Here is a 55,572-nt window from a genome sequence, read left to right on the forward strand (position 1 = left end):
CACGAACGACCTGTCCTATATCGTCGAGGAGACGGTGGGCGGCTACAAGGTCGTCAAGGTTCACAACGGCGAGACCTACGAAAAGGAACGCTTCGGCGAAATGAGCCGCCGCCTGCGCGGCTACCAGATGCGCATGACGGTGTCGGGCGGGCTCGCGCAGCCGCTCACGCAGTTCCTCGCTTCGATCGCGCTGGCGATCGTCATCACCATTGCCGTTGTGCAGGCCTCGAACGACCAGACGACGGTCGGCGGCTTCGTGGCATTCGTCACGTCGATGCTGCTCGTGATCTCGCCGCTCAAGCACCTGATCGACGTGAATCAGCCGCTGCAGCGCGGCATGACCGCGGCCGAGCTGATCTTCGGGCTGATCGACGAGCCGCCCGAGCCCGCGGGCGGCGGCTTGCCGCTCGAACGCGCGCGCGGCGAAGTGGAGTTCCGCGACGTCTCGTTTGCCTATGGCGAGAGCCATCGCGTGACGCTCGACCATGTGTCGTTCCGCATCAATCCCGGCGAAATGGTGGCGCTCGCCGGCCCGTCCGGCAGCGGCAAGACCACGCTCGTGAATCTGTTGCCGCGCTTTTTCGATCCGAGCGGCGGCCAGGTGATGGTCGACGGCGTGTCGATCGCCGATTACGACGTGCATGCGCTGCGCAACCAGATCGCGATGGTCAGCCAGGACGTGGTGCTGTTCAACGACACGGTTGCGAACAACGTCGCCTATGGCCAGACGGCCGACCGCGAGCGCGTGGAGCGCGCGCTACGCGCCGCGAACCTGTGGGAAACGATCTCGGCGCTGCCCGAAGGCATGGACACGCTGATCGGCGATAACGGCATGAAGTTCTCGGGCGGCCAGCGCCAGCGTCTGGCGATCGCCCGTGCGATTTACAAGGATGCGCCGATCCTGATTCTCGACGAGGCGACCTCGGCACTCGATTCGGAGTCGGAGCGCCACGTGCAGGCGGCGCTGGAAACGCTGATGCGCGGGCGCACGACGCTCGTGATCGCGCACCGCCTGTCGACGATCGAGCGCGCGAACCGCATCCTCGTGATGGATGGCGGCCATATCGTCGAATCGGGCACGCACCAGCAGCTGCTCGAGAAGGGCGGCATGTACGCGCACCTGCACAAGATCCAGTATCAGCAAAGCGCTGCCTGAGTCTTCCGGGCGATGACGCGGCGCGCGCGTTCAGGTGCGCCGCGGTCCTGAAAGTGCGCCGGCGTGGGCCTGAGCCGTTACGTTTGGAGTGATCAGGCCGCCGCGGGCGCCGTAGCGGGCGCGTGCGCGGCGAGTTGGCGCAGCACCGCGCCGACGACTTGCGCGGGCGGGATGGTGTCCACGTTGCCGCTGCCCTGCAGACCGATGGACCGGCAGGCTTCGGTCAAACGCAGCGCGGGCGGCTCTTGATCCCTGAACAGCGAGACGCTGGGCGTTTGCGTGGTGTGGGCGACGTGCATCAGGCCGCCGTCCGCGCCCACGAACAGTTCGGCGTGCGCCACGATCTCGCGTGCCTGAAGGAACGCGAGCTTGCCGGTCAACGAGCGGATATGTACGCCAGCGGGCGCGCTCGCACACAACTGCTCCGCGATCTGCGTGCCGTTGTCGGAGCCGAGCACGACGATTTCCTTCGCGGCGCCGGCGGTGTCGTACTTGTTCAGCAATTCGACGACTTCGGGCCAGCGGTTGTAGGTGCGATCGGGGTCCACGCCGCCCGCCGCGATCGCGATGAACGGACGCGCCGGCAGGAGGCCGCGCACCGACTCGCGCGTTGCCGGCTCGCTGGCGAGATAGGGCTTGCTGATCGCGGCGAGCGTGTCGGCGTCGTGGCCGAGCGAGAACACGTCGTTGACGCTCGCGAAGCTGAAGCAGGTCTGGTTGCGGTCGGGGCCGTTGAAGTAACGGAACAGGCCCGCGTAGGGCAGCTTCGCGAAGTGCCGGGTCTTGATGCGAATCGACGGCAGGTTGTACTCGGAGAGCAGGATCGCGTCGTAGCGGCTCGCATCGACCTCGTCCGGGTCACCGTAGACCTTGCCGAACACGTCGTCTTCGCTGAAAAGCGGCACCAGCGACGGCAACGCGAGGAGATCGATGCGCATGCCGAGGCCCTTGAGCAGGGCGCGGCCGGCCATGTCCATCGTCGCGTCGCCGAAGTTGCGTTTGGCGTAGACCCACAGGATGCGCTGCGAAGGGTCCAGATGCGCCTGTTCGAGGCGCAACTGGCCGTGCGCCTTCAGAAGAAATTGCTTGTGCAGGTATTTCTTCGCGATCTTGATGCGGGTGGTGCTGCGAAGAAACGGCTCCGGCTCGTAAGGCACGCCCGGGTAGGGGATCGTGCAGGACCGGGAAACTGCCCGATCGAGCCAGCTTGCCGGCGAAACCCACGAAGTGTTTGAGTTGGTCTGCTGAAACACGGGTCTACTTGATCTTCAAGATAACCTCTTATTATCACACGATAGCAGCTCGTGCGCTTGACGAAGAATCAGGGACGGCTTAATGGGCGGCCACCGTGGGGTACGAACTCCCGCGGCAGTTTGGGCAAGAAGAATGTATGCGTACAATATCGCGTTTCTCGTCATGCTTCGCACCCAAAAGCCGCGTAGTCAGGACGTCATGAGAGAACCCATTTCTTCAGGCTTGCGTGCTGGCCGTTCTCGCGGCGAGCACGAAATGCATGCATGTCAAATCTGACCCTTTCTAGGGCAAAACCTTCATGTTCAGTATTCTGATCCCGACCTGGAATAACCTGCCGTATCTCAAGATGTGCGTCGACAGCATCCGGCGCCATTCTTCGTTCGAGCACGAGATTCTCGTGCACGTCAACGACGGCAGCGACGGCACGCTCGACTGGGTCCGTGAGCAGGGTATTCGCCATACGTGGAGCAAGGGGAACGTGGGCGTATGCCTCGCCGTGAACGACGTGGCGCGCCTCGCGACGACCGGGTGGATCCTGTTCATGAACGACGACATGTTCTGCACGCCCGGTTGGGATACGGCCTTCGTCGACGCATTGCGCGAAATCGGCCCGGCGCCTGCCTATCTCGCCTCGCAGATCATCGAGCCGACCGACACCGGCAACGGCCTCGTGACGGTCGCCCACTTCGGCACGGGACCTGCCGACTTCAACGAGGCGGGGCTGCTCGAATTCGCCGCGAAGATGAACACAGTGGACCGCAACGGCATCGCGCTGCAGCCGACGCTCGTGAGCCGCGAACTTTGGCTGCGCGTGGGTGGCTATAGCATCGAGTTCGGGCCGGGCATGAGCAGCGACGACGACTTCCTGATGAAGCTCTGGCTGGTCGGCTGCCGCACGTTCCGCTCGGTCGGCGCGAGCCGCATCTACCATTTCGGCTGCCGGACGACGGGACGCATTCGCCGCAACCGCGGCGGCCGCGAATTCCTCCTGAAGTGGGGCGTGACGCAGCGCGACTTCAAGTACAACTACATGGCCCGCACGGCCGAGGCCGCGCCGGGCACGCTTGCGAACGTCCCGCGTCCCAACTTCGTGAGCCGCCTAAAGCGGGTGATCTACGCGTTCGGCCTTTATCCGACTCAGGATCTCGAAGCGTGGGAGCCCGATCTGCCCGCGCAGCTCCAGCACACCGCTTCGTTGACTGAAAACGCCACGCCGCCCCAGTAATCGCGCCAACGCCGACGGCGCCCTTCGGCGCCGGATCGCGCGGACTTTGCCTCGAATTGGAACAGTGCCTTAGGATTCTAGGGGTTAACCCTAGGGATTCGTGAGCATACGATGTGTACATCGGTCGCATGCACACACAGTCGCACGTCGACCGCCAATCCAACTGGAGGTCGTTTCCATGAAGTCCCTGATTCAAGCCGTTGCCGTCGCCACCGTTCTTGCCGCTGCCGCTCTGCCCACCGCCTCGTTCGCGCAGTCGCACTCGACCATCACGCGCGCCCAGGTGCGCGCCGAACTCGTGCAGCTCCGGCAGGTGGGCTACCGCGTCGGTGACGGTGACAACGCCCATTACCCCGAAGCCATCCAGGCCGCCCAGGCGAAGGTCGCAGCGTTGAATGGCGCAAACAGCAGCTACGGCGGCGTGGCGAACGCCTCGCAAGCGGGCGGCCGCGCCACGGTTTCGCCTGAAGACTGGAACGCGATGTACTCGCGCTAAGCCATCGCGGCGCGCGCGCCTTTTATGAAATCCGCGAAGGGGAAGGGTATACGTCAGACAGTGCGAGGCGCTTCGGCTTCGCTGTCCGCAGGTTCTGCGGCGTAGGACGTTTCCTCCAGCCGCGCGAGCAGCGTGCGGGCTTGCGCGAGCGTGTCGCCCGTCATCGGCTGGAACGCGAAGTGCAGCGATTTTTCGAGCTTCGCGAAGTTGCGCCGCGTGCTGCGTGTATAGGCGGGATCGTAGTGCTGCGCGACGAGCGCCTCGTAAAGCTCCGCCCGTCGATCTTCGGCGAGCAGCTTGCACCACGATTCGATACGCTCGCGCCCGTGCAGCGGCGTGAGCTTGTCCAGTTGCTCGCGGAAATACGTACGTTCGTCGAACAAATGTCCGTACTCCTCGAGCAGCAAGTCGATACGTTCTTTACGCGCGACGTCGAGTACGACACAAGGCGCGGCATGCAGACGTTCGACGAGCGCGGGCGGCAGCGTGATGACGCCGATGCGCCGGCTCTCGGCCTCGACGAACACGGGCCGCGTGGCGTCGAAACCGCGCAGCGTCTGCACGAGCGCCGTATCGAACGACTTCTGCGATGGCTGCGCCCGCTGGGGCAGCGCACCCAGCAACGAGCCGCGATGCGCGGCGAGCCCTTCGAGATCGAGCATCTGCGCGTTCGCTTGTCCGAGCGCCTTCAAGAGGCGCGTCTTGCCGCTACCCGTCGGGCCGGCCACCACGATATAGCGAAAGCCTTCAGGCAGTGTGCCAAGCGCTTCCACGACCGTATGCCGGTACGCCTTGTATCCGCCATCCAGCTGACGCGCGCGCCAGCCGATCATGTTGAACCACGCCGTCATCGAGCCGGAACGCTTGCCGCCGCGCCAGCAATAGATGAGCGGGCGCCAGTTGCGCGGACGGTCGACGAACAACGTGTCGAGATGCATGCCGATATTGCGCGCCACCATGGCCGCGCCCACGCGCGTCGCCTCGAAGGGCGAGTCCTTGTACATGGTCCCGACGATCACGCGCTCCTCGTTGCTGAGCACGGGTGCGTTGATCGCGCCGGGAATGTGGTCCTCGGCAAATTCGAGCGGCGTTCGTACATCGACGATCTCGTCGAATTCGCCGATCTGTTCAATGGTGACGCGCTGGTGATTCAACTGCGATGCTCCGGTGATGCCTGCCACGGCGTCGCGCTACATGAGCACGATGTCGTATTGTTCCTGACTCAAATTCGACTCCACCTGCAGCGAAACCGGCTTGCCGATGAAGTCGATCAACATGGCGAGATGCTGCGACTCTTCCTCGAGAAAGAGGTCGATCACCTGCTGTGAAGCGACCACGCGAAACTCGCGCGGATTGAACTGGCGCGACTCGCGCAGAATTTCACGCAGCACGTCATAGCAAACGGTGCGTGCGGTCTTCACCTGGCCTTTGCCGAGGCAAGTCGGGCAAGGCTCGCACAGCACATGCGCAAGCGATTCGCGCGTGCGCTTGCGCGTCATCTCCACGAGTCCCAATTGCGAGAAGCCGTTCACGGTCACGCGCGTGCGATCGCGCGAAAGCGCCTTCTTCAGCTCGCCGAGCACCTGGTCGCGATGCTCGATGTTCTCCATGTCGATGAAATCGATGATGATCACGCCGCCCAGATTGCGCAGACGCAATTGCCGCGCGATCGTATGCGCCGCTTCGAGATTCGTCTTGAAGATCGTGTCGTCGAAGTTGCGCGCACCGACGTAGCCGCCCGTGTTCACGTCGATGGTCGTCATCGCCTCGGTCTGGTCGATCACGAGGTAGCCGCCGGACTTGAGGTCCACGCGGCGCGAGAGCGCACGCTGGATTTCGGCTTCGATGTTGTAGAGATCGAAGAGCGGCCGCTCGCCCGAGTAGTGATGCAGCTTCGGCAGCACGGCTGGCGTGAATTCGGTGGCGAACTCGGTGAGCTTCTGGAACGTTTCGCGCGAATCGACCTGAATGCGCGAGGTCTCGTCGTTCACGAAGTCGCGCAGCACGCGCTGCGCGAGATTCAGGTCTTGATACAGCAGGCTCGTGGCGGGCAGGCGCTGCGCCTGGGCGAGTATCGTCGCCCACGTCTTGCGCAGATACGCGACGTCCGCCGCAAGCTCTTCGCTCGTGGCGTCTTCGGCGATCGTGCGCACGATATAGCCGCCTTTTTCGTCGGCGGGCAACACGGCCGTGAGGCGCGCGCGCACCGCTTCGCGCTCTGCCTCGCTCTCGATCTTCTGCGAGATGCCGATGTGCGGTTCCTGCGGCAAATAGACCAGCGTGCGCCCCGCAATGCTCACCTGCGTGGAAAGCCGTGCGCCCTTGGTGCCGATCGGATCCTTCACGACCTGCACCATGAGCGTTTGCCCTTCGAACACCGTCTTTTCGATGGGCTGATGATGCACCGGCGCATGCGCTTCGCCGGCAATGCGCGGATGCCAGATATCGGCCACATGAAGGAACGCGGCGCGCTCGAGACCGATGTCGATGAACGCGGACTGCATGCCCGGCAGCACCCGCACGACCTTGCCGAGATAGACGTTGCCGACGCGCCCGCGCGACAGCGTGCGCTCGACGTGAAGCTCCTGTACTGCGCCTTGCTGGACCAATGCGACGCGCGTCTCCTGGGGCGTGACGTTGATCAGGATTTCTTCGTTCATGGTTTGTTCTAGAAGTCGATGCCCGCGGCGCGCAGGAGGGCGGCCGTTTCGAATAGTGGCAAACCCATGATACCCGAATAGGACCCGTCGATTCGCTCGACGAATTCCGCCGCGCGGCCCTGTATGCCGTACGCGCCGGCCTTGCCGAACGGCTCGCCGCTCGCCACGTAGCGCGCGATCGCGGCGGGCAGCGCCGGGGCGAAGCGCACGTGCGAGCGCGAGACCGCGACGGGCAGGCACACCCCTTCGGCGTTGACGACGGCCACCGCCGTGAGCACTTCGTGCTCGCGTCCGGCGAGGCGCTCGAGCATCGCATATGCTTCGGCTGCATCGTGCGGCTTGCCGAGAATATGGCCGTCGATGGAGACCGTGGTGTCGGCGGTCAGAATCGGCGCGTGCCTGTGCGAGCCTGCGACGAGGCGCGCGCGGGCGGCGTCGGCCTTGGCGGCGCACACGCGCTCGACATAAACGGCGGCTTGCTCGCCGGGCAGCGCGATTTCGAGCGCTTCGGCGTCTTCGTCGGGGCGCGGCAGCAGCAGTTCGAAGCGCACGCCGAGCTGCTGCAGCAGCTCCTGGCGGCGCGGGCTCTGCGAGGCGAGATAGACGAACGGATAGGGCGCGTTGGTGGGCATCGGAGCGTCTTTGTCGTTACGGACTTCGGGTTGACGTGCGCGGCCGCCATGTCGGGCGCAAGCGGGGCTCGAGCGGGGGGGCGCAAGCGGGGCGCCGGCGCACGACGAGAGGCGGCGCGGGCGCACTGTAAACCTGCATCACACGCGATGATAGGGGTGATTCTGCGTGATGGTCCACGCGCGGTAAAGCTGCTCGGCGAGCAGCACGCGCACCATCGCATGCGGCAGCGTGAGGGAGGACAGGCGCAGGAGCGTGTCGGCGCGCGACTTGAGTTCGGGGTCGAGGCCGTCCGCGCCGCCGATCAGGAACGCCACGTCGCGGCCGTCCTGCTGCCACAGCGGCAGCGTCTTGGCGAGCTGCATCGTGGTCCAGTCGCGGCCGTGTTCGTCGAGCGCGACGATGCGCGCGTTCTTCGGCAGCGCGGCCTCGATGCGCGTGCGCTCGGCCGCCATGACGCTCTCGGCCGAGCGGCCCGACGAACGCTGCTCGGGCTTCACCTCGCGCAGCTCGATGCGCAGCTCCGGCGGCATGCGCTTCGTATATTCCTCGAAGCCCGCGGCGATCCAGTCCGGCATCTTGTGGCCGACGGCGACGATATGCAGTTTCATCGTGCGGGTCGATGGTCGTTCGCGAACGCGCCGCGCTTACTTCGCGGTTTTACGCGCGGCGCTCTTGCGCGCGGGCTTCTTCACGGCCGGCGCGGCTTCTTCGTCTTCGTCCTCGCCGTCCATCGGCTCGCTCGGGCGTGCGCCCACGAAGCCCGTGCTGGCGGCGAGCTTCACGCGCACCGGCTTGTCGCCCCAGATTTCCTCGAGGTTGTAGTACTGGCGCAGCGCGGGCTGGAGGATGTGGACGACCGCGTCGCCGCAATCCACGAGCACCCATTCGCCGATGTCCTCGCCTTCCGTGCTGATGATGTCGCCGCCGGCTTCCTTGACCTTCTCGCGCACGCTGTTGGCGAGCGCCTTGGTCTGGCGGTTCGAGGTGCCGCTCGCAACGACCACGCGGTCGAACAGCTCAGTCAGATGGCTCGTGTTGAAGACGCGGATGTCTTGCGCCTTGACGTCTTCGAGACCGTCGACGATGGCGCGTTGAAGTTTGCGGATGTCCATAGTTACCCGTGATGCAGATAGAGATGATGTTGAAGGATATAGTCCCACACGGCCGCGGGAAGCTTGTCGGCGGCGGTGCCGCGACGTTGCCCGCTTGCCACGCAGGCAGGCAGGTCGCGCCGGATTTCGGTCGCCGAAACGTCGAGCGCGAGCGTGTCGTCGACCAGCAGGTGGCCGTACGGCGTGGTCGCAAGCGCGGCGGCGCTTGCGCGGCGGGCGGTGGCTTCACGCGCGACTTCGGGCGGCAGCGCCGCGAAGTCTTCGTCAAAGCCGAAGCCGGGGCGGCTCGCCACGCCCAGATGCGCGAGCGCGAAAAGCTCGCGCCATTCGTGCCACGAATCGAGGTGCAGCAATTGATCGGCACCCATTAACAGTGTGAGCGCCGCTTTCGCGTTGCTCGCGTTGCCGTCGACGTCGCGTCGCGCACGCCAGCGGCGCAGCGTTTCCACTGTGTAGGTCGGGCCGTTGTGCTCGATTTCGTCGGCATCCACTGTCACCGTCACGCCCGGCAGCGCGAGCGAGGCAGTGGCGGCACGCGTCATGGCGAGCCGATGCTGCGCCGCGGTAACACCCGGCTTTTGCCACGGTTGTCCGGCGGGCAGCAGGATCAGCTCGTTCAGGTCCAGCACGCGCGCAAAGTGGCGCGCGAGCGCGAGGTGGCCCTCGTGGATCGGATCGAACGTGCCGCCGAGCAGCCCGACGCGCCGTTCGAGCGCGTTGGGCGGGACGGTGAAAGCGTGCGTCACGGCGTCAGACCCAGTCGCGCACGGGCAGGAAGTCGCTGTAGAGGCGCGCTTCCGGCGTGCCCGGCTGCGGCTGCCAGTCGTAGCGCCAGGTGGCGCCCGGCGGCATCGACATCAGGATCGATTCGGTGCGGCCGCCGCTTTGCAAGCCGAAATGCGTGCCGCGGTCCCAGACCAGATTGAATTCGACGTAGCGACCGCGCCGGTACGCCTGGAATTCGCGTTCGGCTTCGCCGTAGGGCGTTGCGCGGCGCTTTTCGATGATCGGCAGATACGCCTTCAGGAAACCGTCGCCCACGCTCCTGAGCATGGCGAACGCCTCGTCGAAGCCGCCAGTGGCGTAATCGTCGAAGAAAATACCGCCCACGCCGCGCGCTTCGTTGCGGTGCTTCAGGAAAAAGTACTCGTCGCACCAGCGCTTGAAGCGCGGGTACAGGTCCTCGCCATAGGGCGCGAGCGCGTCGCGGCACACGCCGTGGAAGTGCTGCGCGTCTTCCTCGAAGCCATAAAAAGGCGTGAGGTCCATGCCGCCGCCGAACCAGAATACCGGCGCCTCGCCCGCCTTGGTGGCGAGCAGCATGCGCACATTCATGTGCACGGTCGGGCAATACGGATTGCGCGGATGCAGCACGAGCGAAACACCCATCGCCTCGAAGCCGCGGCCGTTCAGTTCGGGGCGCGCCGCCGTTGCCGAGGGTGGCAAGGCGTCGCCGGAAACGTCGGAAAAGCCGATGCCCCCGCGCTCGAAGAACTCGCCGCCTTCGATGATGCGCGTGCAACCGCCGCCGCGCAGCTTCTCGCCGGGGCCGCGTTGCCAGTTGTCGGTGGCGAACGGCTTGCCGTCGAAGGCGCCGAGCGTGTCGGCGATCTGCGTCTGCAGGCCGGCCAGCCAGGCGCGGACGGCGGCGCTGTCGGGGTAGGCGCGGTTAGGGGTGTCGGTCATCGATGAAATGGGGACGGCAGCGCTCGGGCGCTGGAATCGGTTCTTCGTCGGGTTATGCGTTGGGTTACTCGGATAGGCCGCCCGGCGCGGCCTGACAGCGGCAGTGTAGCGCCGATCGGCGCGACGTCCGGTGCCAACGGCGGCCGCGCGGGCTGCATGCTGCGCGCGCTTCAGGCTGCTGCGTGGCGGATGCCTTTTCGGCCTACGAAACCGGCCAGACGAAAATGCCGTGAGCGCGCCGTTGCGCGGTGGCGCATGGCCGCTCGCTTTCTTTGGGGCCGCATCGAAAGCGGGCGGCCCCGGCAAAGCGCTGCGCTTACTGCTTGCGCCCCGCGGCGCGATAGCCAATGTCGTTGCGATACTGCATGCCGTCGAACGAGATGCGGTTCACGGTCTCGTACGCCACGTTCTGCGCGCTGCGCACCGAATCGGCGAGACCCACCACGCACAGCACACGGCCGCCCGAGGTCACGAGCTTGCCGTCCACCATCCGCGTGCCCGCATGGAACGTCACCGAATCGTCGGTTTCGGCGGGGATCTCGCTGATGCGGTCGCCCTTGCGCGGCGTTTCCGGGTAGTTGTGCGCGGCGAGCACGACGCCAAGTGCCGTGCGGCGGTCCCAGTCGAGCTCGACCTGGTTGAGCGTGCCGGCGATGGCGTGCTCCACGACCTTCGAGAAGTCGCCCTTCAGGCGCGCCATGATCGGCTGCGTTTCGGGGTCGCCCATTCGGCAGTTGAATTCGAGTGTCTTCGGGTTGCCCTGCGCGTCGATCATCAGACCGGCGTAGAGGAAGCCCGTGTAGCGGATGCCTTCCTTCTCCATGCCCGCCACGGTCGGCAGGATGATTTCGCGCATCACGCGTGCGTGCAGCTGCGGCGTGACGATCGGCGCGGGCGAGTAGGCGCCCATGCCGCCCGTGTTCGGGCCCTGGTCGCCATCTTGCAGGCGCTTGTGGTCCTGGCTCGAGGCGAGCGCGAGTACGTGCTTGCCGTCCACCATGACGATGAAGCTCGCTTCCTCGCCCGCCAGGAATTCCTCGATCACCACGCGCGCGCCGGCGTCGCCGAGCTTGTTGTCGGCGAGCATCATGTCGATGGCCTGGTGCGCTTCTTCCAGCGACATCGCCACGACCACGCCCTTGCCGGCAGCCAGGCCGTCGGCCTTGATGACGATGGGCGCGCCGTTCTTCTCGACGTAGGCGTGCGCCGCCGCGGCGTCCGAGAAGGTCTCGTAGGCCGCCGTCGGGATGTTGTGGCGCTTCATGAACGCCTTGGCGAAGTCCTTCGAGCTTTCGAGCTGCGCGGCTTCCTTCGACGGGCCGAACACCTTCAGGCCGCGCTGGCGGAACACGTTGACGATGCCCGCGGCGAGCGGCGCTTCCGGGCCGACGACCGTGAGGGCGACGCCTTCGCGCTCGGCGAAATCGGCGAGCTCGTGGATATCCGTGATGTCGACGTTGGCGAGCCGCTCGTCCTGCGCGGTGCCGCCGTTACCGGGTGCGACGTAGACGAGCTGCACGCGCGGCGACTGCGCGAGCTTCCACGCCAGCGCATGTTCGCGGCCGCCAGAACCGACGACGAGTAACTTCATGAGAATCCCCGAAAGACCAAGACCAGAAACAGTTGCGGCCGGCGCACAGTGCGCCGGCCGTGAAAATCGCAAGCAGGAGGCGGGCCGAACCAGACCTCGACGCGGCCTCCCGCGCCGACGCCTTATTCCTCGGCGATCGACGCGTTGGTGTACACATCCTGGACGTCGTCCAGGTTTTCGAGAGCGTCGAGCAGCTTTTGCATCTTCACGGCGTCGTCGCCCGTGAATTCGACCTCGTTCTGCGGCTTCATGGTGACTTCGGCCATTTCGGCCTTGAAGCCCGCGGCTTCGAGCGCGGTCTTCACCTTCGTGAAGTCGAACGGCGGGCAGACCACTTCGATCGAGCCGTCGTCGTTCGTCACGACGTCGTCGGCGCCCGCTTCGAGCGCGGCGTTCATGAGCTCGTCTTCGGGCGTGCCCGGCGCGAACACGAACTGGCCGACGTGATCGAACATGAACGCAACCGAGCCGTCCGTGCCCATGTTGCCGCCGAACTTCGAGAACGCGTGGCGCACTTCCGCGACCGTGCGGGTGCGGTTGTCGGTCATCGTGTCGACGATGACGGCCGCGCCGCCGATGCCGTAGCCTTCGTAGCGGATTTCCTCGTAGTTCGCGCCATCGACACCGCCCACACCGCGCTGGATGGCGCGGTTGATGTTGTCCTTGGGCATGTTGGCGTCGTACGCCTTGTCGACGGCCAGACGCAGGCGCGGGTTCGTGTCGGCATCGCCGCCGCCCATGCGCGCCGCGACCTGGATTTCCTTGATGAGCCGCGTCCAGACCTTGCCGCGCTTCGCGTCAGCAGCAGCCTTCTTGTGCTTGATGTTGGCCCATTTCGAATGACCCGCCATACCTTTCTCCGTCTCACGCGCCATGCGCGTGCAGTGTGCAATGTGCTGTTGTCGTTGCGATGTTCCCGGGTGCGGCCTTCGCGCGTCGTTCGCGCGGCGCGCGTGAATGTTGCGCGTGCCTCGCACGTCACGGCCGCGCAGCACGATGTGCCGGCAGGATGGGACGCAGCGCCCGTTCAGGTGGATCTGAATTTTATCACGCCGGGACCGTCCGGCTTCGCCTGCCTACGTAACGTAACGCCAGACGATTGCCGGTTACGCCGGCCGCAGAGGGTGCTAAGGGGGCGGGATCGGGTGCGCCCGGCCAAGGCGGGGTAGGGGGAGAGGGCGGCCGGTTTTCGCCGACCGCCCCTGAGCAAGCTTGGCGCAGCTGTTAGTTTTTCGTGCCGAAGAGCCGGTCGCCGGCGTCACCCAGGCCCGGGATGATGTAGGCGTGCTCGTTCAGATGCGAATCGAGCGACGCCACGTAGAGCTTCACGTCCGGGTGGGCCTTCTGGAACACGTCGACGCCCTCGGGCGCGGCCACCAGCGCGAGGAACAGGATGCGCTCGCCGGACACGCCGCGGCGCTTGAGCACGTCGATGGCGTGCGCCGCCGAGTAGCCCGTCGCGACCATCGGATCGCAGAGGATGAAGGTGCGGTCTTCGAGGTCGGGCAGGCGCACGAGGTACTCGACCGGGCGATGGTCGTCGGCGCGGTACACGCCGATATGGCCGACGCGCGCAGAGGGCACCAGCTCGAGCAGGCCGTCGGACATGCCCACGCCCGCGCGCAGCACCGGCACGATGGCGAGCTTCTTGCCCGCGATCACCGGCGCATCGATTTCGACGAGCGGTGTCTTCACGCGGCGCGGCGCGACCGGCAGGTCGCGCGTGATTTCATAGCCCATCAGGAGCGTGATCTCGCGCAGCAGCTCGCGGAACGTGCGCGTGGACGTGTCCTTGTCGCGCATATGCGTGAGCTTGTGCTGGATCAGCGGGTGATCGAGGATGAAGAGATTCGGGAAACGGCTGTCCTGTTTCATGGCGGGGCGCACGAGGCTGCAAGGGAATCGGGGAATCGGTCGTGCCGTTGCCGCGCGAGCCCGAAGCGCACGCCCGGGTTGCGCGGTGGCGGCGAGCACGGGCCGCCGCGCGGCAAGCGCTCAAGGCTTGCGAGGGCGCCGGGCCGCGCTACAGGCGCAAGTATACGGTAAGCATGCGCGCACCGGCGCGCGCTTGGCGCGTTGCGACGCGACATCGCTCACGGGTTGCCGGGCCGCGCGCCATCGGCCTGCCATCGGCCTTCCACGCGTCGCGCCCGATTCTTCTAGAATCCCAAAAAGGTCGCAGGGCGGGACGGAGCAAGGCTTGGCCGTATCCGCCCTGTCACAGGACGGTCATCCACGCAAAAGGACACGAAAACGATGGACATGGGCATCGCAGGACGCAACGCGCTGGTGTGCGCGGCCAGCAAGGGACTTGGGCGCGGCTGTGCCGAGGCGCTCGCCGCCGAAGGCGTCAACGTGACGATCGTCGCGCGCACCGCGCAGACGCTGGAAGAAACCGCCGCGCAGATCCGCAAGAGCACGGGCGTGGACGTCAAGGCGGTGGCCTGCGACATCACGACCGAAGCGGGCCGCGCCGCCGCGCTCGCGGCGTGTCCGTCGCCGGATATCCTGGTGAACAACGCGGGCGGGCCGCCGCCGGGCGACTTCCGCAAGTACACCCACGAGGCGTGGATCGCGGCGCTCGAAGCGAACATGCTCACGCCGATCGCGCTGATCCAGTCGACCATCGACGCCATGATCGCGCGCGGGTTCGGGCGCATCGTCAACATCACGAGCTCGTCGGTGAAGGCCCCGATCGACGTGCTCGGCCTCTCGAACGGCGCGCGCTCGGGCCTGACGGGCTTCGTCGCGGGCGTGGCGCGCCAGGTCGCGGCCACGGGCGTCACGATCAACAACCTGCTGCCGGGCGCGTTCGACACCGACCGCATCCAGGCCACCATCGTCGCGCAGGCGAAGGCGAGCCAGATTTCGGAAGAGGAAGCGCGAGCGCGCCGCATGAAGGCGATTCCGGCCGGACGTTTCGGCACGCCCGAGGAATTCGGCCGCGCCTGTGCGTTCCTGTGCAGCGTGCACGCGGGCTATATCACCGGGCAGAACTGGCTGATCGACGGCGGGGCTTATCCGGGCACCTACTGATATCGAGTCAGCGTTAGGCAGCAGCGGCGCCGTTGGCGCCGCATCACGACACGCATCACGACAATTACGCACGCAAACCACACGTCAAGGAGAGTTACGCCATGCCAACCCGCGTCGCACTGATCGCGCACGACCACAAGAAGGATGACATCGTCAAACTGGCGACCGAATACGTCGATACGCTGCGTCACTGCGAGATCGTCGCGACCGGCACGACCGGCTCGCGCATCGAGGCCGCGACGGGCGTGAACGTCGAGCGCATGCTCTCGGGCCCGCACGGCGGCGACCTGCAGATCGGTGCGCGGCTCGCGGAAGGCAACGTCGACATCGTGATCTTCCTGCGCGACCCGATGACCCCGCAGCCGCACGAACCCGACATCAACGCGCTCGTGCGCGCATGCGACGTGCACGACGTGCCGTGCGCAACCAACATCTCGACGGCGCGCATGCTGCTCGACGTGCTCACGCTGCGCCAGAAGAACGCGGTCTGACGCGCGCCGCGAAGCCCGATTTCAGGAAACCCGCCAGGACAACACCAAGGAGACGTGATGACCAAGGCAATCCGATACGACAAGACCGGTGGCCCCGAAGTGATGAAGTGGGTCGATGTCGACGTGGGCGAGCCGGGCGAGGGCGAGGTGCGCTTGCGCCAGACCGCCTGCGGCCTCAATTACATCGACGTGTATTTCCGCACCGGGCTGTACCCGCAGCCGCTGCCGGCAGGCCTCGGCATGGAAGCGGCCGGCGAGGTGACGGCGGTGGGCAGTGGCGTGAGCGCGCTGAAAGTGGGCGATCGCGTGGCTTACGTCGCGCGTCCGCCGGGTGCCTATGCACAGGAGCGCGTGCTGCGTGCCGACCAGGTGATCAAGCTGCCCGACGCGATCAGCGACGAAGCGGCGGCCTCGATCATGCTGCAGGGCCTCACCGCGCAATACCTGCTGCGTCGCACGTATCGCGTGAAGGCTGGCGACACCATCCTCATCCAGGCTGCGGCGGGCGGCGTGGGCCTGCTCGTGTGCCAGTGGGCGAAGGCGCTGGGCGCGACCGTGATCGGCACCGTGGGCTCGGACGAGAAGGCCGCGATTGCGAAGGCGCACGGCTGCGATCATCCGATCGTCTACACGCGCGAGGACTTCACGGCGCGCGTGCGTGAGATCACGAACGGTGCGGGTGTGCCCGTGGTGTACGACTCGATCGGCAAGGACACCTACACGAAGTCGCTCGACTGTCTTGCGCCGCTCGGCATGTTCGTGAGCTTCGGCAATGCATCGGGGCCGCTGCCGCCGCTCGATTCGTCGGAGTTCGCCGGGCGCGGCTCGCTCTTCTTCACGCGCCCGACGCTCTTCACGTATATCGCGAAGCGCGCCGACTACGAGGCGATGGCCGCCGAACTGTTCGACGTGGTGTCCTCGGGCAAGGTCAAGACGTCGATCAACCAGCGCTACGCGCTCAAGGACGTCGGGCAGGCCCACGCCGGTCTCGAAGCGCGCAAGACTACCGGTTCGACCGTGCTGATTCCGTGACATGACCATTGATGCACTGCTGCGCCGCATGGGACATGCTCCGGCGCCGGCGCATTGATTCGACCTTTACATTGCTTTGCTCCGCCATGGAGCCCCAAAAGGCGCGCAACGCCACCGTTGCGCGCCTTTTTTCTTTGTGCCCCGGCCCGTGATCGCGCCCGCGTTTACGCGCTTTTTATACGAGCGCCAAGACCTTTGATCCGGATTTAATGCCGCAGCGGGTAACTTTCAGCCATCCGTCATCCGCGAATGGAGAACACGACAATGGATGTGCTGTATATCGGGGGGCTGGTGGTTTTCGCCGCGCTCACATACGCCTTGGTCGCGGGCTGCGAGAAGCTCATGCAGTACCGCCGCGATCAAGGTGCGAAGGGGGTGCGCCCATGACCTGGATCTTCTGGCTATCGGGGGCGGCAACGCTGTTGCTGTTCGTTTATCTCGTCCATGCGCTGCTGCGCGCGGAGGATATCGAATGAACGCCAACAATCTGCTCCAGGCGGGGATTTTCCTCGTCATTCTGCTCGCGCTCGCGGTGCCTGTATCGGGCTACATGACGCGCGTTCTCGACGGGCGCTCGCGCGTCGTGCGGCTCTTTGCGCCGCTCGAAAACTTCCTCTATCGCATCGCCGGCGTCGATCCGCAGGCCGAGATGAACTGGAAGCGCTATGCGCTCGCCACCATCTCGTTCAACGTGCTCGGCGTGGGCTTTCTCTATGTGCTGCTGCGCATTCAGGGCTGGCTGCCCGGCAATCCGCAGCAGTTCGGCGCGATGACGATGGACGGCGCGTTCAACACGGCCGTGAGTTTCGTCACCAACACCAACTGGCAGGACTACACGCCCGAGCAAACGGTGAGCTATCTCACGCAGATGCTCGGCCTCACCGTGCAGAACTTCCTGTCGGCGGCGACGGGCATCGTGGTCGTGATCGCGCTGATCCGCGGCTTTGCACGCCACTCGGTACAGACCATCGGCAACTTCTGGGTCGACCTCACGCGCACGACGCTCTACATCCTCGTGCCGATGTCGGCGATCATTGCTGGGCTCCTGATGAGCCAGGGCATGATCCAGAACTTCAAGGCGTATCAGGACGTGCCGGTGCTGCAAACCACGACCTACGCCGCGCCGAAGCTCGACGCCCAGGGCAACCCGGTGAAGGACGCGAAGGGCAATCCCGAGACGGTGGACACGAAGGTCACGTCGCAGACGCTCGCCATGGGTCCGGTCGCCTCGCAGGTCGCGATCAAGATGCTCGGCACCAACGGCGGCGGCTTCTTCAACGCGAACTCGGCGCATCCGTACGAGAACCCCACGCCGGCCTCGAACGTCATCGAAATGTTGGCGATCCTGATCATTCCGGCCGCGCTGTGCCTCGTCTTCGGCAATATGGTGGGCGATCGCAGGCAGGGCGTCGCGGTGCTCGCGGTGATGACAGTGGCGTTCGCCGTGGCCGTGGGCGGCGTGCTGTCCGCCGAGCAGTCGGGCAATCCGATGTTCACGACGCTCAACGTCGACCAGCACGCCAGCGCGCTGCAAGCCGGCGGCAACATGGAAGGCAAGGAAACGCGCTTCGGCATCGCGCAAACGGGCATCTTCGTGGTCGCGACCACGGCGGCTTCGTGCGGCGCCGTGAACGCGGCGCACGACTCCCTCACGCCGCTTGGCGGTCTCGTTCCGCTGCTCTTCATCCAGCTCGGCGAGGTGATCTTCGGCGGTGTCGGTTCGGGTCTCTACGGCATGCTCGTGTTCGCGCTGCTCGCGGTGTTCGTGGCGGGGCTCATGATCGGCCGCACGCCGGAATATGTCGGCAAGAAGATCGAGTCGTTCGAGATGAAGATGGTCTCGATCGTCGTGCTGCTCACGCCGCTGCTCGTGCTGCTCGGCACCTCGATCGCCGTGCTCTCCGACGCGGGCAAGGCCGGTATCGCCAATCCGGGTGCGCATGGCTTCTCCGAGATCCTGTACGCGTTCAGCTCGGCCGCCAACAACAACGGCAGCGCGTTCGCAGGCCTGACCGTGAACACGCCGTTCTATAACTGGCTGCTCGCCATTGCCATGTGGTTCGGCCGCTTCGGCACCATCATTCCGGTGCTCGCCATCGCGGGTTCGCTCGCGAGCAAGAAGCGCATTGCTGTGACGGGCGGCACGCTGCCCACGCATGGCCCGCTCTTCGTCGTGCTGTTGCTCGGCACGGTGCTGCTGGTCGGTGCGCTCACCTATGTGCCCGCGCTCGCCCTCGGTCCCGGCGTCGAGCATCTGATCATGATGGGCGTGCATTGAACGGGGGCCTTCGCAACATGAGCGAAACGAAAATGAATCAGCATAGTGCAACTCGGTCCATGTTCGATCCGGCGCTGGTGCGCCCGGCCATCGTGGACTCGTTCAGAAAACTCAATCCGCGCACGCAGTTGCGCAACCCGGTGATGTTCTGCGTCTACGTGGGCAGCGTGCTCACGACGATCCTCTGGATCGCGGCGCTCGTGGGCCAGGCCGAAGCGCCCGCGGGTTTCATCCTCGCGGTCGCGCTCTGGCTGTGGTTCACGGTGCTGTTCGCGAACTTCGCGGAAGCGCTCGCCGAAGGACGCTCGAAGGCGCAGGCGGCGTCGCTTCGCCAGGCCAAGAAAGACGTCATGGCCAAGAAGCTCAACGAGCCGCATCCGAAGGCTCCGATCCGCATCATGACGGCGTCCGATCTGCGCCGCGGCGACGTGGTGCTCGTCGAGACCGGCGACACGATCCCGGCCGACGGCGAAGTGATCGAAGGCGTGGCATCGGTGGACGAATCGGCCATCACGGGCGAATCGGCGCCGGTGATCCGCGAGTCGGGCGGCGACTTTTCCTCCGTGACGGGCGGCACGCGCGTGCTCTCCGACTGGATCGTCGTGCGCGTCACGGCGAACCCGGGCGAAGCGTTCCTCGATCGCATGATCGCGATGGTCGAAGGCGCGAAGCGCCAGAAGACGCCGAACGAAATCGCGCTCACGATCCTGCTCGTCGCGCTGAGCATCGTGCTGCTGCTCGCCACCGCGACGCTGCTGCCGTTCTCGATGTTCTCGGTCGAGGCCGCGAAGATGGGCCACGTGGTCACGATCACGGCGCTCGTGGCGCTGCTCGTCTGTCTGATTCCGACGACCATCGGCGGTCTGCTTTCGGCGATCGGCGTGGCCGGCATGAGCCGCATGATGCAGGCCAACGTGATCGCGACTTCGGGCCGTGCGGTGGAAGCTGCCGGCGACGTGGACGTGCTGCTGCTCGACAAGACCGGCACGATCACGCTCGGCAATCGTCAGGCATCGATGTTCCTGCCGGCGCCCGGCGTGACCGAAGAAGTGCTCGCCGACGCCGCACAGCTCTCGTCGCTCGCCGACGAAACGCCGGAAGGCCGCAGCATCGTCGTGCTCGCGAAGCAGCGCTTCAACATTCGCCAGCGCGACATGCATTCGCTGCACGCCGCGTTCCTCGCTTTCAGCGCCCAGACGCGCATGAGCGGTGTGGACATGCCCGGCCGCGAGATCCGCAAGGGCGCCGCCGACGCCGTGAAGAACTATGTTCAGGCGCATGGCGGCCGTTTCCCCGGCGAAGTCGACAACGCCGTGGACGATGTGGCCCGCCGCGGCAGCACGCCGCTCGTGGTGGCCGAAATGCATGACGGCGCCGCGCGCGTGCTCGGTGTGATCGAGCTGAAGGACGTCGTGAAGGGCGGTATCAAGGAGCGCTTCGCCGAGCTGCGCAAGATGGGCATCAAGACCGTGATGGTGACGGGCGACAACCGCCTGACCGCCGCCGCGATCGCCGCCGAAGCGGGCGTGGACGACTTCCTCGCGCAGGCCACGCCTGAAACCAAGCTCGCGACGATCCGCGAACATCAGGCGCAAGGCAAGCTCGTGGCGATGACGGGCGACGGCACCAACGACGCCCCGGCGCTCGCGCAGGCCGACGTGGCCGTGGCGATGAACACGGGCACCCAGGCCGCGAAGGAAGCGGGCAACATGGTCGACCTCGATTCGAACCCGACCAAGCTCATCGAGATCGTCGAGATCGGCAAGCAGATGCTCATGACGCGCGGCTCGCTCACGACGTTCTCGATCGCCAACGACGTCGCGAAGTACTTCGCGATCATTCCGGCGGCGTTCGCTTCGACGTATCCGCAACTGCGCGTGCTCGACGTGATGCATCTGACGTCGCCGTCGTCGGCGATCCTCTCGGCGGTGATCTTCAACGCGCTCATCATCGTGATGCTGATTCCGCTCGCGCTCAAGGGCGTGAAGTACCGGCCGCTCGGCGCCGCGACGCTGCTGCGCCGCAATCTGCTGGTCTACGGCCTCGGCGGCATTCTCCTGCCGTTCCCGTGCATCAAGCTCATCGACATGGTGCTCGCCGCGTTCGGCTGGGTCTGAGCCGCGCAGGCAGACGCCCACGGATAGATACATAGGAAACCAAAATGAAATCGCAGTTTCGTCCTCTGATCGTGATCTTCGCCGTGCTGACGGTCATCACCGGCCTCGTGTATCCGGCCGTGATGACCGCGTTCGGCCAGGCCGCGTTCCATCACCAGGCCAACGGCAGTCTGGTCGAAGTCGACGGCAAGGTGGTGGGCAGCGCGCTCATCGGCCAGCAGTTCGACGCGCCCCAGTACTTCTGGGGCCGTCTGTCGGCCACGTCGCCGATGCCGTACAACCCGGCGGGCTCGGGCGCCTCGAACCTCGGGCCGACCAACCCGGCGCTCGCCGACGAGATCAAAGGCCGCATCGCCGCCCTCAAGGCCGCGGGCACCGATGTCTCGCAGCCCATTCCGGCCGACCTCGTGACGTCCTCGGGCAGCGGGCTCGATCCGGAGATCTCGCCGGCCGCGGCCGCCTACCAGGTGGCGCGCGTGGCGCAGGCGCGCCATATGAGTGCGAACGACGTGCAGGCGCTCGTGGACCGCTTTACGAGGGGCCGCCAGTTCGGCGTCTTTGGCGAGCCGCGTGTGAACGTGCTCGAGCTCAACCTTGCGCTCGACGGCAAAGAGGTTAGCTGAGCGGGAACGTTGAGCCGCGCCGCACGCTCGACGCCTCGCGCGTCGCGCGTGCGGTTTGCCATTTCCGTGCCACGGTGAGACGATCATTCGTGCCACAGGTGCAACCTCCGTGAATTTCATCCCGACTTCCGCATGAACCGCCCCGATCCCGACGAACTGCTCGACCGGCTGCAGCGCGACGAAGAAAAACGCCGCCGCGGCAAGCTGAAGATTTTCTTCGGCGCGTCAGCTGGCGTCGGCAAGACCTATGCGATGCTGCAGGCCGCCCGCCGGCGCGCCGAGGAAGGCGTGGACGTGGTGGTCGGCATCGTCGAGACGCATGGGCGCAGCGAGACCGCCGCGCTCACCGCCGGCCTCGACGTGATGCCGCGTCAGCGTATCGCCTACCGCGGGCGGCTGCTGGAAGAGTTCGATCTCGACGCTGCGCTCGAACGCAAGCCGCAGCTCGTGCTCGTCGACGAGCTGGCGCACTCGAACGTGGCCGGCGCGCGCCACATGAAGCGCTGGCAGGACGTCTACGAACTGCTCGACGCGGGCATCGACGTCTACACGACCGTCAATGTGCAGCACCTCGAAAGTCTCAACGACGTGGTGGGGCAGATCACGGGCATTCGCGTCTGGGAGACCGTGCCCGACCGCGTGTTCGACCGCGCCGACGAAGTCACGCTCGTCGACCTGCCCGCCGAAGAACTGCTCGACCGCATGCGCGACGGCAAGGTCTACATGCCGGCGCAGGCCGAACGCGCGGTGCGCAACTTCTTTCGCAAGGGCAATCTGATCGCGCTGCGCGAGCTTGCGCTGCGCCGCACCGCCGACCGCGTGGACGCGCAGATGCGCGAGTATCGTGCCGATCGCTCGATCCAGCACGTGTGGCAGGCGCGCGAGCGCCTCGTCGTCTGCGTGGGACCGGGGCCCGAGGCGAACGCGCTGGTGCGCGCAGCCGCGCGACTCGCCGCGAGCCTGAAGGCCGACTGGATCGCCGTGTACGTGGAGACGCCGAAGCTCCAGCGTCTGCCCGACGCCGTACGCGAGCGCACGCTCGGCGCGCTCAAGCTCGCCTCCGAACTCGGCGCCGAAACGGCGACGCTCGCGGGCGAGGACGCCGCGACCACGCTGGTCGGCTACGCGCGGTTGCGCAACGTATCGAAGCTCGTGGCGGGCGGGTCGCTGCGCACGGGCTTGTCACGCTGGGTGAAGCGCCCGTTCGGCGAGCGCCTTGCCGAAAAAGCCGGCGACGTCGATCTCACGCTCGTGCGCGCGAGCGCGGGCGAAGCCGTGCGTGGGGGCAGCGAGCCCGGGGGGGCGGCCAGCGCCGCGACGCGCGCCGCCAACGCCTGGCGCGATGCGCTTGCGGCGGGCGGCGCCGAGCGCTCGCCGCCGCGCGCCTACGGGGCGGCGCTCGTGATCTGCGCGTGCGTGACGCTCGTCGCGAACCAGCTGATCGACCGCATCGATCTCGCGAACCTCGTGATGCTGTATCTGCTCGGCGTGATCTTCGCGGCGACGAAGCTCGGGCGCGGACCGGGCGTGATGCTCTCGTTTGCAAGCGTCGCGGCGTACGACTTTTTCTTCGTGCCGCCGCGCATGTCGTTCTCGGTCTCCGATACGCAATATCTGCTGACCTTCGTCGGCATGCTGCTCACTTCGCTCGTCATCAGCCATCTCACGTCGAGCCTGCGCCGCGAGGCGAGCGTCGCGCAGCGGCGCGAACAGCGCACCGGCGCGATGTACGCGATGGCGCGCGAGCTGGCCGCGGCGCTGACCACGGAGCAGATCGTGGCGATCGGCAGCCGCCACGTGAGCGAGGTGTTCGGCGCGCGGGTGGCGCTGCTGCTGCCCGATAGCGCCGACAAGGTGCAGCAGAAGATCGAGGAGCCCGATCCGAAGATCATGCTCGACGCCGAAAACCTCGACATCGACGTGGGGCAGTGGGTGTACGACCAGCAAAAGCCCGCGGGCAACGGCACCGACACGCTGCCGGCGGCTGTGGCGCGCTACCTGCCGCTCAAGGCGCCGATGCGCACGCGCGGCGTGCTCGCCGTCGTGACGCGCGACGTGCGCGAGCTGCAGGTGCCCGAGCAGCAGCGCATGCTCGACGCGTTCGCCGCGCAGATCGCGCTTGCGCTCGAGCGCGTGCACTACGTGGACATCGCGCGCGACGCGCTCGTCAACATGGAGTCGGAGCGGCTGCGCAACTCGCTGCTCTCGGCCATCTCGCACGACCTGCGCACGCCGCTCACGGCGATCGTCGGCTTCTCGTCGATGCTCGCGCAAACGCACGAGCCCGAGGATGCGCAAGACTCGCGCTCGGGCGAGCTGATCGAGGCGATTCACGACGAGGCGCTGCGCATGACGGGCATCGTCACGAACCTGCTCGACATGGCCCGGCTGCAGGCGGGCAGCCTCAATCTCAATCGTCAGTGGACGCTGCTCGAGGAAACCGTGGGCGCCGCGCTCGCCGCTTGCCGCCGCGTGCTCGCGCGCCACCCCGTGCAGGTGAGGCTGGAAGAAGGCTTGCCGCTGCTTCAGCTCGACGCCGTGCTGATGGAGCGGCTCTTCTCGAACCTGCTGGAGAACGCCGCCAAGTACACGCCCGCCGACACGCCGCTCACCATCGCGGCGCGGCGCGTGGAGGAGGGCGGCCAGCCGTTCGTGCGCGTCTCGATCGAGGACAATGGGCCGGGCCTGCCGCCCGGCATGGGCGAGCGCGTGTTCGAGAAGTTCACGCGCGGCGAGAAGGAGTCGGCCAAGCCCGGCATCGGGCTCGGACTCGCCATCTGCCGCGCGATCGTGGAGGCGCACGGGGGTACAATCGGCGCAGCCAATCGCGTTGCCGCCGACGGCCATGTGGAAGGCGCGACGTTCTGGTTCGCGCTGCCCGTGGAGTCGCCGCCGCCGCTGCCCGCCGATGTGACCGATGCGCCGGAGGCACACGAAGCGCTCGAGCCGCTTGAGCCGCTCGAGCCCGCCGGCGATGCAGAACATGCGAGCGCCGCCGAACCTGTCAGAGGCGAATCCGTCGCACGGATGCCCGCCCCTCAAGAAAACGTCGATCCCAAACCCGCAAATGAGTGACCCGAGCATCGCCGTCGTTCTCATCGAAGACGAAAAACAGATTCGCCGATTCGTGCGCGCAACCCTGGAGGGCGAAGGCATCGTCGTGCACGACGCCGAGACCGGCAAGCAGGGCCTCGTCGAGGCCGCCACGCGCAAGCCCGACCTCGTGATCGTCGACCTGGGCCTGCCCGACACCGACGGCCTCGACGTGATCCGCGAACTGCGCGGCTGGAGCGATCTGCCCGTGATCGTTCTGTCGGCGCGCACCCAGGAAAGCGAGAAGGTGGCCGCGCTCGACGCCGGCGCCGACGACTACCTGACGAAGCCCTTCGGCGTGTCCGAACTGCTCGCGCGCATTCGCGCGCAGCTACGGCGGCGCAACCGAGGCGGGGCGAACGAGGTGCCGCAGGTGAGCTTCGGCGCCGTGAACGTCGATCTGGGCTTGCGCCAGGTCACGCGCGAAGGCGCGCCCGTGCATCTCACGCCGATCGAGTACCGCCTGCTCGCCACGCTCGTGCGCGATGCGGGGCGCGTGCTTACGCACCGGCAACTGCTGCGCGAGGTCTGGGGGCCGTCGCACGTGGAGAGCAGCCATTACCTGCGCATCTACATGGCGCATCTGCGGCAGAAATTGGAGCGCGATCCCGCGCAGCCGGAGCACATCATTACGGAGACAGGCGTGGGGTATCGGCTGGTCGGCGTGCAGTAGGGCTGCACTGCGAGCCTGCACTGCGTCGGTGCTATCATTACAGCTCTGTAAGGACGGCCTTACGGATTCTGACGTCATCGGGGACGGCCCCATTTTTCAAATGGAGCGTTCCCCATGTCCTGGTTTCTTCTTCTCGTCGCCGGCCTGCTCGAAGTGGCGTGGGCCGCCGGTCTCAAATCTTCCGAAGGATTCACGCGGCTCTGGCCCTCGGTGTTCACCGTGGTCACTGCCCTGGGCAGCTTCGTCCTGCTCGCCATGGCCATGCGTCAGCTGCCGCTCGGCACCGCCTATGCGGTGTGGACGGGCATTGGCGCGGTCGGCGCGTTCGTGTTCGGCATCGTCATGATGGGCGAGGCAGTGAGCGCCGCGCGCGTGGCAAGCGCCGCGCTGATCGTGCTCGGCCTCATCGGACTCAAGCTTTCTTCGGCCGCCTGATTAAATTCGCTGCGCATACCTCGATGCGGACCTGTGCCGCGGCCGCGCAACACCGCTGCGGCACCGCAGCGAGCGTGGCTATAATGGAACGGTCATAACCCGATAACCCTCCGCGCCGCATGAGCGGCGAGCGTGTGCGCACAGCGCCTGCTCTCCCGCTTTGCGCGTGGAGCGCCGGCGCCCCGGCCGCCCGCGCGAGGAGGCAAGCCATGCTGGAACCACTTTCGCTAGCAGCGGGCCTGTCTTGGGGCAGCGGCCTGCGTCTCTATCTCACGGTGCTGATGGCCGGCGTCTTGCAACGTCTTGGCCTGATCCATCTGCCCGACACGCTTGCCGCGCTCGCTTCGCCGTGGGTGATCGGCATCGCCGCCGCGCTTACGGTGCTCGAATTCCTCGCCGACAAGATTCCCGCGTTCGACTCGCTCTGGGACGCGGTGCACACCTTCATCCGTATTCCGGCCGGGGCCGTGCTCGCAGCCGGTGCGCTCGGCCATGCCGATCCGGCGCTGTTGACCGTCGCGGCGCTTGCGGGCGGCACGCTCGCGGGCACGGCGCATCTCGCCAAGGCGGGCACGCGCGCGTTGATCAATCTGTCGCCTGAGCCGGTCTCGAACGTCGTCACATCGAGCGCCGAAGACGGTATGACCTTCGTCGGCGTGCTGCTCGCGCTCTTCGTGCCTGTGCTCTTCCTCGTCATGCTCGTGGCGTTCCTCGTGCTCGCGGCCTGGGCGCTGCCGCGCCTGTGGCGCGGCGTGCAGGGCGGTTTTCGCGGCATGGCGACGCACATGGTTTCGCGGCTTTCGCTGCGAGGTCGTCACGATTGAGCGGCGGCGCGCCTTCTTCCTCCAACGCCAGACCTCCGCGCAGCGAAGGCGGCCCGGGCTTCGTGCAGGCTGAGCCGCCGGGCGCGGCTGGTGGCCCGGCCGGTCCTGGCGGCCCGCGTGCGCCGGTGGCCGTGCGCACCACACCAGGCTGGTCCGATCTCGTGCATCTTGCCGCGCGCATGACGGCGCGCGACTGGCGCGCGGGCGAACTCACCATGCTGCTGTTCGCGCTCGTGCTGGCCGTGGCGGCGCTCGCCAGCGTCGGTTTTCTCGCCGATCGACTGCAGCGCGGCCTTGAGCGCGATGCCCGGCGCATGATCGCCGCCGATTTCATCGTGCGCGCCGATCACCCCGTCGATCCCATGTTCGCGCGCGAGGCGCAGTCGCTGTCGCTGCGCACGGCGACCACGGCGATCTTCCCGAGCATGGTGAGTTCGGGGACGCCACAGGCCGCGGCAGCGGCGGGCGCTTCCGCCGCCCCGGTCGCCACGGCCACTCGTCTTGCTGCCGTCAAGGCCGTCTCGGCGGACTATCCGTTGCGCGGCGCGCTGCGCATCGCCGCGGCGCCGGGTGCACCCGATCACGCGGCGCAAGGCATTCCCCCGCCCGGCACCGTCTGGGTGGACGACGAACTGCTCGACGCGCTCAAGCTCCATGTCGGCGACACGGTGAAGGTCGGCACACGCACCTTCACCGTCAACGCGCTCATCACGAAAGAACTCGACCGCGGCTTTTCGTTCGTGAACTTCTCGCCGCGGCTCATGATGCGCGCCGACGAAGTCGCGTCGACCGGACTGCTCGGCTATGGCAGCCGCGTGACCTACCGCCTGCTCGTGGCGGGCGCCGATCCGGCCGTCGCGCAGTTCGCGTCCTGGGCGCGTGCGCGCGTGGATGGCGGCAAGATGCGCGGCGTCGCGCTCGAATCGCTCCAGGACGGCCAGCCTCAGGTGCGCCAGACGCTCGACCGCGCGCGCCACTTCCTCACGCTGGTTTCGCTCCTGACAGCGCTGCTCGCGGCGGTGGCGATCGCCATGGCCGCGCATCGCTACACGCGCCGCCATCTCGACGCCTGCGCCGCGATGCGCTGCCTCGGCGCGAGCCAGCGCACGTTGCGCACGCTGTTCGTGCTGGAGTTCGCGGGGCTCGGACTCGTGGGCGGCGCAGCGGGCGTGGCGCTCGGCTACGCGGGTCATCTCGCGCTGCTGGCGTGGCTCGGTAATCTCATCGACGTCGTGCTGCCGCAGCCCGGGCCGTTGCCCGTGCTCGAAGGCATCGCCGCGGGCCTCGTGCTGCTGCTGGGCTTCGCGCTGCCGCCGCTCCTGCCGCTCACGCGCGTGCCGCCGGTGCGCGTGCTGCGCCGCGAGTGGGGCGACGAAGGACGCGCCGCGTGGGCGGCCTATGGCGTCGGCATTGCGCTGTTCGCGGGGCTGCTCGTGATCGCGGCGGGGGAGTTGAAGCTGGGCGGCATCGTCGCGGGCGGTTTCGCGATCGGGCTGCTCGTGTTCGCCGGCGTGGCGCGCGCGGCGCTCTGGTGCGCGGCGCGCGTGGCGCGCAGCGGACGCCTCTCCGGGCAGGCGCGCGCGGGCGTGGGTTGGCGCTATGCCCTGGCGTCGCTCGAACGGCGTCCGGGCGCTAGCGCGCTGCAAATCACGGCGCTCGCCATCGGCCTGATGTGCCTGTTGCTGATCGCGATGACGCGCAACGACCTCGTCGAAGGCTGGCGCAAGTCCACGCCGCCCGACGCGCCCAACGAATTCCTCATCGACATCCAGCCCGATCAGCGCGACGCCGTGGCCGCCTGGCTGCGCTCGCATGGCATTGCCGGGGCTGCCGACAGCGATCTCCAGCCGATGGTGCGCGGGCGCCTCATCTCGATCAACGGCAAGCCCGTGAATCCCGACTCGTACAAGAGCGAGGACGCGCGCCGGCTCGTCGATCGTGAGTTCAATCTCTCGTACACGACGAAGCTGCCCGACGACAATCGCATCGAGGCCGGCACCTGGTATGGCGACGCGGCCACGCCGCAGCTATCGATCGAGCAGGGACTCGCGAAGCTCATCAACGTGAAGCCCGGCGACGTGCTCAAGTTCGACGTGACGGGCCTGGAAGTCACGGCGCCCGTGACGAGCGTGCGCAAGCTCGACTGGGGCTCGTTCAAGGTCAACTTCTTCGTGCTGATGCCGCCCGAACTGCTGCGCGATTTTCCGGCGACGTACATCACGAGCTTTCACCTGCCGCCCGGGCAGCGCCAGGTCGTGGACGGTCTCGTGGCCCGCTATCCCAACGTCACCGCGATCGACATCGCGCCGATTCTCGCGCAGATCGAGCGTGTGCTGGAGCAGGTGATCGGCGCGGTGCAGTTCCTCTTTCTCTTCACGCTCGCCGCCGGCGTGCTGGTGCTCTACGCGGCGCTCGCGGGCACGCGCGACGAGCGCATGCGCGAGTCGGCGCTGCTGCGCGCGCTGGGGGCATCGCACCACCAGGTGCGCGCGGTGCAGGTGGCCGAATTCGTTTCCGTGGGTGCGCTCGCGGGGCTCATGGCGGCAATCGGCGCGCAGGCGGTGGGCTCGGTGCTCGCCACGCACGTGTTTCTCTTCTATCTTCCGTTCGATCCGTGGCTTTTGCCTGCGGGCATCGCCGCAGGGGTGGTGTGCGCGGGCGTGGGCGGGTGGATCAGCTTGCGGCACGTGCTCGCGCGGCCGGCGCTGCAGTCGCTGCGCGACGCGTAGTGCAGCAACCCGCCGCCGCCCGCCACGCGCCGCTGTGCGAAAATCAACGATCTACGGCAGTGCGCTGCCGTCCCTCTTTTTTCCCGATTCAACCGTATGACCGATCCAGCCGACGAAGCGCCGCAGAAACCCACGGCCTTCGAACTCGTCGGCGGCGAGGCGCGCGTGCGCGAACTTGTCGACCGCTTCTATGACCTGATGGACCTCGAGGCCGATTTCGCGGGCATCCGCGCGATGCATCCGCAAACGCTCGACGGTTCGCGCGACAAGCTGTTCTGGTTTCTCTGCGGCTGGCTTGGCGGCCCGGACCACTACATCGAACGCTTCGGCCATCCGCGCCTGCGCGCGCGCCATTTGCCGTTCGCGATCGCCTCGTCCGAGCGCGACCAGTGGCTGCGCTGCATGGCCTGGGCGATGGAAGACGTGGGCCTGGCGGAACCGTTGCGCGAGCGCCTGCTGCACTCGTTCTTCGATACCGCCGACTGGATGCGCAATCATCCGGGCTGATTGACGGGGCCCGATTGTGCCGGTCCCTGCGCCGGTACAGTCAGGCGCTCACGCATCGCGGCCGTCCGGCGGGGCGTTTCGCCTCGCGGCCATAATGGCCCTTTGGCGGGCGTCCGGCTTTGAGCGGCTCGCCGTACGCAAAACAAGGAGACACCCACGATGACGACCACCCGCGCGCTCTTTCGCGAAGACGCCTATCTCACGCAGTGCGAAGCGACCGTGCTTGCCGTTGGCGAGGACGGCGTGCGACTCGACCAGACCGTGTTCTATCCGCTCGGCGGCGGCCAGGCCGGCGACGCCGGCGCGCTGGTGCTCGCCGACGGTACGCGCATCGAGATCGCCGACACGCGCAAGGCGAAGTTCGAAGGCGCGACGCCCGACGACGCGCTCCATGTTCCCAAGCCCGGCCAGCAGGCGCTGCTCGCGCGTCTCAGCGCGGGCGAGCGCGTGCGCGCCGAGATCGACTGGGCGCGCCGTCACCGGCACATGCGATTGCATACGGCGAGCCATCTGATGTGCGCGGTCCTGCCATATCCCGTGGACGGCTGCAGCATCACGACCGACTATGCGCGCCTCGATTTCGCGACCGTCGAGCCGATCGAGCGCGAGATGGTGGAGGCGCGGCTCGCCGAACTCGTGTCGGGCGCGCACGCGGTGGCGACCGAATGGATCACCGACGAGGAAATGGCACAACGCCCCGAACTCGTGCGCACGATGAGCGTGAAGCCGCCGATGGGCCTGGGCCGTGTGCGGCTGTTGCGTATCGATAACGTCGATTTGCAGCCCTGCGGCGGCACGCATGTGCGCAATACGCAGGAGATCGGCGCGCTGCGGGTGGCGAAGCTCGAGAAGAAGAGCGCGCGCACGCGGCGTCTCGTGCTGGAACTGGCGTCATGACGCTCGACGCGCGTGCGCGCGAGGTGCTCGACTTCTGGTTCGGCGCGCCGGGTTCGGAGGAGTTCGGCCGCGAGCGCAAGATGTGGTTCCGCAAGAACGCCGCGTTCGACGCCAGGCTGCGCGAACGCTTCGGCGCGCTGCTCGACGCCACGTGTGCAGGCGAGCTCGACGCATGGTGCGAGACGCCCGAAGGCGCGCTCGCGCTCGTGATCGTGCTCGACCAGTTCTCGCGCAACTGCCACCGCGGCACGCCGCGTGCATTCTCCGCGGACGACAAGGCGCTCGGCATCGCGCGCAGGATGGTGGCGAACGGCGCGGATCTGCGCCTGCCCACGCTGCAGCATCGCTCCTTCGCTTATCTACCGTTCGAACACGCCGAAAGCGCCGAAGCGCAGCGCGAATCGCTGCGTCTGTTCGGCGAGTTGGCGAAGGATCCCGAGGGCAAGGGCTACTACGATTACGCGGTGCGCCACGCGCAGATCATCGAGCGCTTTGGGCGCTACCCGCATCGCAACGTGCAACTGGGCCGCGATTCCACCGACGAAGAAGCCGCTTTTTTGCGCGAGCGGGGTTCGTCGTTCTAGCAAAAGCCAGCGCGCGAGTTCAGCGTCCGCCGCTCACGTCGAGCAGGGCGCCGGTGACATACGAGGCCGCGTCGCTGAGCAACCACACGATCGTTTGTGCGACTTCGTCGGCGCTGCCGGGCCGGCCGAGCGGCGTTTGCGCGCCGAGCACGGCCGCGCGGTCGGGGCGGCCGCCGCTCGCGTGGATTTCGGTGTCGATGAGGCCGGGGCGCACCGCGTTCACGCGCACGCCCTGCGGGCCAAGTTCCTTGGCGAGCCCGATCGTCATCGTGTCGACCGCGCCTTTGGAAGACGCATAGTCCACATATTCGTTGGGCGAGCCAAGCCGCGCGGCAGCCGAAGAAACATTGACGATCGAGCCGCCGTCGCCGCCGCGATCCTTCGACATGCGCCGCGCCGCTTCGCGTGCGCACAAAAACGCGCCGTACACGTTCACGTCGAACATGCGCTTCAGACGCTCGGCGCTCATGTCGGCGACCTGGCTGCCGGGCGCCACGATGCCCGCGTTGTTCACGAGCGCATCGATACGGCCATAGGCCGATTCGAGCGCGTCGAACATCGCGACGACGTCTGCCTCGCTCGCGACGTCGCCGCGCAGCACGCGCGCGTGGCCGCCCGCGCGGCCCACTTCGGCGGCGGTTTCGTCGGCGGCCGGTTCGTTGTGCAGATAGTTGACGCCCACGGTCCAGCCGTATGCGCCGAGCAGACGCGCCGTCGCGCGGCCGATGCCGCGGCTCGCGCCGGTGATCAGGACAACCTTGCTCATCGCGATGTACTCGTCATGGAGGTAACTGCGCGTGGTGCCTGCGGATTGTCGGGCGAACGGCGCGATGCGGCCGGGTCAAACGTTCTCGCGCAAATCCGCCCACTTGTCCTTCGTGGGCGCGTGGTAACGCTTGAGCCTGGCGATCAGCGCCACGGGATCGCCGTCGGTTTGCAGCATGTCGCGGTAGGTCTGGCGCATGAAGCCTTCGCGCACCGTGTGATCGAGCAGCGCCATGAGCGGATCGTAAAAGCCGCCGATGTTCAGCACGCCCACCGGCTTGCGGTGATAGCCGAGCTGCGCCCACGTATAGACCTCGAACAGCTCTTCGAGCGTGCCCGCGCCGCCCGGCATCGCGACGAAGGCGTCGGAGAGGTCGGCCATCATCTTCTTGCGGTGGTGCATGTCGGGCACGACATGCAGCTCGGTGAGGCCCACATGGCCCACTTCCTTGTCCACCAGCAGCTTGGGGATCACGCCGATGGCGCGGCCGCCGCCCTCCATCACGGTGTCGGCGATCACGCCCATCAGGCCGACCTTGCCGCCGCCATAGACGAGCGCGAGGTTCGAGGCGACGAGCGCGCGGCCGAATGCCTGTGCGGCTTCGGTGTACACCGGATTGGCTCCGGGCGAGGAGCCGCAATATACGCAGACTGCTTTCATTCGGCTTTTGCCTTTATTCGCGGTTGTCCTTGGCGGCGCCCGCGCCTTCGCGCGGCGGCAGGTAGTCGTAGAACTCGCGTTTGGCGAGCTTGCCCGAGACGAGATCGTCGAACAGCTCGCGCGCGCGGCCGCGCAGATACGGTGCCATCAGCGAGACGATCTGCACGCTGACCTGGTGCAGCTCGTCGCGAATCGCTTCCTGGTCGTTGTACTTGCGCGGATTCATCACGAACTGGTACGAGAGCCAGTAGGTGGCGATCACGCCGATATTGGTCGAGATCACGTCGATCTCGGCGGGCGTGGCGACCATGTCGCCGTCTTCCACGAGCTGCTCGCAGAACTGCTTCGCGAAGTGCACCTTGTGGCTGATGATCTGCTTGAAGTGCATCTCCAGCGTGCGGTTGCGCGCGAGCAGGTCGTTCAGGTCGCGATAGAGAAAGCGGTAGCGCCACGTGAAGTCGACCATGTACTGCAGGTACGCCCACATCTCGTCGATGGTGGCGCGATGGTCCTCGGGGAAGCGCAGACGCTTTTCGATCTCCTGCTCGAACTGGCTGAAGATGCTGTTGATGATGTCGTCTTTGTTGCGGAAGTGGTAGTACAGGTTGCCTGGACTGATCTCCATTTCCTCGGCGATGGTCGTCGTGGTGACGTTCGGCTCGCCTATCTCGTTGAACAGCTTCAGCGACAGCTCGAGAATCCGTTCGCGTGTACGGCGGGGAGGTTTGGCATCCATGTCGTCCGGCCCTGAAAATGCAGTGCCGGGCTCAGGCGCCCGCTCGTATGTTGCGGTGCGCGCGGCCCGGACGCGGTTGGTCGTTATAAGACTGTCGTTCGATTATAAACCGACGGCCCGCGCGCACCGACAGCTTGCGCCTGTCAGATGCCGGGGAGCGTGGCGAGGCCCCCGCGGACTGGGGGCATGGGGCGCTAGAGTACGCCGATTCCGTGCAACAGCAGCGGGCCGAAACGGGGCACGAGAATCAGCCCCCAGGTCAGGACGCAGAGCAGCAAGGCGAGCGTCACCGCTGCGCTGCCCAGGTCCTTGGCGCGGCCCGAGAGCTCGTTGCGCTCGAGGCCGATGCGGTCCACCGCGTTCTCGATGCTCGAATTGAGCAGCTCGACGATCAGCACGAGGATCACCGAGCCGAGCAGCAGTACGCGCTCGACGGGCTCGACCGGAATGAACACGCCGATCGGCACGAGGATGGCCGCGAGCGTGAGTTCCTGGCGAAACGCGCTTTCCTCGCGGATGGCGGCGCGAAAGCCCTTGATCGAGTACTTGAGCGCTTTCCATGCCCGGGTGATGCCGCGGTTGCCCTTGTAGGGGTTGAAGGGCAGCGGGGCGAGCGGATCGTCGGGGCCGAGCGGTTCGTGCAGATGCGGCGGCTCGGGCGGTTCCGGTGCGGCCGCGCGTGGCGCAGCGGGCCCGGTGGGCTTGGCTGGCTCGCTTGCCGATGCCGGTGCGGCTGGCGGCGCAACGCCAGATGCGGCAGCGGCGGAAGCGCTCGCGCGCGGATCGAGCGCTTCGGCGGCGCGTGCGGCGCGCGTAGAGCCGCCGGCACGCTGGCTGGCTGGCGCATTGGAACTGCGTGCGCCCTGGGCGCTATGCGGCGGTAACGGAGGACGTGGCGTCATGGTCGTGCCAGGTAGTACCCCAGTATCGCACGCGTGCGACGCGGTTGCGCCGGGGCCGTCCGTGTCCCCGGCGCGCTCGCGGACAATCGAAGCGCGCACCATAGCCGGCCCCGCGCTCAGGCAGCGGCGCTGGACGGCTCCATCGTCGCGCGCGAGCGCGGCTTCAGATGCGCCGCGAACTGCTCGGAGGCGGCGCGCCACGAGAAGCGCTCGGCCCAGGCGCGCGCCTCGGCGCGGTCGATCTTCAACGCTTCGAGGCACGCTTCGCGCAGGTCTTCGTTCATCGAACCCGCGCCGCCCGTGCCCAGCACGTCGATCGGGCCTGTCACCGGGTAGGCGGCCACGGGCGTACCGCATGCGAGCGCTTCGAGCAGCACGAGACCGAAGGTGTCGGTGCGGCTCGGGAACACGAAGACGTCGGCGGCCGCGTAGACCTTCGCAAGCTCGGGCTGGCTCAGGACACCCAGGTAATTCGCCTGGGGATAGCGCGACTTCAGTTCGGCGAGCGCCGGGCCTTCGCCGCACACCCATTTCGAGCCGGGCAGATCGAGCTTGAGAAACGCCTCGACGTTCTTCTCCACGGCCACGCGGCCCACATACAGGAAGATGGGGCGCGCCGTGTTGAGCACCTTCGATTCCATCGGCCGGAAGATGTCGAGGTCCACGCCGCGCGTCCACAGCACGACGTTCGTGAAGCCGAACTTCTCGAGGTCGGTCTTCACGACGGGCGTGGGCGCCATCACCGCGAGCGAAGGCTTGTGGAACCAGCGCAGGAAGCGGTACGTCGCCGAGAGCGGAATGCCGAAGCGCGCCTGCACGTACTCGGGAAAGCGCGTGTGATAAGCGGTCGTGAACGGCAGGTCGTGGTCGATCGCGTAGCGGCGCGCGGCGAGTCCGAGCGGACCTTCGGTCGCGATGTGGATTGCATCGGGCCCGAATGCGCTGATGCGTTCGTGCAGATGCCGCTTCGGAAACAGCGAGAGCTTGATTTCCGGGTAGGTGGGGCACGGTATCGTGCGGAACTCCAGCGGCGTAAGCAGTTCGACCTGATGGCCGAGCGCGATGAGTTCGCGCGTCGTGTTCTTCAGGGTTCGAACTACGCCGTTGACCTGCGGCTCCCATGCATCGGTCACGATCATTACTTTCATCGGTCGTCGGCCCTCTCGTCGTTCGGTAGTGCGGTTATGGCTGCTGCGTAACGGTATCAGTCGATACTCAGGCGGCGCTCACACGCGCCTTGCGCGTGGAGACCTGCGCTTCCGGCGCGCGCTTCACGGTCCAGTAGACGATGCGCAACTCGCCCTCGAACGTCTCGACGAGCGCGGACAGGCTCTCCACCCAGTCGCCGTCGTTGCAGTACAGGATGCCGTCGATGTCGCGGATCTCGGCCTTGTGGATGTGGCCGCAGACCACGCCGTCGCAGCCGCGGCGGCGCGCTTCGTCGGTCATCACGCGCTCGAACGAGGAGATGAAGTTCACCGCGTTCTTGACCTGATGCTTGAGGTACTGCGAGAGCGACCAGTACTGGAAGCCGAGCTTCGCGCGCACGCGGTTGAACCAGCGGTTGAGCAGGAGGATCAGCGTGTAGGCCGAGTCGCCGAGATAGGCGAGCCACTTGGCGTGCTGGATCACGCCGTCGAAGAGATCGCCGTGCACGACCCACAGGCGCTTGCCGGTGAGCGTCGTGTGAAAGGCTTCCTCGCGCACGTGGATGTCACCGAACGCGAGATTGCAGAACTGGCGCGCGCTCTCGTCGTGGTTGCCCGGGATGTAGATGACCTGGGTGCCCTTGCGCGCCTTGCGCAGCACCTTTTGCACGACGTCGTTGTGCGCCTGGGGCCAGTACCAGCCCTTCTTCAACTGCCAGCCGTCGATGATGTCGCCCACGAGGTACAGATACTCCGACTCGTTGTGGCGCAGAAAGTCGAGCAGATACGACGCCTGACAGCCGCCCGTGCCGAGATGGATATCGGAGAGCCAGATCGTGCGGTAGCGGGTGGGATCGGGGTGGTCGTCGTCGTGGGGGCCGGAGGCGGGGGCGTCGTCGATCGACGAGGGCGGCAGGGGCGGGACGGGAAAGGTGGCTCCGCCGGGAGATGGGTGGAACGTGGCGGAGTCGGTGCCTCGTCCGGTGGTCTGCCGGAACAGGGTGGTCGCTGACGTCTTTTGGGCCATGGCGCGCGCGGCAGGTTGTAATACGCGCATTGCGCCATGCCGCCGTGACGGCAACATGACAGTCACGAGAAGGTCTCGTTACGCAGTCCCAGGGGTCCCGTGCAGCCGCTTTTCCGGCGCGATAGGGGATGTCGTGCGCCGGCTACGCCTTCGCGCCTTGTGGCGCGATTGCGACAATGCGCGTGCCCGCAATGCGGTCGTGAAGGAACTGGCGGTCGTGGGAGAAGCGGGCGCTCGCGGCCCAGATCACGAACCAGCAGGCAACGAGCGCAAGCGTGTGCGGAATCGAAAGATCGAGCAGCGGATGCAGCACAAGCGGCGGCAGGAACCAGAGCCAGGCGGCGAGATAGCGCAGCGTCGCTCGCGCGAGCGCGGGCGGCTTGCCGTCGGGGCCGACCACACGCAAACGCCAGGTCTTCATCGGCAGCGTCTGCCCGCCCTTGTGCCAGAAGCCGACGAAGTACGTGCCGGCCACGAAGATGATCCAGACTGCCATCGCGTTGTGATGCGTGTAGCCATTGCGCTGCTGCAGGACGAGGCTGAACGCGAGTCCCGCGGCGAAGACGACGCCGAACAGCAGCACGCTTTCATAGACGAACGCGGCGAGGCGGCGACGAATCGAAACGGGCGCAGGTTCAACCGCGAAGACTGCGGCGGGCGGCAGGGCGGCGGCTTGGGCGCTTTCGGACACGATGGCGTCGGTTCGGGGACGGGACGTCCAAAGCATAACCTCGAAAACGCGCGCGGCGAAACGACCGCAACGCTGCGGCGGGGTTAACGAGGGTGCGAAGGGTGCGCGCGAGGGCGCCGCGAGCACCGGGTTGAGGCTTCAGGAGCCCTTGAACGCCGCGGGTGCTTCGGCGGGCGAGACAGGGATGGGCGTGGCGGGGACGAAGCTCCCGGCGGCGGGAATGCCCGACGCAAACGACGAAGCCACCGCCGGCTCGCCCGGCGCGCCGGGCGCTGTGGGCGCGAGACCCGAACCCGTGCTGCTCGCGCCAGCCGCGCCCGATGCCCCGGTGACGCCTGCGGGCGCGTGCGGCAGGCCGCGGTGATCACGCTCGTTGACGAGGCGCTGGATATCGCGGATCTCGCTCTTGTTGCCGCTGGGCGGGGCGCTCACGACGGTGGGCCGGCGCTTGTGCTCGCTCGCGGCAAGGCGTTCTTTCTGCTCTTCAGGGAGTTGCTGGTAAGCCTTCCAGGCGCGCTGGCGCGCCTGCGCCGGCAGTTCCTTGGAAACCTGGTAGTTTTCGCGCGCCACACGCCGTTGCTCAGGCGTCATGCCGACCCATTCCGCCATGCGCTCATGCAAGCGCTTCTGGGCGTCGGGCGACATTTTCGGGTAACGGGCGGCGATCTTTAGCCATTTGCGCTTGCGCTCGTCGCTGAAGCGGTCCCATTCGACGGCGAACGGCGCGAGCGCCGTGTGCTGCGCATCGCTCAGATGCGCCCACGCGAGCGGATTGGACTGGCCGGGCAGCGGCGCAAAGGTGGTCGTGATCGAATTATCGACCGGAGGCGCTTTCGCCTGCGCGGGCGCGCCAGCGGTGTTTTCGCCGGTGGGCTCGGGATGAAAGCGCGGGTAGGTCGCCACATACGACACCACTGCCGCGACCAGACATCCAATGACAACGGCCAGGCCGCGCTTGTAACTCACCCCGTCAGTCTCCCGCTCAGAGTCCTTAGTGCGCGCGCGTCAGATACGCGTTGAACCCGTGATCGAGGTAGGCCGTGAGCGGCAGGTCGTCGCTCAGCATGGCCGCGTCGATATCGGCGAGTTCAGCGGTGCGTTGCTGATCTTCGAAGTACGCGATGGCAAAGAGGCCCGCCACGAGTGCCGCGAGCGGCCAGGCGAGCGCGAAGCGCGCGAGCGCGGAACGGCGCCGCGCGGGCCGGGGCATGGGCGCGCCGGACAGACCGCCGACGCCCGCCGCGGCGAGCGCCGGGGCGCGTACGAGCACGACCTCGGCCTTTTTCTGGGCGAGTGCGGTCTTGCGTGCGGCGGCGAGTCGGGCGGTGGTGGCAGCGGGCAGGTTGGCGGCGCTCTCGTCGAGCGCACGACGCATTTCCCGCACGAACGCCAGTTCTTTATTTTCGAGGGCGGAGCTCATAGGGTGATTCCTTTGGCCTTGAGCGCTTGAGCCAGCGTATGGGTTGCCCGCGAGCAGTGCGTTTTCACGCTGCCTTCGGAGCAGCCCATTGCGGCGGCAGTCTCGGCGACATCCATATCCTCCCAGTAACGCATCAGAAACGCCTCCCGTTGACGTGCCGGTAATTTCTGGATTTCGTCGTCGATCATCTGGAGCACCTGCGCGCGCTCGATCTGCTGCTCGCTGCTCTCGGCGCCAGCCGTACCCTGCTCGGCCTCGAAGGTCTCGAGGGGGTCGAATTCCTCGTCGTCGGCGTTGCCGAGCGACGAAAACAGGCTCACCCACGTATTGCGTACTTTCTGCCGACGAAAATAGTCGTGCATCGTATTTTGCAAAATACGCTGAAAGAGCAGGGGGAGTTCTGCGGCCGGGCGGTCTCCGTATTTTTCCGCGAGCTTGATCATCGCGTCCTGCACGATGTCGAGCGAGGCGTCGTCGTCCCTTACGGCGTAGACCGTCTGCTTGAACGCGCGTCTTTCGACGCCCGCCAGAAAGTCGGCGAGTTCCTTGTCTGATGCCATCCGTTGCAGGGCGCCGCCGCCAGCGTACGCGTAATCGTTCGAAAAATGTCGTAAAACTCGCGGATCGTAGCAAATTTTCGCGCCAACAGGCTAGCGGAAGGCCATGAGAATGCTTCGCATCATGGATGCGCCGGCCGTGATGCCTGTCCTGTCGGCCCTTGGCCGGCGCCGCGAGGCGTGCGCGCTGTCGCAACGTTCGTGCCCGGCTTCTCAATAATTGCTTGACCGAAAGGCACCGAGCCGCTATCTTCGACGGTTCGCAACATAAGTGACTAGTCTCAATTCGGATGTGGCCCAAGAAGCTCATCTGTCAACTGGACGCGCCGCTTGAACCCGAGCCACAAGCCCGGCAGAGAGCACCCGATCAATTTTTTGCCGAAAATTCGAAAGGTCAATGATGAACATGCCCAGCGCGGAATTCTCCACGTCGGTCCCCCCTTCGCAAGAATCTGACCCTCAAGCGCATACGTCCATCGGCGGAACCGTGCTGATGAAGGCGCTCGCAGACGAGCAGGTCGAATTCATCTGGGGCTATCCCGGCGGCTCGGTACTCTACATTTACGACGAGCTGTACAAGCAGGACAAGATTCAGCACGTTCTCGTGCGCCACGAACAGGCAGCCGTGCACGCGGCCGACGCCTATGCGCGTTCGACCGGCAACGTCGGCGTGTGTCTCGTGACCTCGGGGCCTGGCGTCACCAATGCGGTGACGGGCATCGCGACGGCCTACATGGACTCGATCCCGATGGTGATCATCAGCGGCCAGGTGCCTACCGCCGCGATTGGTCAAGACGCCTTCCAGGAGTGCGACACGGTCGGCATCACGCGTCCCTGCGTGAAGCACAACTTCCTCGTGAAGGACGTGCGCGATCTCGCCGCCACCGTCAAAAAAGCTTTCTACATTGCGCGCACCGGCCGTCCCGGCCCTGTGCTGATCGACATTCCGAAGGATGTGTCGAAGACGCCGTGCACGTATGAACCGATCAAAAACGTCACGCTGCGTTCGTACAACCCCGTCACCAAGGGCCACTCGGGGCAGATCCGCAAGGCGGTGTCGCTGCTGCTCTCGGCAAAGCGTCCGTACATTTATACCGGCGGCGGCATCATCCTCGCGGATGCGTCGCGCGAACTGAACCAGTTCGCCGATTTGCTCGGCTACCCGGTCACGAACACGCTGATGGGTCTGGGCGGCTACCGCGCGAGCGACCGCAAGTTCCTCGGCATGCTCGGCATGCACGGCACCTACGAAGCCAACATGGCGATGCAGCACTGCGACGTGCTGATCGCGATCGGTGCGCGCTTCGACGACCGTGTGATCGGCGACCCGGCGCACTTTGCCTCGCGTCCGCGCAAGATCATCCACATCGACATCGATCCGTCGTCCATCTCGAAGCGCGTGAAGGTCGATATCCCCATCGTCGGCGACGTGAAGGAAGTGCTCAAGGAGCTCATCGAGCAGCTTCAGCACGCCGATCACGGCCCGGATACGGCCGCGCTCGCCGACTGGTGGAAGGACATCGAAGGCTGGCGCGAGAAGAACTGCCTGAAGTTCGACCGTTCGAGCGAGATCATCAAGCCGCAGTACGTGGTGGAGAAGGCGTGGGAGCTCACGGGCGGCAACGCGTTCGTGTGCTCGGACGTGGGCCAGCACCAGATGTGGGCCGCACAGTTCTACCGCTTCAACCAGCCGCGCCGCTGGATCAACTCCGGCGGCCTCGGCACCATGGGCTTCGGCCTGCCGGCGGCGATGGGCGTGAAGATGGCGCACCCCGACGACGACGTGCTGTGCATCACGGGCGAAGGCTCGATCCAGATGTGTATTCAGGAGCTGTCGACCTGCAAGCAGTACGACACGCCCGTGAAGATCATTTCGCTGAACAACCGCTACCTCGGCATGGTCCGCCAGTGGCAGCAGATCGAATACAGCAAGCGCTATTCGCATTCCTATATGGATGCGCTGCCTGACTTCGTGAAGCTCGCCGAAGCGTACGGCCACGTCGGCATGCGGATCGAAAAGACCGCGGACGTCGAGCCGGCGCTCAAGGAAGCGCTGCGTTTGAAGGACCGCACGGTGTTCCTCGATTTCCAGACCGACCCTTCCGAAAACGTCTGGCCGATGGTACAGGCCGGCAAGGGCATCACCGAGATGCTGCTCGGCTCGGAAGACCTGTAACGGTATTTGCACGGCGCCGTTTCGAGCTCGCGCGGCGCGCGTCCACACAAGGGGCGCGCGGGTTCGCGGGGAAGGGCGGCAGCCGCATCTGCCAAATGCGAAACTGGATAAATCGCGGATCACATCATGAGACACATTATTTCCGTTCTGCTGGAAAACGAGCCGGGCGCGCTCTCGCGCGTGGTCGGCCTCTTCTCGGCACGCGGCTACAACATCGAAACCTTGACGGTGGCGCCGACCGAAGACCGTTCGCTGTCGCGCATGACCATCGTTTCCATTGGCTCGGACGACGTGATCGAACAGATCACGAAGCATCTGAACCGCCTGATCGAGGTGGTGAAAGTGGTCGACCTTACCGAGGGCGCCCACATCGAGCGCGAGCTGATGCTGATCAAGGTAAGGGCGGTCGGCAAGGAACGTGAGGAGATGAAGCGGATGGCGGATATTTTCCGCGGCCGTATCATCGACGTCACCGAAAAGACCTACACGATCGAACTGACGGGCGCGAGCGACAAGCTCGACGCGTTCATCGAAGCGATCGATGCGACCGCGATTCTCGAGACCGTCCGTACGGGCGGCTCGGGCATTGGGCGCGGAGAGCGCATTCTGAAGGTGTGACCCGACCACAGTCGATCTTGCACCGGAACCTGACCGGATGCGTCCTTAATCGCATCCGGTGCAGCAAAAGCTAATAGCAGTACCGATATTCACCAGACTCTCGCCAAGGAACCAACATGAAAGTTTTCTACGACAAGGACGCCGATCTCTCCCTCATCAAGGGCAAGCAGGTCACGATCATCGGTTACGGCTCGCAAGGCCACGCACACGCGCTGAACCTGAAGGACAGCGGCGTGAACGTCACGGTCGGTCTGCGCAAGAACGGCGCATCGTGGAGCAAGGCTGAGAACGCCGGCCTGCAGGTCAAGGAAGTGGCCGAAGCGGTGAAGAACGCCGACGTCGTCATGATGCTCCTGCCCGACGAGCAGATCGCCGACGTCTACGCGAAGGAAGTCCACGCGAACATCAAGAACGGCGCAGCGCTCGCGTTCGCCCACGGCTTCAACGTGCACTATGGCCAGGTGATCCCGCGCGCGGATCTGGACGTCATCATGATCGCCCCGAAGGCACCGGGCCATACGGTTCGCGGCACCTACTCGCAAGGCGGCGGCGTGCCCCACCTGATCGCTGTCCACCAGGACAAGTCGGGCGCAGCGCGTGACATCGCTCTGTCGTACGCGGCAGCGAACGGCGGCGGCCGTGCCGGCATCATCGAAACGAACTTCCGCGAAGAAACCGAAACCGACCTGTTCGGCGAACAAGCCGTGCTGTGCGGCGGTACGGTCGACCTGATCAAGGCTGGCTTCGAAACGCTGGTCGAAGCGGGCTACGCGCCGGAAATGGCCTACTTCGAGTGCCTGCACGAACTGAAGCTGATCGTCGACCTGATCTATGAAGGCGGCATCGCCAACATGAACTACTCGATCTCGAACAACGCCGAGTACGGCGAGTACGTGACGGGCCCGCGCGTCATCACGGCCGAGACGAAGAAGGTCATGAAGGAAGTCCTGAAGGACATCCAGACCGGCGAATACGCCAAGAGCTTCATCCTGGAAAACAAGGCCGGCGCACCGACGCTGCAATCGCGCCGCCGCCTCGGCGCCGAGCACCAGATCGAAGTGGTCGGTGCAAAGCTGCGCGCGATGATGCCGTGGATCGCCGCGAACAAGCTGGTCGACCAGTCGAAGAACTAATCTGACGGTATTAATCTGACTGCGTGTACGGTTTTTTGCCGACACTCATCAGTTTGACCTGAGTCAGACCCGAAAAAGCCGCCCAGGTGGGATGAACCCTGGGCGGCTTTTGCTATCCTACGGTTTTCAAAATAACAGCGAAGCCACCATGAATTACCCTCATCCGATCATCGCGCGCGAAGGCTGGCCGTTCATCGCCATTGCGGCCGTCGTGGCGCTCTTGATCCATGCGGTCGCAGGCTTCGGACTCGCATGGCCCTTCTGGCTGATCCTGATCTTCGTCGTCCAGTTTTTCCGCGATCCGCCGCGCCCGATCCCGAGCCAGGCCAACGCCGTACTGTGCCCGGCGGACGGCCGCATCGTCGCTGTGGAAACCGCGCACGACCCGTATGCAAACCGTGAAGCGCTCAAGATCAGCGTGTTCATGAACGTCTTCAACGTCCACTCGCAACGTTCGCCCGTGGACGGCGCCGTCGCCAAGGTCGAGTACTTTCCGGGCGCGTACCTGAACGCCGCCATCGACAAGGCTTCGACCGAGAACGAGCGCAATGCCGTGGTGCTGACGATGGCAGACGGCACGACCGTCACCTCGGTGCAGATCGCGGGCCTCATCGCGCGCCGCATTCTCTGCTACGTGCGTGCCGGTGAGCCGCTTTCGCGCGGCCAGCGCTATGGCTTCATCCGCTTCGGCTCGCGCGTCGACGTCTACCTGCCCGTGGGCAGCCGCCCGCGCGTGTCGATTGGCGAGAAGGTGTCCGCCTCGTCGACGATCCTCGCCGAACTGCCGACCCAATCGGCATAAAGGAGGGCTGCGATGGCCGGATTCAAACAGCGTCGACCCCGTAACCCCGCCGGCGGGCCGCTGCCGCGGCCGTTCCGGCGCAACAAGGCCGTCCAGGAGCCCATGGGCGTCGCCGCGAACCGGCGCGCGGCGCGCCAGGAGTTCCTGAAGAAGCGCGGCATCTACCTGCTGCCCAACGCGTTCACCACGGCGGCGCTCTTCTGCGGCTTCTTCGCGGTCGTGCAGGCCATGAACGTGCGCTTCGAGGTGGCGGCCATCGCCATTTTCGTGGCGATGGTGCTCGACGGCATGGACGGGCGCGTGGCCCGCATGACGCACTCGCAAAGCGCGTTCGGCGAGCAGTTCGACAGCCTTTCGGACATGGTGTCGTTCGGCGTGGCGCCCGCGCTCGTGATGTACGAGTGGGTGCTCAAGGATCTCGGGCGCTGGGGGTGGCTCGCGGCATTCGTCTACTGTTCGGGCGCGGCGCTGCGTCTTGCGCGCTTCAATACGAACATCGGCGTGGTGGACAAGCGCTTCTTCCAGGGCCTGCCGAGCCCGGCTGCGGCCGCGCTCATCGCCGGCTTCGTCTGGCTCGCCACCGACAACCGCGTGCCCGTGAAGCTCTCGTGGCTGCCGTGGGTGGCGTTCGTCCTGACGATTTACGCCGGCGTGACGATGGTGTCCAACGCGCCGTTCTACAGCGGCAAGGCGCTCGACGTGCGCCATCGCGTGCCGTTCGCGGCCACGCTGCTCGTGGTGGTGGCGTTCGTGCTGGTGTCGTCCGATCCGCCGCTGATGCTGTTCGGCCTGTTCGTGCTCTACGGCCTCTCGGGCTACGTGTTCTGGGCGTACCAGGCCGTGCGCGGACGCTCGAACCCGGCGCGTTCGTCGCCGCGCGAGCGGTAGGGCGCGGGTGCGGGAGGGCTGCAAAGGGGCTGCGCGCGAGCGCGGCCCTTTTTCTTTTTGCGCGCGCCCACGCGGTTGCCCGGACTGGTCTCTTCCAATTGCGCTATCGGCGGATTCCGGCTATAGTCGGCGGCATGGACACCATCCAGTTCCCCCTCTCTTCTCTTCAAGCCGGCGCGCTACTAAGCACGCTAGCGCTAGCGCGCCTGCCGCGCTGATCTCGCTCGCCCTCCGTAAGCCTCGTTCATTGTCAGCGTCGCCATCGGTGGCGCGAACACCCAAAATCCGTTTTAGACATTGAACAAGTCCCCCTGGAGACCCGAAATGGCAGCAGACAAGCTCATCATCTTCGATACGACGTTGCGTGACGGCGAGCAGTCGCCCGGTGCGTCGATGACGAAGGAAGAGAAAATCCGCATCGCGAAGCAACTCGAGCGCATGAAGGTCGACATCATCGAAGCCGGCTTCGCGGCCAGCTCGAACGGCGACTTCGACGCGATCCACACGATCGCCGGCATGGTGAAAGACAGCACGATCTGTTCGCTCGCCCGCGCGAACGACAAGGACATCCAGCGCGCCGCCGACGCGCTCAAGCCCGCCGACCACTTCCGTATCCACACGTTCATTGCCACCTCGGCGCTGCACATGGAGAAGAAGCTGCGCATGTCGCCCGCGCAGGTGCTCGAGCAGGCGAAGCTCGCGGTGCGCTTCGCGCGCAAGTTCACGAACGACGTGGAGTTCTCGCCCGAAGACGGCAGCCGCTCGGACATGGACTTCCTGTGCCGCGTGCTCGAAGCCGTGATCAACGAAGGCGCGACCACGATCAATATCGCCGATACGGTCGGCTACGGCGTTCCCGAGCTGTACGGCAACCTCGTGAAGACGCTGCGCGAGCGCATTCCGAACTCGGACAAGGCTGTGTTCTCGGTGCACTGTCACAACGACCTCGGCATGGCCGTGGCGAATTCGCTGGCCGGCGTGCAGATCGGCGGCGCGCGCCAGGTGGAGTGCACGATCAACGGTCTCGGCGAGCGCGCGGGCAACACCTCGCTCGAAGAAATCGTGATGGCCGTGAAGACCCGCAAGGACTACTTCGGTCTCGATCTCGGCATCGACACCACGCAGATCGTGCCGGCTTCGAAGCTCGTTTCGCAGATCACCGGTTTCGTCGTGCAGCCGAACAAGGCCGTGGTCGGCGCCAACGCCTTCGCGCACGCCTCGGGCATCCACCAGGACGGCGTGCTCAAGGCGCGCGACACCTACGAGATCATGCGCGCGGAAGACGTGGGCTGGAGCGCGAACAAGATCGTGCTCGGCAAGCTCTCGGGCCGCAACGCATTCAAGCAGCGCCTGCAGGAACTGGGCATCCAGCTCGACAGCGAAGGCGAACTGAACAACGCGTTCGCACGCTTCAAGGAACTGGCGGACCGCAAGGCCGAAATCTTCGACGAAGACATCATCGCGATCGTCACGGAAGAGTCGGCCCAGGCGCAGGATCAGGAGCACTTCAAGTTCATCTCGCTCGCGCAGCACTCGGAAACGGGTGAGCGTCCGCACGCACGCGTCGTGTTCTCGGCCGACGGCAAGGAAGTGACCGGCGAAGCCGCGGGCAACGGCCCGGTGGACGCTACGCTCAACGCGATCGAAACCGAAGTGGGCAGCGGCTCGGAGCTTTTGCTGTACTCGGTGAACGCGATCACGACGGGCACCCAGGCGCAGGGCGAAGTGACGGTGCGTCTCTCGAAGGCCGGCCGCATCGTCAATGGCGTGGGCACCGATCCGGATATCGTCGCCGCTTCGGCGAAGGCCTATATTTCGGCGCTCAACAAGCTCTACTCGGGCGACAAGGTCAATCCGCAGCGCTCCGAAGCGGTGTGAGTGGTGGCGAGGCATCTTGCCTCGCATCGCACAGCCAATGAAAAACCCCCGGCTCGCAAGAGCGCGGGGGTTTTGTTTTTTGCGGCGCCGGGGCCGCTGCGGCCAAAGCAATCAGAACAGGCTGCGGCGATCCGGATCGTGCAGCGGATCGGGTGTCTTCTGCGTGAGCCGCAGAATGCCCTGGTCGTCGAAGTAGAAGCTGTAGAGCATGTACCAGACGTTGTCTTCGAGGTAGCGGTAGGTCCACGCTTCCTTCTTCATCAGCGGGAAGTAGGAGGTTTCGACCGGGCGGCCGAAGTTCACGAGCACGTCGCTGCGCGTCCATTTGCCGATTTCCGCGCGATAGAACTCGTTGGGCTGCAGCACCTGGCGCACGTTCACGACGCGGCCGCTGGCGTCGATGTCGGCGGCCGTGGTGACTTCGCCCATCGGCTGGGTCGGCCACATCAGGCGCTTGCCGCCGTCGGGCAGGTCGTAGGTTTCAGCCGGCGGGCCGAAGCGGGCGATCACGGACTGCGCGTCGTCGCCTGCATGGAATTGTTGCCACGGCTGGGCGCAGCCGGCGAGCGCGAGTGCGCCCACGCCCGCGAGGAGCCCGAGACGCAAGCGGCGCGAGGCGAGGCGCACGGGTGTTGCGAGCGAGGTTGAGAGGCGCGTGAACATGATGTCCCCCGATGGCAAGGTTTCAATGACCGCCGTGAATGTGGAACCCTTATTTTGACACGGCGCGAGACGCTCGCGGGGCGGCCCCGTCCGGCAGGCGGTGGATCGCGGCCTTGCCGTCGCCCCGCCTTGCGGCCTATGATCCGCGCTTCGAATGACAATCGGGCTGGCATCAAACAATGAGAGTAAAGCGCATGACGGCACGCATGACGCGTGCGGCGGCGATCATGGTCGCCATGACGGCGCTGGCGGCAGGCCTTGGGGCCGCAACCGGCGCACAGGCGGATGAGGCGCCGACCGGTAAGCCGATCCAGCTCGCGCTCATCGAAGGCATGTCCGGCCCCTTCGCGGACGCGGGCGCGGCTGTCGAGCGCAATCTGCGCTTCGGCGTGGAGCGCGTCAATGCGCGCGGCGGCGTCGTGCTGCGTGACGGGGCGCATCCGCTCGAACTGGTGACGCTCGACAGCAAGGGCAGCCCCGAGGCGGCGCTCGTGCAGCTGCGCATGGCGCAGGACCGCCACATCGGCTACGTCATGCAGGGCAACAGCTCGGCAGTGGCGGCGGCGCTCGAGTCGGCGGTCGATCGCCAGGCTACGCGCGATCCGGAGAACCGCGAGCTCTTCCTCAACTATTCCGCCGACGACCCCGCGCTCACCAACGCGAATTGCAGCTTCTGGCATTTCCGCTTCGACGCGCACGCGGGCATGCGCATGGACGCGCTCGCGGACGTAATCGCCGCGGACAAGTCGGTGAAGAAGGTCTATCTGCTCAACCAGGACTACAGCTTCGGTCACGACGTCAGCACGCTCGCGCGCGCGGCGCTCGCGAAGGACCGTCCGGACATCGCCGTCGTCGGCGACGAGTTTCACCCCATCGGCCGCGTGAAGGACTTTGCGCCTTACATCGCCAAGATTCGCGCAGCGGGCGCCGACGCCGTCATCACCGGAAACTGGGGCAACGACCTCACGCTGCTCGTGAAGGCCGCGCGCGAGCAGGGCCTCGACGCGAAGTTCTACACGTTCTACGGCAATAGCCTGGGCGCGCCGGCGGCGCTGGGCGACGCGGGCGTGAAGCGCGTGATCGCGGTAGCCGACTGGCATCCGAACGTGAACGGCGCCGCCTCCGACGCGTGGTACAAGGCGTTCCGCGCGCGCTATCCGGCCGCGAAGGACGACTACCCGGTGCTGCGCATGTCGATGATGGTGGAGATGCTCGCGCAGGCCATGACGAAGGCAGGCACGGCCGACCCCGCTACGGTCGCGAAGGCGCTGGAAGGCATGCGCTTCGACAATGGCTTTCACCCCATGTGGATGCGCGCCGACGACCACCAGGTGATTCAGCCCCTTTACGTCATGGAGATGGACAAGCAGGGTACGCCCGGTGTGCGCAACGACAACGAGGGTTCCGGCTACGGCTTTCGCACAGTGCTGGCGCTGCCCGCGGAGAAGACCGTGCCCGCCACTGTCTGCCAGATGAAGCGGCCTTGACAGCGCCCCTTACAAGCGGTTTCGCGGCAAATCGGGGCTGTGCTACAATACGCCCCTTGTCGCGAACCTGCGGCAAGACAATCACGCAGTCAGAACCAAGCCACGGCACGGCCTTTCTTCCGTGACCGCTCGTTTGTTTTAAAGGAAAAGCAAAATGTCCGTAGCAGATATCAAGAAGTCCGACGTCGTCGCGCAATTCGCGCGCGGCACCAACGACACGGGTTCGCCCGAAGTCCAGGTTGCGCTCCTGACGTCGCGTATCAACGAACTGACCTCGCACTTCAAGTCGCACGCGAAGGATCACCACAGCCGCCGCGGTCTGCTGCGCATGGTGAGCCGCCGCCGCAAGCTGCTCGACTACCTGAAGGGCAAGGACGCTGACCGTTACCGCGCGCTGATCGAGAAGCTGGGTCTGCGTAAGTAATCGGAAGGTCTTCCGCAAAGATGCCTGTGTCAGTTCCACTGATGCAGGCATTTTGTTTTTGAACGGTGCGCTTCATGCGGCTTTTCAAGCTGTTTTGATGCGATAAACACCGGTCCGTAACACAAGGCAACACCACGTAGCACCAGCAGCAGTACAAGCAGCAGGGCCGGGCCTCGGGGCAGAGCTTTGTGTCATTCCAGCAGATCGTACGCGGCGATGCGTCACAGCCGCATTGCAACCGTTTTGCAACCTCGCGATCCGCTGGAATGGCATAACACTCCTCTTCCTGCGCGGTGTCGGAGCCTGTCTTGCCGCATCGTCCGCGTGTGCGGGCGGCGCATAACAAATGAGTAAGGAGTGAGTGACCATGACCATGTTCAATAAAGTCGTGAAAGAGTTCAAATGGGGCCAGCACAACGTGCGCCTCGAAACGGGTGAGATCGCCCGTCAGGCAAGCGGCGCCGTCATCGTCGACGTCGAAGACACCGTCGTGCTCGCGACCGTCGTCGGCGCGAAGACCGCCAAGCCGGGTCAGGACTTCTTCCCGCTCACCGTCGATTACATCGAAAAGACCTATTCGGCCGGCAAGATCCCGGGCGGCTTCTTCCGCCGCGAAGGCCGTCCGTCGGAAGGCGAAACGCTGATCTCGCGCCTGATCGACCGTCCGCTGCGCCCGCTTTTCCCGGAAGGCTATTACAACGAAGTCCAGGTCGTGATCCACGTCCTGTCGATCAACCCGGAAGTCCCGGCTGACATCCCCGCGCTGATCGGCGCGTCGGCTGCACTGGCGATTTCGGGTCTGCCGTTCAACGGCCCGGTGGGCGCAGCACGCGTGGCCTACATCAACAACGAGTACGTGCTCAACCCGACGCGCGCCCAGATCAAGGAATCGCGCCTCGACCTCGTCGTGGCCGGTACCGAGCGCGCCGTGCTGATGGTGGAATCGGAAGCCGACCAGCTGCCGGAAGACGTGATGCTCGGCGCGGTCGTGTTCGGCCACGAGCAGATGCAAACGGCCATCGACGCGATCCACGAACTGGTGCGTGACGGCGGCAAGCCCGAGTGGGACTGGACGCCGGCGCCGAAGGACGAAGCGCTCATCGCACGCGTCACGGCCATCGCCAACGACAACCTGCTCGCCGCGTACCAACTGCGCGACAAGCAGCAGCGTTCGGCCAAGCTGAAGGAAGTCTACGCAGCGACGTCGGCCAAGCTCGAAGAAGAAGCGGCTGCGGCCGGCACGACGGCGGCCGACAAGGCCACGGTCGGCAACATCGTGTTCGACCTCGAAGCGAAGATCGTCCGCTCGCAGATCCTGAACGGCGAGCCGCGTATCGACGGCCGCGACACGCGCACGGTGCGCCCGATCGAGATCCGCACGGGCGTGCTGCCGCGCACCCACGGTTCGGCGCTCTTCACGCGCGGCGAAACGCAGGCGCTGGTCGTCGCGACGCTCGGCACCAAGGGCGACGAGCAGATCATCGACGCGCTCGAAGGCGAGTACCGCGACCGCTTCATGCTCCACTACAACATGCCCCCGTTCGCGACCGGCGAAACGGGCCGTGTCGGCTCGCCCAAGCGCCGTGAAATCGGCCACGGCCGTCTCGCCAAGCGCGCGCTGGTCGCATGCCTGCCGAGCGCCGAAGAGTTCGGCTACTCGATCCGCGTCGTTTCGGAAATCACCGAGTCGAACGGTTCGTCGTCGATGGCTTCGGTGTGCGGCGGCTGCCTCGCGCTGATGGACGCCGGCGTGCCGATGAAGGCGCACGTCGCCGGCATCGCGATGGGCCTGATCCTCGAAGGCAACAAGTTCGCCGTGCTGACCGACATCCTCGGCGACGAAGATCACCTCGGCGACATGGACTTCAAGGTTGCGGGAACGGAAGCTGGCGTGACCGCGCTGCAAATGGACATCAAGATCCAGGGCATCACCAAGGAAATCATGCAGGTCGCCCTCGCGCAGGCGAAGGAAGGCCGCATGCACATCCTCGGCAAGATGACCTCGGCCGTGTCGGGTGTGAACACCGAACTGTCGGCGTACGCTCCGCGCATGATCACGATCAAGATCAACCCGGAAAAGATCCGCGACGTGATCGGCAAGGGCGGTTCGGTGATCCGCGCGCTGACGGAAGAAACGGGCACGACCATCGATATCTCCGACGACGGCGTCGTGACCATCGCTTCGACGTCGAGCGAAGGCATGGCCGAAGCGAAGAAGCGCATCGAAAACATCACGGCCGAAATCGAAGTGGGCCAGGTGTACGAAGGCGCGGTCCTCAAGCTGCTGGACTTCGGCGCGATCGTGAACCTGCTGCCCGGCAAGGATGGTCTGCTGCATATCTCCGAGATCGCCAACGAGCGTATCAAGGACATCAACGACTATCTGAAGGAAGGCCAGGTCGTGAAGGTCAAGGTCATCCAGACGGACGAGAAGGGCCGCGTGCGCCTGTCCGCCAAGGCGCTGCTCAACGAGCAAGCGAATGGCGGCGCACCGCAAGGCGAGCCGCAGCAGTAAAGCGGTAAGCTCCAACGGCCGGCAGCGTGCAAAACGCGCCGGCCGTTTTTTATGACAATGAGGGTGAATGGCAGTGCGCATGCGTCAATCCTGTCGCGTGCGCAGCGCCATCCAGACGGGGCGCGAAGCGCTGAGGAGACGCGAGATGAAGGCAGTCGAGATTACGGAATTCGGTGCGCCGGATGTGCTCAAGCTGGCGGAACGGCCAACTCCCGAGCCGAAGGCCGGCGAAGTGCTGATCAAGGTGAGCGCCTCGGGCGTGAACCGTCCCGACGTGTTCCAGCGCAAGGGCTCGTATGCGCCGCCGCCGGGCATTTCCGATCTGCCGGGACTCGAGGTGGCGGGCGAGATCGTCGATGGCTCGATCGACGAGAAGAACAATCCGTTCGGCCTGAAGATCGGTGATCGCGTGTGCGCGCTGATCGCGGGCGGTGGTTACGCCGAATATGCGGTCGCGCCGCTCGGGCAATGCCTGCCGGTGCCGCAGGGGCTCACCGATGTCGAGGCGGCCTCGCTGCCCGAAACGTTCTTCACAGTCTGGAGCAACGTATTCCAGCGCGCCTACCTGGGCCAGGGCGAGGGCGGCGAGAACGAGACGCTGCTCGTGCAGGGCGGCTCGAGCGGCATCGGCGTGACGGCGATCCAGATCGCGCATGCCCTCGGCTTTCGTGTGTTCGCCACCGCGGGCTCGGACGACAAGTGCCGCGCTTGTGAAGCGCTCGGCGCCGACCGCGCCATCAACTACCGCAGCAGCGATTTCGTGGAGGTCGTGAAGGCGCTCACGAACGACCGCGGCGTGGACGTGATTCTCGACATGGTGGCCGGCGGCTACGTGGCGCGCGAGCTGTCCGCGCTGGCGACCGGCGGACGCATCGTGCTCATCGCGACGCTCGGCGGCTCCAAGGCCGAACTCAACATGGGCGAGATCCTGCGCCGCCGGCTCACGGTGACCGGTTCGACGCTGCGTGCGCGCTCCGTCGAGTTCAAGGCCCGGATCGCTCAGGAGCTCAAGGCGAAGGTCTGGCCCCTCATCGAAGAGGGTCGCATCAAACCCGTCGTGTTTCGCGTATTTCCCGCCGCACAGGCCGCTGAGGCCCATGCGTTGATGGAAAGCAGCGAGCATATCGGCAAGATCATGCTCGACTGGAGTAGCGCGGCGTGAGCGCGCGTCGGCAGGAGCGATCCGCTCCTGCTTGATTTTTCGGGATTTTTTTTCGCGTATTTTTTGTGCATCCCGGGCGGGGCGGTTTGACCCGTCTGGTTTTCACGCAGTAAAATTATGTGTTTTGCGTCCGCTTTTAACCGCAACCGGAACAATGACGAAACAACGATCGAAGCTCGTAGTCGGTAACTGGAAGATGCATGGCCGCCTCGCGGCCAATGCGGCACTGCTGGAAGGCGTTGCGCGCGGCGCGCAGGCGCTGCCCCAGGACGTGCACGTGGGTGTGTGCGTGCCGTTCGCGTATCTCGCGCAGGCGCAGGCACTGCTCGGCGGCAGCCGGGTTCAGTGGGGCGCACAGGACGTTTCGGCGCACGAGCAGGGCGCCTATACGGGCGAAGTCGCGGCAGGCATGGTTGCCGACTTCGAGGCCACGTTTGCGATCGTTGGTCACTCGGAACGCCGCGCTTACCACGGCGAAAGTTCCGAATGCGTCGCTGTGAAGGCGCAGCGCGCGCTTGCGGCGGGCCTCACGCCCATCGTCTGCGTGGGTGAAACGCTCGAAGAACGCGAGTCGGGCGCGACCGAGCGCGTGGTCGGCGCACAGATCGACGCCGTGCTGGCCGCGCTGTCGGTCGAAGAGGCCGCGCGTATCGTCGTCGCTTACGAGCCGGTCTGGGCGATCGGCACGGGCAAGAGCGCGAGCTCGGAGCAGGCTCAGCAGGTGCATGCGTTCCTGCGTGCCCGCCTCGCGGCCAAGGGCGCGCAAGTCGCGGACGTGCCGCTGCTCTACGGCGGCAGCGTGAAGCCGGAAAATGCGGCGGAGCTATTCCGTCAGGCCGACATCGACGGCGGCCTGATCGGCGGTGCGTCGCTGAAAGAGGGTGATTTCCTCGCGATCTGCGTGGCCGCTGCGGCGGGCGCCAGCATCGCGAGCTAAAGGCTTGCGCACGAAGCATTCGAACTAAAACGCGTCGTGCGGGCTGCTTATGCGTCTGCTCCGGGAGGGGTGGACGTTCAACCAGGACTCAGGTGAGTGTGATGCTGTATTTGAAAACGTTGATTATCGTCGTCCAGCTTCTGTCGGCGCTCGGGGTGATCGGCCTCGTCTTGCTGCAGCACGGCAAAGGCGCGGACATGGGCGCCGCATTCGGCAGCGGCGCGTCGGGCAGCCTGTTCGGCGCAAGCGGTTCCGCGAACTTCCTTTCGCGCACTACGGCAGTTCTCGCAACGGTGTTTTTCTGCTCCACCCTTGCGTTAACTTACCTGGGGTCGTATCATGCGAAGCCTTCGGCGGGCGTGCTTGGCGCTTCGGTTCCAGCCCCGGTCGTAGCCTCGGCGCCGGCTGCTTCGGCGCCGGTTGCACCTGCTCCTGGCGCATCCGCTCCGGCGGCGGCTTCGCCGGCTGCAGCAGCCTCGCAACCCGGCAACGACGTTCCGAAATAAGTTCGAAAAACCTGTTTTGTGCGTTGAACAACGAACGGAAACAAGTTAGAATCTAAGTCTTGAAGCGATTCGCGGGTTGCAAGATTTTGTTGTCCCGGATTGCATGTAGTGCCGACGTGGTGAAATTGGTAGACACGCTATCTTGAGGGGGTAGTGGCGAAAGCTGTGCGAGTTCGAGTCTCGCCGTCGGCACCAATGTTATCTAAAAAATGCCAGCCGCTTGCTTCAGCTTCGGCTGGCATTTTTGCTTCTTACGTCGTGTTCGTCTTCTGTTCGCAGCGCGAAGTACGTGAAGTGATTCCCGCGGAGCGATGCAAGTTCCAGCGGAACCTCAGAACCAACCGATATAGAGGATAGCCTTGAACCTCGCTGCCTATTTCCCCGTCCTTCTGTTCCTCCTCGTGGGTGTTGGTCTGGGCATAGCGCTAGTGACAATCGGCAAGGTCCTCGGTCCCAACCGGCCAGACAGCGAAAAAAATTCGCCGTACGAGTGCGGCTTCGAAGCCTTCGAAGACGCCCGAATGAAGTTCGACGTACGCTACTACCTGGTCGCCATCCTTTTCATCATCTTCGACCTCGAAACGGCGTTCCTGTTTCCGTGGGGTGTAGCCCTGCGCGACATCGGCTGGCCGGGCTTCCTGTCGATGATGCTGTTTCTGCTCGAATTCCTGCTGGGCTTTGCCTACATCTGGAAGAAGGGTGGTCTCGACTGGGAATAATGGGTTAATCGCCGGATTGCATGGGCGGCACTGCGGGGAAACTGTGGGCTGTCCGTCTGGAGTGGAAAGCACATGAGTATCGAAGGGGTCTTGAAGGAAGGGTTTGTCACCACTACGGCTGACAAGCTGATCAACTGGACGCGCACTGGCTCGCTGTGGCCGATGACGTTCGGTCTGGCGTGTTGCGCGGTCGAGATGATGCACGCGGGCGCGGCCCGTTATGACCTTGACCGTTTCGGCGTAGTGTTTCGTCCGAGCCCGCGTCAGTCGGACGTCATGATCGTCGCCGGCACGCTCTGCAACAAGATGGCGCCGGCGCTGCGCAAGGTCTACGACCAGATGGCCGAGCCGCGCTGGGTCATTTCGATGGGGTCGTGCGCCAACGGCGGCGGCTACTACCACTATTCGTATTCGGTCGTGCGCGGTTGTGATCGCATCGTGCCGGTCGACGTCTATGTGCCGGGATGCCCGCCGACAGCGGAAGCCCTGGTCTACGGGGTGATCCAGTTGCAGGCGAAGATTCGCCGCACCAGCACCATCGCCCGTCAATAAAGGCCGCGAGCCTCCCCACAATATGGCAAGCAAACTCGAGACCCTGAAAGCGAACCTCGAAGCGGCCCTCGGC

56 protein-coding genes and 1 tRNA gene (2 of these 57 cut by a window edge) are annotated in these 55,572 nt (G+C 65.8%); 35 read left to right on the forward strand and 22 right to left on the reverse strand.

Annotation, left to right across the window (positions count from 1 at the left end; all coding sequences use genetic code 11):
* A protein-coding gene (msbA, locus tag AB3X99_RS11790) for a lipid A export permease/ATP-binding protein MsbA (protein ID WP_141710694.1) crosses the window boundary here: on the forward strand, positions 1 to 1,156 show its 3' portion. Its footprint begins 629 nt before the window's first position; only the last 1,156 of its 1,785 coding nucleotides appear in the window; its start codon lies beyond the left edge, outside the window; the stop codon is at positions 1,154 to 1,156.
* Positions 1,157 to 1,248: 92 nt separating this feature from the next.
* Here the strand turns inward: msbA and AB3X99_RS11795 are convergent, their stop codons facing one another.
* Positions 1,249 to 2,409 (reverse strand): glycosyltransferase family 9 protein, encoded by a 1,161-nt coding sequence (locus AB3X99_RS11795; RefSeq protein ID WP_368617008.1) that lies wholly within the window; start codon positions 2,407 to 2,409, stop codon positions 1,249 to 1,251.
* A 299-nt stretch (positions 2,410 to 2,708) separates the two neighbouring features.
* On the opposite strand from AB3X99_RS11795, the gene AB3X99_RS11800 reads away from it, so the two are divergent.
* Both AB3X99_RS11800 and AB3X99_RS11805 read left to right on the forward strand, forming a co-directional pair.
* Positions 2,709 to 3,635 (forward strand): glycosyltransferase family 2 protein, encoded by a 927-nt coding sequence (locus AB3X99_RS11800; RefSeq protein WP_368617009.1) that lies wholly within the window; start codon positions 2,709 to 2,711, stop codon positions 3,633 to 3,635.
* A 178-nt stretch (positions 3,636 to 3,813) separates the two neighbouring features.
* The gene (locus AB3X99_RS11805) at positions 3,814 to 4,131 is read left to right on the forward strand and encodes a DUF4148 domain-containing protein (protein ID WP_368617010.1); all 318 of its coding nucleotides are present in this window, start codon (positions 3,814 to 3,816) and stop codon (positions 4,129 to 4,131) included.
* Between the two features lie 53 nt (positions 4,132 to 4,184).
* Here the strand turns inward: AB3X99_RS11805 and mnmH are convergent, their stop codons facing one another.
* From mnmH to upp, 10 genes are all read right to left on the reverse strand, one after another.
* Positions 4,185 to 5,285 carry a tRNA 2-selenouridine(34) synthase MnmH gene (gene mnmH / locus AB3X99_RS11810; RefSeq protein ID WP_368617011.1) on the reverse strand — a complete coding sequence of 367 codons (1,101 nt, stop codon included), beginning with the start codon at positions 5,283 to 5,285 and terminating at the stop codon, positions 4,185 to 4,187.
* A gap of 36 nt (positions 5,286 to 5,321) precedes the next feature.
* Positions 5,322 to 6,791 (reverse strand): ribonuclease G, encoded by a 1,470-nt coding sequence (rng, locus tag AB3X99_RS11815; protein WP_069265316.1) that lies wholly within the window; start codon positions 6,789 to 6,791, stop codon positions 5,322 to 5,324.
* Positions 6,792 to 6,799: 8 nt separating this feature from the next.
* Positions 6,800 to 7,423, reverse strand: coding sequence for a nucleoside triphosphate pyrophosphatase (locus AB3X99_RS11820; protein ID WP_069265315.1), 624 nt, complete (start codon positions 7,421 to 7,423; stop codon positions 6,800 to 6,802).
* Positions 7,424 to 7,561: 138 nt separating this feature from the next.
* A complete protein-coding gene (gene rlmH, locus AB3X99_RS11825) occupies positions 7,562 to 8,032 on the reverse strand; it encodes a 23S rRNA (pseudouridine(1915)-N(3))-methyltransferase RlmH (RefSeq protein WP_069265314.1) in 471 nt (156 codons plus the stop codon).
* A gap of 36 nt (positions 8,033 to 8,068) precedes the next feature.
* Positions 8,069 to 8,536: a ribosome silencing factor gene (gene rsfS, locus AB3X99_RS11830; protein ID WP_069265313.1), complete on the reverse strand. Its 468-nt coding sequence runs from the start codon at positions 8,534 to 8,536 to the stop codon at positions 8,069 to 8,071.
* Between the two features lie 2 nt (positions 8,537 to 8,538).
* A complete protein-coding gene (locus AB3X99_RS11835) occupies positions 8,539 to 9,282 on the reverse strand; it encodes a nicotinate-nucleotide adenylyltransferase (RefSeq protein WP_368617012.1) in 744 nt (247 codons plus the stop codon).
* Between the two features lie 4 nt (positions 9,283 to 9,286).
* Complete coding sequence (gene hemF / locus AB3X99_RS11840) at positions 9,287 to 10,222, reverse strand: oxygen-dependent coproporphyrinogen oxidase (protein WP_368610235.1); 936 nt, start codon at positions 10,220 to 10,222, stop codon at positions 9,287 to 9,289.
* A gap of 316 nt (positions 10,223 to 10,538) precedes the next feature.
* Entirely contained in the window at positions 10,539 to 11,813 is a 1,275-nt protein-coding gene (gene purD, locus AB3X99_RS11845; RefSeq protein WP_368617013.1) for a phosphoribosylamine--glycine ligase, read from the reverse strand.
* A 122-nt stretch (positions 11,814 to 11,935) separates the two neighbouring features.
* A complete protein-coding gene (locus tag AB3X99_RS11850; protein WP_069265309.1) occupies positions 11,936 to 12,664 on the reverse strand; it encodes a YebC/PmpR family DNA-binding transcriptional regulator in 729 nt (242 codons plus the stop codon).
* A gap of 373 nt (positions 12,665 to 13,037) precedes the next feature.
* The gene (gene upp / locus AB3X99_RS11855; RefSeq protein WP_069265308.1) at positions 13,038 to 13,688 is read right to left on the reverse strand and encodes a uracil phosphoribosyltransferase; all 651 of its coding nucleotides are present in this window, start codon (positions 13,686 to 13,688) and stop codon (positions 13,038 to 13,040) included.
* A gap of 381 nt (positions 13,689 to 14,069) precedes the next feature.
* Between upp and AB3X99_RS11860 the strand changes: the two genes are divergently transcribed.
* From AB3X99_RS11860 to AB3X99_RS11935, 16 genes are all read left to right on the forward strand, one after another.
* Positions 14,070 to 14,849, forward strand: a complete 780-nt coding sequence (locus AB3X99_RS11860) for an SDR family oxidoreductase (protein WP_069265307.1) — start codon at positions 14,070 to 14,072, stop codon at positions 14,847 to 14,849.
* A gap of 101 nt (positions 14,850 to 14,950) precedes the next feature.
* Complete coding sequence (locus tag AB3X99_RS11865) at positions 14,951 to 15,340, forward strand: methylglyoxal synthase (RefSeq protein WP_069265494.1); 390 nt, start codon at positions 14,951 to 14,953, stop codon at positions 15,338 to 15,340.
* 57 nt (positions 15,341 to 15,397) lie between these two features.
* Positions 15,398 to 16,372, forward strand: a complete 975-nt coding sequence (locus tag AB3X99_RS11870) for a quinone oxidoreductase (RefSeq protein ID WP_342947942.1) — start codon at positions 15,398 to 15,400, stop codon at positions 16,370 to 16,372.
* Between the two features lie 264 nt (positions 16,373 to 16,636).
* Positions 16,637 to 16,759: a potassium ABC transporter ATPase gene (locus AB3X99_RS11875; protein WP_368617014.1), complete on the forward strand. Its 123-nt coding sequence runs from the start codon at positions 16,637 to 16,639 to the stop codon at positions 16,757 to 16,759.
* The gene (gene kdpF, locus AB3X99_RS11880; RefSeq protein ID WP_027819619.1) at positions 16,756 to 16,848 is read left to right on the forward strand and encodes a K(+)-transporting ATPase subunit F; all 93 of its coding nucleotides are present in this window, start codon (positions 16,756 to 16,758) and stop codon (positions 16,846 to 16,848) included. Before AB3X99_RS11875 ends, kdpF begins: the two co-directional genes overlap by 4 nt.
* Positions 16,845 to 18,650 carry a potassium-transporting ATPase subunit KdpA gene (gene kdpA / locus AB3X99_RS11885; protein WP_368617015.1) on the forward strand — a complete coding sequence of 602 codons (1,806 nt, stop codon included), beginning with the start codon at positions 16,845 to 16,847 and terminating at the stop codon, positions 18,648 to 18,650. Before kdpF ends, kdpA begins: the two co-directional genes overlap by 4 nt.
* 32 nt (positions 18,651 to 18,682) lie before the next feature.
* Positions 18,683 to 20,767: a potassium-transporting ATPase subunit KdpB gene (gene kdpB / locus AB3X99_RS11890; protein ID WP_069265493.1), complete on the forward strand. Its 2,085-nt coding sequence runs from the start codon at positions 18,683 to 18,685 to the stop codon at positions 20,765 to 20,767.
* Positions 20,768 to 20,811: 44 nt separating this feature from the next.
* A complete protein-coding gene (gene kdpC / locus AB3X99_RS11895; RefSeq protein WP_368617016.1) occupies positions 20,812 to 21,390 on the forward strand; it encodes a potassium-transporting ATPase subunit KdpC in 579 nt (192 codons plus the stop codon).
* A 132-nt stretch (positions 21,391 to 21,522) separates the two neighbouring features.
* The gene (locus AB3X99_RS11900) at positions 21,523 to 24,465 is read left to right on the forward strand and encodes a DUF4118 domain-containing protein (RefSeq protein WP_368617017.1); all 2,943 of its coding nucleotides are present in this window, start codon (positions 21,523 to 21,525) and stop codon (positions 24,463 to 24,465) included.
* Complete coding sequence (kdpE, locus tag AB3X99_RS11905; RefSeq protein WP_069265302.1) at positions 24,458 to 25,156, forward strand: two-component system response regulator KdpE; 699 nt, start codon at positions 24,458 to 24,460, stop codon at positions 25,154 to 25,156. Before AB3X99_RS11900 ends, kdpE begins: the two co-directional genes overlap by 8 nt.
* Before the next feature lie 114 nt (positions 25,157 to 25,270).
* Positions 25,271 to 25,591: a quaternary ammonium compound efflux SMR transporter SugE gene (gene sugE / locus AB3X99_RS11910; protein ID WP_028205705.1), complete on the forward strand. Its 321-nt coding sequence runs from the start codon at positions 25,271 to 25,273 to the stop codon at positions 25,589 to 25,591.
* Positions 25,592 to 25,800: 209 nt separating this feature from the next.
* Positions 25,801 to 26,415: a DUF4126 domain-containing protein gene (locus tag AB3X99_RS11915; protein ID WP_069265300.1), complete on the forward strand. Its 615-nt coding sequence runs from the start codon at positions 25,801 to 25,803 to the stop codon at positions 26,413 to 26,415.
* A 179-nt stretch (positions 26,416 to 26,594) separates the two neighbouring features.
* Positions 26,595 to 29,144 (forward strand): ABC transporter permease, encoded by a 2,550-nt coding sequence (locus AB3X99_RS11920; protein WP_368617052.1) that lies wholly within the window; start codon positions 26,595 to 26,597, stop codon positions 29,142 to 29,144.
* 96 nt (positions 29,145 to 29,240) lie between these two features.
* The gene (locus tag AB3X99_RS11925) at positions 29,241 to 29,651 is read left to right on the forward strand and encodes a group II truncated hemoglobin (RefSeq protein ID WP_069265299.1); all 411 of its coding nucleotides are present in this window, start codon (positions 29,241 to 29,243) and stop codon (positions 29,649 to 29,651) included.
* A gap of 159 nt (positions 29,652 to 29,810) precedes the next feature.
* Positions 29,811 to 30,548, forward strand: a complete 738-nt coding sequence (locus tag AB3X99_RS11930; protein WP_368617018.1) for an alanyl-tRNA editing protein — start codon at positions 29,811 to 29,813, stop codon at positions 30,546 to 30,548.
* Positions 30,545 to 31,132, forward strand: coding sequence for a DUF924 family protein (locus tag AB3X99_RS11935; RefSeq protein WP_368617019.1), 588 nt, complete (start codon positions 30,545 to 30,547; stop codon positions 31,130 to 31,132). The genes AB3X99_RS11930 and AB3X99_RS11935 overlap by 4 nt, the downstream gene beginning before the upstream one ends.
* A 19-nt stretch (positions 31,133 to 31,151) precedes the next feature.
* Here the strand turns inward: AB3X99_RS11935 and AB3X99_RS11940 are convergent, their stop codons facing one another.
* The 10 genes from AB3X99_RS11940 to AB3X99_RS11985 all read right to left on the reverse strand — a co-directional run bounded on the left by AB3X99_RS11940 (position 31,152) and on the right by AB3X99_RS11985 (position 39,042).
* A complete protein-coding gene (locus tag AB3X99_RS11940; RefSeq protein WP_368617020.1) occupies positions 31,152 to 31,898 on the reverse strand; it encodes an SDR family oxidoreductase in 747 nt (248 codons plus the stop codon).
* Positions 31,899 to 31,973: 75 nt separating this feature from the next.
* Positions 31,974 to 32,558 carry a TIGR00730 family Rossman fold protein gene (locus tag AB3X99_RS11945; protein ID WP_368617021.1) on the reverse strand — a complete coding sequence of 195 codons (585 nt, stop codon included), beginning with the start codon at positions 32,556 to 32,558 and terminating at the stop codon, positions 31,974 to 31,976.
* Positions 32,559 to 32,571: 13 nt separating this feature from the next.
* Positions 32,572 to 33,294 (reverse strand): TetR/AcrR family transcriptional regulator, encoded by a 723-nt coding sequence (locus AB3X99_RS11950; protein WP_069265294.1) that lies wholly within the window; start codon positions 33,292 to 33,294, stop codon positions 32,572 to 32,574.
* A gap of 194 nt (positions 33,295 to 33,488) precedes the next feature.
* A complete protein-coding gene (locus tag AB3X99_RS11955) occupies positions 33,489 to 34,196 on the reverse strand; it encodes a diacylglycerol kinase (protein ID WP_083245294.1) in 708 nt (235 codons plus the stop codon).
* Between the two features lie 116 nt (positions 34,197 to 34,312).
* Positions 34,313 to 35,344 carry a glycosyltransferase family 1 protein gene (locus tag AB3X99_RS11960; protein WP_069265293.1) on the reverse strand — a complete coding sequence of 344 codons (1,032 nt, stop codon included), beginning with the start codon at positions 35,342 to 35,344 and terminating at the stop codon, positions 34,313 to 34,315.
* 67 nt (positions 35,345 to 35,411) lie between these two features.
* The gene (locus AB3X99_RS11965; RefSeq protein ID WP_342947953.1) at positions 35,412 to 36,371 is read right to left on the reverse strand and encodes a UDP-2,3-diacylglucosamine diphosphatase; all 960 of its coding nucleotides are present in this window, start codon (positions 36,369 to 36,371) and stop codon (positions 35,412 to 35,414) included.
* 142 nt (positions 36,372 to 36,513) lie between these two features.
* The gene (locus AB3X99_RS11970; RefSeq protein ID WP_256094758.1) at positions 36,514 to 37,035 is read right to left on the reverse strand and encodes an RDD family protein; all 522 of its coding nucleotides are present in this window, start codon (positions 37,033 to 37,035) and stop codon (positions 36,514 to 36,516) included.
* 165 nt (positions 37,036 to 37,200) lie between these two features.
* Positions 37,201 to 38,028 (reverse strand): DUF3106 domain-containing protein, encoded by an 828-nt coding sequence (locus tag AB3X99_RS11975; protein ID WP_069265290.1) that lies wholly within the window; start codon positions 38,026 to 38,028, stop codon positions 37,201 to 37,203.
* Positions 38,029 to 38,053: 25 nt separating this feature from the next.
* Positions 38,054 to 38,482, reverse strand: a complete 429-nt coding sequence (locus AB3X99_RS11980; protein WP_069265289.1) for a DUF3619 family protein — start codon at positions 38,480 to 38,482, stop codon at positions 38,054 to 38,056.
* The gene (locus AB3X99_RS11985) at positions 38,479 to 39,042 is read right to left on the reverse strand and encodes an RNA polymerase sigma factor (protein ID WP_069265288.1); all 564 of its coding nucleotides are present in this window, start codon (positions 39,040 to 39,042) and stop codon (positions 38,479 to 38,481) included. Before AB3X99_RS11985 ends, AB3X99_RS11980 begins: the two co-directional genes overlap by 4 nt.
* Positions 39,043 to 39,439: 397 nt before the next feature.
* On the opposite strand from AB3X99_RS11985, the gene AB3X99_RS11990 reads away from it, so the two are divergent.
* From AB3X99_RS11990 to AB3X99_RS12015, 6 genes are all read left to right on the forward strand, one after another.
* Positions 39,440 to 41,215, forward strand: a complete 1,776-nt coding sequence (locus AB3X99_RS11990) for an acetolactate synthase 3 catalytic subunit (protein ID WP_069265490.1) — start codon at positions 39,440 to 39,442, stop codon at positions 41,213 to 41,215.
* Between the two features lie 126 nt (positions 41,216 to 41,341).
* Positions 41,342 to 41,833, forward strand: a complete 492-nt coding sequence (gene ilvN, locus AB3X99_RS11995; RefSeq protein ID WP_027795483.1) for an acetolactate synthase small subunit — start codon at positions 41,342 to 41,344, stop codon at positions 41,831 to 41,833.
* A gap of 116 nt (positions 41,834 to 41,949) precedes the next feature.
* Positions 41,950 to 42,966 (forward strand): ketol-acid reductoisomerase, encoded by a 1,017-nt coding sequence (gene ilvC, locus AB3X99_RS12000; protein WP_028205689.1) that lies wholly within the window; start codon positions 41,950 to 41,952, stop codon positions 42,964 to 42,966.
* A 148-nt stretch (positions 42,967 to 43,114) separates the two neighbouring features.
* Complete coding sequence (locus tag AB3X99_RS12005; RefSeq protein ID WP_028205688.1) at positions 43,115 to 43,768, forward strand: phosphatidylserine decarboxylase; 654 nt, start codon at positions 43,115 to 43,117, stop codon at positions 43,766 to 43,768.
* A 12-nt stretch (positions 43,769 to 43,780) separates the two neighbouring features.
* Positions 43,781 to 44,656 carry a CDP-diacylglycerol--serine O-phosphatidyltransferase gene (gene pssA / locus AB3X99_RS12010; RefSeq protein ID WP_028205687.1) on the forward strand — a complete coding sequence of 292 codons (876 nt, stop codon included), beginning with the start codon at positions 43,781 to 43,783 and terminating at the stop codon, positions 44,654 to 44,656.
* 324 nt (positions 44,657 to 44,980) lie between these two features.
* A complete protein-coding gene (locus tag AB3X99_RS12015) occupies positions 44,981 to 46,534 on the forward strand; it encodes a 2-isopropylmalate synthase (RefSeq protein ID WP_368617022.1) in 1,554 nt (517 codons plus the stop codon).
* A gap of 111 nt (positions 46,535 to 46,645) precedes the next feature.
* Here the strand turns inward: AB3X99_RS12015 and AB3X99_RS12020 are convergent, their stop codons facing one another.
* Entirely contained in the window at positions 46,646 to 47,197 is a 552-nt protein-coding gene (locus AB3X99_RS12020; RefSeq protein ID WP_368617023.1) for a hypothetical protein, read from the reverse strand.
* Between the two features lie 194 nt (positions 47,198 to 47,391).
* On the opposite strand from AB3X99_RS12020, the gene AB3X99_RS12025 reads away from it, so the two are divergent.
* The 10 genes from AB3X99_RS12025 to AB3X99_RS12070 form a co-directional block, all read left to right on the forward strand.
* A complete protein-coding gene (locus AB3X99_RS12025; protein WP_368617024.1) occupies positions 47,392 to 48,684 on the forward strand; it encodes a branched-chain amino acid ABC transporter substrate-binding protein in 1,293 nt (430 codons plus the stop codon).
* Positions 48,685 to 48,838: 154 nt separating this feature from the next.
* Complete coding sequence (gene rpsO, locus AB3X99_RS12030; protein ID WP_042271770.1) at positions 48,839 to 49,108, forward strand: 30S ribosomal protein S15; 270 nt, start codon at positions 48,839 to 48,841, stop codon at positions 49,106 to 49,108.
* A 367-nt stretch (positions 49,109 to 49,475) separates the two neighbouring features.
* A complete protein-coding gene (gene pnp / locus AB3X99_RS12035; RefSeq protein ID WP_069265284.1) occupies positions 49,476 to 51,623 on the forward strand; it encodes a polyribonucleotide nucleotidyltransferase in 2,148 nt (715 codons plus the stop codon).
* Between the two features lie 145 nt (positions 51,624 to 51,768).
* Positions 51,769 to 52,785, forward strand: coding sequence for an NAD(P)H-quinone oxidoreductase (locus tag AB3X99_RS12040; protein ID WP_368617053.1), 1,017 nt, complete (start codon positions 51,769 to 51,771; stop codon positions 52,783 to 52,785).
* 154 nt (positions 52,786 to 52,939) lie between these two features.
* Positions 52,940 to 53,722: a triose-phosphate isomerase gene (gene tpiA, locus AB3X99_RS12045; protein WP_069265283.1), complete on the forward strand. Its 783-nt coding sequence runs from the start codon at positions 52,940 to 52,942 to the stop codon at positions 53,720 to 53,722.
* Positions 53,723 to 53,823: 101 nt separating this feature from the next.
* Positions 53,824 to 54,228 carry a preprotein translocase subunit SecG gene (secG, locus tag AB3X99_RS12050; protein WP_069265282.1) on the forward strand — a complete coding sequence of 135 codons (405 nt, stop codon included), beginning with the start codon at positions 53,824 to 53,826 and terminating at the stop codon, positions 54,226 to 54,228.
* Positions 54,229 to 54,338: 110 nt separating this feature from the next.
* Positions 54,339 to 54,423, forward strand: a tRNA-Leu gene (locus tag AB3X99_RS12055).
* Between the two features lie 164 nt (positions 54,424 to 54,587).
* Positions 54,588 to 54,947, forward strand: a complete 360-nt coding sequence (locus tag AB3X99_RS12060; RefSeq protein WP_028205678.1) for an NADH-quinone oxidoreductase subunit A — start codon at positions 54,588 to 54,590, stop codon at positions 54,945 to 54,947.
* A gap of 72 nt (positions 54,948 to 55,019) precedes the next feature.
* Positions 55,020 to 55,499 carry an NADH-quinone oxidoreductase subunit B family protein gene (locus AB3X99_RS12065; RefSeq protein ID WP_027819582.1) on the forward strand — a complete coding sequence of 160 codons (480 nt, stop codon included), beginning with the start codon at positions 55,020 to 55,022 and terminating at the stop codon, positions 55,497 to 55,499.
* Between the two features lie 22 nt (positions 55,500 to 55,521).
* On the forward strand, positions 55,522 to 55,572 hold the beginning of the coding sequence (locus tag AB3X99_RS12070) for an NADH-quinone oxidoreductase subunit C (RefSeq protein WP_069265281.1). Its footprint extends 555 nt past the window's final position; the window shows 51 of its 606 coding nt (coding positions 1-51); the start codon lies at positions 55,522 to 55,524; the stop codon falls past the right edge of the window.

It is taken from the genome of Paraburkholderia sp. BR10882 (assembly GCF_040948855.1).
In the GTDB taxonomy this organism is placed as follows: domain Bacteria; phylum Pseudomonadota; class Gammaproteobacteria; order Burkholderiales; family Burkholderiaceae; genus Paraburkholderia; species Paraburkholderia nodosa_A.

Excerpts from the sequence above, each read along its gene's own strand:
- AB3X99_RS11850 (WP_069265309.1), bottom strand. The coding sequence starts at position 12,664 with ATGGCGGGTCATTCGAAATGGGCCAACATCAAGCACAAGAAGGCTGCT.
- purD (WP_368617013.1), bottom strand. The coding sequence starts at position 11,813 with ATGAAGTTACTCGTCGTCGGTTCTGGCGGCCGCGAACATGCGCTGGCG.
- AB3X99_RS11805 (WP_368617010.1), top strand. The coding sequence starts at position 3,814 with ATGAAGTCCCTGATTCAAGCCGTTGCCGTCGCCACCGTTCTTGCCGCT.
- AB3X99_RS12025 (WP_368617024.1), top strand. The coding sequence starts at position 47,392 with ATGACGGCACGCATGACGCGTGCGGCGGCGATCATGGTCGCCATGACG.
- secG (WP_069265282.1), top strand. The coding sequence starts at position 53,824 with ATGCTGTATTTGAAAACGTTGATTATCGTCGTCCAGCTTCTGTCGGCG.
- rsfS (WP_069265313.1), bottom strand. The coding sequence starts at position 8,536 with ATGGACATCCGCAAACTTCAACGCGCCATCGTCGACGGTCTCGAAGAC.
- pssA (WP_028205687.1), top strand. The coding sequence starts at position 43,781 with ATGGCCGGATTCAAACAGCGTCGACCCCGTAACCCCGCCGGCGGGCCG.
- AB3X99_RS11960 (WP_069265293.1), bottom strand. The coding sequence starts at position 35,344 with ATGAAAGTAATGATCGTGACCGATGCATGGGAGCCGCAGGTCAACGGC.
- AB3X99_RS11900 (WP_368617017.1), top strand. The coding sequence starts at position 21,523 with ATGAACCGCCCCGATCCCGACGAACTGCTCGACCGGCTGCAGCGCGAC.
- sugE (WP_028205705.1), top strand. The coding sequence starts at position 25,271 with ATGTCCTGGTTTCTTCTTCTCGTCGCCGGCCTGCTCGAAGTGGCGTGG.
- kdpF (WP_027819619.1), top strand. The coding sequence starts at position 16,756 with ATGACCTGGATCTTCTGGCTATCGGGGGCGGCAACGCTGTTGCTGTTC.
- ilvN (WP_027795483.1), top strand. The coding sequence starts at position 41,342 with ATGAGACACATTATTTCCGTTCTGCTGGAAAACGAGCCGGGCGCGCTC.
- AB3X99_RS11915 (WP_069265300.1), top strand. The coding sequence starts at position 25,801 with ATGCTGGAACCACTTTCGCTAGCAGCGGGCCTGTCTTGGGGCAGCGGC.
- pnp (WP_069265284.1), top strand. The coding sequence starts at position 49,476 with ATGACCATGTTCAATAAAGTCGTGAAAGAGTTCAAATGGGGCCAGCAC.
- rpsO (WP_042271770.1), top strand. The coding sequence starts at position 48,839 with ATGTCCGTAGCAGATATCAAGAAGTCCGACGTCGTCGCGCAATTCGCG.
- AB3X99_RS11920 (WP_368617052.1), top strand. The coding sequence starts at position 26,595 with ATGACGGCGCGCGACTGGCGCGCGGGCGAACTCACCATGCTGCTGTTC.
- AB3X99_RS11965 (WP_342947953.1), bottom strand. The coding sequence starts at position 36,371 with ATGGCCCAAAAGACGTCAGCGACCACCCTGTTCCGGCAGACCACCGGA.
- AB3X99_RS11870 (WP_342947942.1), top strand. The coding sequence starts at position 15,398 with ATGACCAAGGCAATCCGATACGACAAGACCGGTGGCCCCGAAGTGATG.
- ilvC (WP_028205689.1), top strand. The coding sequence starts at position 41,950 with ATGAAAGTTTTCTACGACAAGGACGCCGATCTCTCCCTCATCAAGGGC.
- AB3X99_RS11860 (WP_069265307.1), top strand. The coding sequence starts at position 14,070 with ATGGACATGGGCATCGCAGGACGCAACGCGCTGGTGTGCGCGGCCAGC.
- AB3X99_RS11940 (WP_368617020.1), bottom strand. The coding sequence starts at position 31,898 with ATGAGCAAGGTTGTCCTGATCACCGGCGCGAGCCGCGGCATCGGCCGC.
- AB3X99_RS11925 (WP_069265299.1), top strand. The coding sequence starts at position 29,241 with ATGACCGATCCAGCCGACGAAGCGCCGCAGAAACCCACGGCCTTCGAA.
- AB3X99_RS12065 (WP_027819582.1), top strand. The coding sequence starts at position 55,020 with ATGAGTATCGAAGGGGTCTTGAAGGAAGGGTTTGTCACCACTACGGCT.
- AB3X99_RS11930 (WP_368617018.1), top strand. The coding sequence starts at position 29,811 with ATGACGACCACCCGCGCGCTCTTTCGCGAAGACGCCTATCTCACGCAG.
- kdpA (WP_368617015.1), top strand. The coding sequence starts at position 16,845 with ATGAACGCCAACAATCTGCTCCAGGCGGGGATTTTCCTCGTCATTCTG.
- AB3X99_RS11990 (WP_069265490.1), top strand. The coding sequence starts at position 39,440 with ATGAACATGCCCAGCGCGGAATTCTCCACGTCGGTCCCCCCTTCGCAA.
- kdpE (WP_069265302.1), top strand. The coding sequence starts at position 24,458 with ATGAGTGACCCGAGCATCGCCGTCGTTCTCATCGAAGACGAAAAACAG.
- kdpB (WP_069265493.1), top strand. The coding sequence starts at position 18,683 with ATGAATCAGCATAGTGCAACTCGGTCCATGTTCGATCCGGCGCTGGTG.
- hemF (WP_368610235.1), bottom strand. The coding sequence starts at position 10,222 with ATGACCGACACCCCTAACCGCGCCTACCCCGACAGCGCCGCCGTCCGC.
- AB3X99_RS12040 (WP_368617053.1), top strand. The coding sequence starts at position 51,769 with ATGAAGGCAGTCGAGATTACGGAATTCGGTGCGCCGGATGTGCTCAAG.
- AB3X99_RS11950 (WP_069265294.1), bottom strand. The coding sequence starts at position 33,294 with ATGGATGCCAAACCTCCCCGCCGTACACGCGAACGGATTCTCGAGCTG.
- tpiA (WP_069265283.1), top strand. The coding sequence starts at position 52,940 with ATGACGAAACAACGATCGAAGCTCGTAGTCGGTAACTGGAAGATGCAT.
- AB3X99_RS11935 (WP_368617019.1), top strand. The coding sequence starts at position 30,545 with ATGACGCTCGACGCGCGTGCGCGCGAGGTGCTCGACTTCTGGTTCGGC.
- rng (WP_069265316.1), bottom strand. The coding sequence starts at position 6,791 with ATGAACGAAGAAATCCTGATCAACGTCACGCCCCAGGAGACGCGCGTC.
- AB3X99_RS11865 (WP_069265494.1), top strand. The coding sequence starts at position 14,951 with ATGCCAACCCGCGTCGCACTGATCGCGCACGACCACAAGAAGGATGAC.
- AB3X99_RS12005 (WP_028205688.1), top strand. The coding sequence starts at position 43,115 with ATGAATTACCCTCATCCGATCATCGCGCGCGAAGGCTGGCCGTTCATC.
- AB3X99_RS11955 (WP_083245294.1), bottom strand. The coding sequence starts at position 34,196 with ATGACGCCACGTCCTCCGTTACCGCCGCATAGCGCCCAGGGCGCACGC.
- AB3X99_RS11820 (WP_069265315.1), bottom strand. The coding sequence starts at position 7,423 with ATGCCCACCAACGCGCCCTATCCGTTCGTCTATCTCGCCTCGCAGAGC.
- AB3X99_RS11980 (WP_069265289.1), bottom strand. The coding sequence starts at position 38,482 with ATGAGCTCCGCCCTCGAAAATAAAGAACTGGCGTTCGTGCGGGAAATG.
- AB3X99_RS11945 (WP_368617021.1), bottom strand. The coding sequence starts at position 32,558 with ATGAAAGCAGTCTGCGTATATTGCGGCTCCTCGCCCGGAGCCAATCCG.
- kdpC (WP_368617016.1), top strand. The coding sequence starts at position 20,812 with ATGAAATCGCAGTTTCGTCCTCTGATCGTGATCTTCGCCGTGCTGACG.
- AB3X99_RS11985 (WP_069265288.1), bottom strand. The coding sequence starts at position 39,042 with ATGGCATCAGACAAGGAACTCGCCGACTTTCTGGCGGGCGTCGAAAGA.
- upp (WP_069265308.1), bottom strand. The coding sequence starts at position 13,688 with ATGAAACAGGACAGCCGTTTCCCGAATCTCTTCATCCTCGATCACCCG.
- AB3X99_RS12020 (WP_368617023.1), bottom strand. The coding sequence starts at position 47,197 with ATGTTCACGCGCCTCTCAACCTCGCTCGCAACACCCGTGCGCCTCGCC.
- rlmH (WP_069265314.1), bottom strand. The coding sequence starts at position 8,032 with ATGAAACTGCATATCGTCGCCGTCGGCCACAAGATGCCGGACTGGATC.
- AB3X99_RS11875 (WP_368617014.1), top strand. The coding sequence starts at position 16,637 with ATGGATGTGCTGTATATCGGGGGGCTGGTGGTTTTCGCCGCGCTCACA.
- AB3X99_RS12015 (WP_368617022.1), top strand. The coding sequence starts at position 44,981 with ATGGCAGCAGACAAGCTCATCATCTTCGATACGACGTTGCGTGACGGC.
- AB3X99_RS11800 (WP_368617009.1), top strand. The coding sequence starts at position 2,709 with ATGTTCAGTATTCTGATCCCGACCTGGAATAACCTGCCGTATCTCAAG.